The sequence below is a fragment of the Burkholderia sp. IMCC1007 genome, assembly GCF_027257875.1.
Taxonomy (GTDB): Bacteria; Pseudomonadota; Gammaproteobacteria; order Burkholderiales; family Burkholderiaceae; genus Burkholderia.
This window is the reverse complement of sequence record NZ_JAPVQY010000026.1, coordinates 1-46532: the sequence shown is the minus strand read 5'-3', so window position 1 is coordinate 46532 and position 46532 is coordinate 1. Positions and strand designations below refer to the sequence as shown.

General features: G+C 66.2%; 46 protein-coding genes and 1 tRNA gene. 20 read left to right on the top strand and 27 right to left on the bottom strand.

Annotated features, from left to right (window positions below):
* Positions 1-88 precede the first annotated feature (88 nt).
* The 5 genes from O1Q03_RS21770 to O1Q03_RS21750 form a co-directional block, all read right to left on the bottom strand.
* On the bottom strand, positions 89-1405 hold the full coding sequence (locus O1Q03_RS21770) for a sulfate adenylyltransferase subunit 1 (protein WP_269506034.1): 1317 nt from the start codon (positions 1403-1405) through the stop codon (positions 89-91).
* A gap of 22 nt (positions 1406-1427) precedes the next feature.
* Entirely contained in the window at positions 1428-2390 is a 963-nt protein-coding gene (gene cysD / locus O1Q03_RS21765; RefSeq protein ID WP_059952667.1) for a sulfate adenylyltransferase subunit CysD, read from the bottom strand.
* Between the two features lie 75 nt (positions 2391-2465).
* Positions 2466-3218, bottom strand: a complete 753-nt coding sequence (locus O1Q03_RS21760) for a phosphoadenylyl-sulfate reductase (RefSeq protein WP_269506033.1) — start codon at positions 3216-3218, stop codon at positions 2466-2468.
* The gene (locus tag O1Q03_RS21755) at positions 3215-3772 is read right to left on the bottom strand and encodes a DUF934 domain-containing protein (protein WP_269506032.1); all 558 of its coding nucleotides are present in this window, start codon (positions 3770-3772) and stop codon (positions 3215-3217) included. The genes O1Q03_RS21760 and O1Q03_RS21755 overlap by 4 nt, the downstream gene beginning before the upstream one ends.
* A gap of 25 nt (positions 3773-3797) precedes the next feature.
* Entirely contained in the window at positions 3798-5477 is a 1680-nt protein-coding gene (locus O1Q03_RS21750) for a nitrite/sulfite reductase (RefSeq protein ID WP_269506031.1), read from the bottom strand.
* A 216-nt stretch (positions 5478-5693) separates the two neighbouring features.
* Between O1Q03_RS21750 and O1Q03_RS21745 the strand changes: the two genes are divergently transcribed.
* From O1Q03_RS21745 to O1Q03_RS21730, 4 genes are all read left to right on the top strand, one after another.
* A complete protein-coding gene (locus O1Q03_RS21745; protein WP_014896306.1) occupies positions 5694-6635 on the top strand; it encodes a CysB family HTH-type transcriptional regulator in 942 nt (313 codons plus the stop codon).
* A 175-nt stretch (positions 6636-6810) separates the two neighbouring features.
* Positions 6811-7968 carry an ABC transporter substrate-binding protein gene (locus tag O1Q03_RS21740; protein ID WP_269506030.1) on the top strand — a complete coding sequence of 386 codons (1158 nt, stop codon included), beginning with the start codon at positions 6811-6813 and terminating at the stop codon, positions 7966-7968.
* A gap of 106 nt (positions 7969-8074) precedes the next feature.
* Positions 8075-8159 (top strand) — tRNA-Leu (locus tag O1Q03_RS21735).
* A 153-nt stretch (positions 8160-8312) separates the two neighbouring features.
* Positions 8313-8489 (top strand): hypothetical protein, encoded by a 177-nt coding sequence (locus tag O1Q03_RS21730; protein ID WP_269506029.1) that lies wholly within the window; start codon positions 8313-8315, stop codon positions 8487-8489.
* Between the two features lie 206 nt (positions 8490-8695).
* Here the strand turns inward: O1Q03_RS21730 and O1Q03_RS21725 are convergent, their stop codons facing one another.
* Positions 8696-9196, bottom strand: coding sequence for a DinB family protein (locus O1Q03_RS21725; protein WP_269506028.1), 501 nt, complete (start codon positions 9194-9196; stop codon positions 8696-8698).
* Positions 9197-9261: 65 nt separating this feature from the next.
* Positions 9262-9636, bottom strand: a complete 375-nt coding sequence (gene copC, locus O1Q03_RS21720) for a copper homeostasis periplasmic binding protein CopC (RefSeq protein WP_269506027.1) — start codon at positions 9634-9636, stop codon at positions 9262-9264.
* Between the two features lie 107 nt (positions 9637-9743).
* Between copC and O1Q03_RS21715 the strand changes: the two genes are divergently transcribed.
* Both O1Q03_RS21715 and O1Q03_RS21710 read left to right on the top strand, forming a co-directional pair.
* On the top strand, positions 9744-10460 hold the full coding sequence (locus O1Q03_RS21715; RefSeq protein ID WP_269506026.1) for a pseudouridine synthase: 717 nt from the start codon (positions 9744-9746) through the stop codon (positions 10458-10460).
* A gap of 104 nt (positions 10461-10564) precedes the next feature.
* Positions 10565-10753, top strand: a complete 189-nt coding sequence (locus O1Q03_RS21710) for a hypothetical protein (RefSeq protein WP_269506025.1) — start codon at positions 10565-10567, stop codon at positions 10751-10753.
* Here O1Q03_RS21710 and O1Q03_RS21705 read toward each other — a convergent pair.
* Positions 10736-11773 (bottom strand): NAD-dependent epimerase/dehydratase family protein, encoded by a 1038-nt coding sequence (locus O1Q03_RS21705; RefSeq protein WP_269506092.1) that lies wholly within the window; start codon positions 11771-11773, stop codon positions 10736-10738. The genes O1Q03_RS21710 and O1Q03_RS21705 overlap by 18 nt on opposite strands.
* Positions 11774-11879: 106 nt before the next feature.
* Here O1Q03_RS21705 and O1Q03_RS21700 point away from each other — a divergent pair, with 106 nt between their 5' ends.
* From O1Q03_RS21700 to O1Q03_RS21690, 3 genes are all read left to right on the top strand, one after another.
* Entirely contained in the window at positions 11880-12911 is a 1032-nt protein-coding gene (locus O1Q03_RS21700) for a CDP-6-deoxy-delta-3,4-glucoseen reductase (protein ID WP_269506024.1), read from the top strand.
* A 296-nt stretch (positions 12912-13207) separates the two neighbouring features.
* Positions 13208-14392 carry an acetylornithine transaminase gene (locus O1Q03_RS21695; RefSeq protein ID WP_269506022.1) on the top strand — a complete coding sequence of 395 codons (1185 nt, stop codon included), beginning with the start codon at positions 13208-13210 and terminating at the stop codon, positions 14390-14392.
* 13 nt (positions 14393-14405) lie between these two features.
* Complete coding sequence (locus O1Q03_RS21690) at positions 14406-14861, top strand: GNAT family acetyltransferase (RefSeq protein WP_269506020.1); 456 nt, start codon at positions 14406-14408, stop codon at positions 14859-14861.
* 24 nt (positions 14862-14885) lie between these two features.
* Here the strand turns inward: O1Q03_RS21690 and O1Q03_RS21685 are convergent, their stop codons facing one another.
* The 8 genes from O1Q03_RS21685 to O1Q03_RS21650 form a co-directional block, all read right to left on the bottom strand.
* A complete protein-coding gene (locus O1Q03_RS21685; RefSeq protein ID WP_269506018.1) occupies positions 14886-15557 on the bottom strand; it encodes a DUF2278 family protein in 672 nt (223 codons plus the stop codon).
* 322 nt (positions 15558-15879) lie between these two features.
* Positions 15880-16596 carry an ABC transporter ATP-binding protein gene (locus tag O1Q03_RS21680; protein ID WP_269506017.1) on the bottom strand — a complete coding sequence of 239 codons (717 nt, stop codon included), beginning with the start codon at positions 16594-16596 and terminating at the stop codon, positions 15880-15882.
* Complete coding sequence (locus tag O1Q03_RS21675) at positions 16596-17372, bottom strand: ABC transporter ATP-binding protein (RefSeq protein WP_044845603.1); 777 nt, start codon at positions 17370-17372, stop codon at positions 16596-16598. The genes O1Q03_RS21680 and O1Q03_RS21675 overlap by 1 nt, the downstream gene beginning before the upstream one ends.
* Positions 17373-17395: 23 nt before the next feature.
* A complete protein-coding gene (locus O1Q03_RS21670) occupies positions 17396-18565 on the bottom strand; it encodes an ABC transporter permease subunit (protein ID WP_269506011.1) in 1170 nt (389 codons plus the stop codon).
* Between the two features lie 18 nt (positions 18566-18583).
* Complete coding sequence (locus O1Q03_RS21665) at positions 18584-19534, bottom strand: branched-chain amino acid ABC transporter permease (RefSeq protein WP_269506010.1); 951 nt, start codon at positions 19532-19534, stop codon at positions 18584-18586.
* Positions 19535-19745: 211 nt separating this feature from the next.
* Positions 19746-20582, bottom strand: coding sequence for a branched-chain amino acid ABC transporter (locus O1Q03_RS21660; RefSeq protein WP_269506089.1), 837 nt, complete (start codon positions 20580-20582; stop codon positions 19746-19748).
* Between the two features lie 272 nt (positions 20583-20854).
* A complete protein-coding gene (ispH, locus tag O1Q03_RS21655) occupies positions 20855-21835 on the bottom strand; it encodes a 4-hydroxy-3-methylbut-2-enyl diphosphate reductase (protein WP_175775720.1) in 981 nt (326 codons plus the stop codon).
* A 2-nt stretch (positions 21836-21837) separates the two neighbouring features.
* Positions 21838-22293 carry an FKBP-type peptidyl-prolyl cis-trans isomerase gene (locus tag O1Q03_RS21650; RefSeq protein WP_006757321.1) on the bottom strand — a complete coding sequence of 152 codons (456 nt, stop codon included), beginning with the start codon at positions 22291-22293 and terminating at the stop codon, positions 21838-21840.
* Between the two features lie 135 nt (positions 22294-22428).
* Here O1Q03_RS21650 and radC point away from each other — a divergent pair, with 135 nt between their 5' ends.
* From radC to nadB, 4 genes are all read left to right on the top strand, one after another.
* Positions 22429-23205, top strand: a complete 777-nt coding sequence (gene radC, locus O1Q03_RS21645; RefSeq protein WP_269506005.1) for a RadC family protein — start codon at positions 22429-22431, stop codon at positions 23203-23205.
* Positions 23206-23445: 240 nt separating this feature from the next.
* A complete protein-coding gene (rpmB, locus tag O1Q03_RS21640) occupies positions 23446-23679 on the top strand; it encodes a 50S ribosomal protein L28 (RefSeq protein WP_004186391.1) in 234 nt (77 codons plus the stop codon).
* A gap of 17 nt (positions 23680-23696) precedes the next feature.
* Positions 23697-23864 carry a 50S ribosomal protein L33 gene (rpmG, locus tag O1Q03_RS21635; RefSeq protein ID WP_006478046.1) on the top strand — a complete coding sequence of 56 codons (168 nt, stop codon included), beginning with the start codon at positions 23697-23699 and terminating at the stop codon, positions 23862-23864.
* 171 nt (positions 23865-24035) lie between these two features.
* Positions 24036-25622, top strand: a complete 1587-nt coding sequence (nadB, locus tag O1Q03_RS21630) for an L-aspartate oxidase (RefSeq protein WP_269506002.1) — start codon at positions 24036-24038, stop codon at positions 25620-25622.
* Between the two features lie 99 nt (positions 25623-25721).
* On the opposite strand, the gene nadC is transcribed toward nadB, so the two are convergent.
* From nadC to purN, 6 genes are all read right to left on the bottom strand, one after another.
* Positions 25722-26684, bottom strand: coding sequence for a carboxylating nicotinate-nucleotide diphosphorylase (gene nadC, locus O1Q03_RS21625; protein WP_269506001.1), 963 nt, complete (start codon positions 26682-26684; stop codon positions 25722-25724).
* Positions 26684-27820: a quinolinate synthase NadA gene (gene nadA / locus O1Q03_RS21620; protein ID WP_269505999.1), complete on the bottom strand. Its 1137-nt coding sequence runs from the start codon at positions 27818-27820 to the stop codon at positions 26684-26686. The genes nadC and nadA overlap by 1 nt, the downstream gene beginning before the upstream one ends.
* 257 nt (positions 27821-28077) lie before the next feature.
* Positions 28078-29274: a DesA family fatty acid desaturase gene (locus O1Q03_RS21615; protein WP_269505997.1), complete on the bottom strand. Its 1197-nt coding sequence runs from the start codon at positions 29272-29274 to the stop codon at positions 28078-28080.
* A 236-nt stretch (positions 29275-29510) separates the two neighbouring features.
* Positions 29511-30884 (bottom strand): mechanosensitive ion channel family protein, encoded by a 1374-nt coding sequence (locus O1Q03_RS21610; RefSeq protein WP_269506088.1) that lies wholly within the window; start codon positions 30882-30884, stop codon positions 29511-29513.
* A gap of 18 nt (positions 30885-30902) precedes the next feature.
* On the bottom strand, positions 30903-32165 hold the full coding sequence (locus tag O1Q03_RS21605; protein WP_269505996.1) for an RsmB/NOP family class I SAM-dependent RNA methyltransferase: 1263 nt from the start codon (positions 32163-32165) through the stop codon (positions 30903-30905).
* Positions 32162-32824 carry a phosphoribosylglycinamide formyltransferase gene (purN, locus tag O1Q03_RS21600; protein WP_269505995.1) on the bottom strand — a complete coding sequence of 221 codons (663 nt, stop codon included), beginning with the start codon at positions 32822-32824 and terminating at the stop codon, positions 32162-32164. The genes O1Q03_RS21605 and purN overlap by 4 nt, the downstream gene beginning before the upstream one ends.
* A 122-nt stretch (positions 32825-32946) precedes the next feature.
* On the opposite strand from purN, the gene O1Q03_RS21595 reads away from it, so the two are divergent.
* The 5 genes from O1Q03_RS21595 (at position 32947) to dut (ending at position 39162) form a co-directional block, all read left to right on the top strand.
* Positions 32947-33939 (top strand): bifunctional riboflavin kinase/FAD synthetase, encoded by a 993-nt coding sequence (locus O1Q03_RS21595; RefSeq protein WP_269505993.1) that lies wholly within the window; start codon positions 32947-32949, stop codon positions 33937-33939.
* Positions 33940-34040: 101 nt separating this feature from the next.
* Entirely contained in the window at positions 34041-36878 is a 2838-nt protein-coding gene (gene ileS, locus O1Q03_RS21590) for an isoleucine--tRNA ligase (RefSeq protein WP_269505992.1), read from the top strand.
* 2 nt (positions 36879-36880) lie between these two features.
* The gene (gene lspA / locus O1Q03_RS21585; RefSeq protein ID WP_269505990.1) at positions 36881-37381 is read left to right on the top strand and encodes a signal peptidase II; all 501 of its coding nucleotides are present in this window, start codon (positions 36881-36883) and stop codon (positions 37379-37381) included.
* A 67-nt stretch (positions 37382-37448) separates the two neighbouring features.
* The gene (gene coaBC, locus O1Q03_RS21580; RefSeq protein WP_269505989.1) at positions 37449-38660 is read left to right on the top strand and encodes a bifunctional phosphopantothenoylcysteine decarboxylase/phosphopantothenate--cysteine ligase CoaBC; all 1212 of its coding nucleotides are present in this window, start codon (positions 37449-37451) and stop codon (positions 38658-38660) included.
* A 55-nt stretch (positions 38661-38715) separates the two neighbouring features.
* Positions 38716-39162 (top strand): dUTP diphosphatase, encoded by a 447-nt coding sequence (gene dut / locus O1Q03_RS21575; RefSeq protein ID WP_175719333.1) that lies wholly within the window; start codon positions 38716-38718, stop codon positions 39160-39162.
* Between the two features lie 67 nt (positions 39163-39229).
* Here dut and O1Q03_RS21570 read toward each other — a convergent pair whose 3' ends face one another.
* The 4 genes from O1Q03_RS21570 to clpS all read right to left on the bottom strand — a co-directional run bounded on the left by O1Q03_RS21570 (position 39230) and on the right by clpS (position 44230).
* On the bottom strand, positions 39230-40000 hold the full coding sequence (locus O1Q03_RS21570; RefSeq protein WP_269505985.1) for a COG4705 family protein: 771 nt from the start codon (positions 39998-40000) through the stop codon (positions 39230-39232).
* Between the two features lie 135 nt (positions 40001-40135).
* Positions 40136-41515: an amino acid permease gene (locus O1Q03_RS21565; protein WP_269505982.1), complete on the bottom strand. Its 1380-nt coding sequence runs from the start codon at positions 41513-41515 to the stop codon at positions 40136-40138.
* Positions 41516-41618: 103 nt separating this feature from the next.
* Positions 41619-43919, bottom strand: a complete 2301-nt coding sequence (clpA, locus tag O1Q03_RS21560; RefSeq protein ID WP_269505981.1) for an ATP-dependent Clp protease ATP-binding subunit ClpA — start codon at positions 43917-43919, stop codon at positions 41619-41621.
* Positions 43916-44230: an ATP-dependent Clp protease adapter ClpS gene (gene clpS, locus O1Q03_RS21555; protein ID WP_006398529.1), complete on the bottom strand. Its 315-nt coding sequence runs from the start codon at positions 44228-44230 to the stop codon at positions 43916-43918. The genes clpA and clpS overlap by 4 nt, the downstream gene beginning before the upstream one ends.
* A 290-nt stretch (positions 44231-44520) precedes the next feature.
* On the opposite strand from clpS, the gene O1Q03_RS21550 reads away from it, so the two are divergent.
* The gene (locus O1Q03_RS21550) at positions 44521-44721 is read left to right on the top strand and encodes a hypothetical protein (RefSeq protein ID WP_269505980.1); all 201 of its coding nucleotides are present in this window, start codon (positions 44521-44523) and stop codon (positions 44719-44721) included.
* 56 nt (positions 44722-44777) lie between these two features.
* Positions 44778-44981 carry a cold-shock protein gene (locus O1Q03_RS21545; RefSeq protein ID WP_004196460.1) on the top strand — a complete coding sequence of 68 codons (204 nt, stop codon included), beginning with the start codon at positions 44778-44780 and terminating at the stop codon, positions 44979-44981.
* 181 nt (positions 44982-45162) lie between these two features.
* On the opposite strand, the gene O1Q03_RS21540 is transcribed toward O1Q03_RS21545, so the two are convergent.
* On the bottom strand, positions 45163-46532 hold a 1370-nt coding region (locus O1Q03_RS21540; RefSeq protein WP_269505979.1), incomplete at its 5' end, for a multicopper oxidase family protein.

The following is a 46532-nucleotide window of genomic DNA, read 5'->3' as shown; positions in this document are numbered from 1 at the left end:
ACCGTGCCCCTGGTTGGGCGGTTGGTTTGTGGCCCCGGGGGGGCGGGCGCCGGGCGCGCGCCGCGGCGGGGGGGGCGCCCAACGCCGGTTATGCCGAGAACGCCCGGATCATGCCCGCGGCGACCGTGTGGTGCGTCGCCTCGTCGATCAGCACGAATGCGCCCGTGCCCGGATGCGCGTCGTACGTGTCGCAGACGATCGGCTTCTGCAGCGTCAGCGCCACGCGGCCGATGTCGTTCATCTTCAGTTCCTGACGGTCGGTGGCCTGCGACAGCGTATGCACGTCGAGCACTTCCTTGACTGCACCGATCTTCGCGAACACCGTGCTCGTGGTCTGCTTCAGCAGATACTTGCGCTGCGGCGACAGCGGCGTCTCGTCGAACCAGCACAGGTCGGCCTCGAGCTTCTTCGCCGGCGCGACCGGCTCGGCGGTCGTGACGAACATGTCGCCGCGCGACACGTCGACGTCTTCCTCGAGACGAATCGTCACCGTCTGGCCCGCGAATGCGTGCGCAACCGATGCGGTGCCGCCCGGCACCGGCGCGACGATCTCGGCGATCGTGGCGGTGCGGTTCGACGGCAGCACGACGATCTCATCGCCGACCTTCACCTCGCCCGACTCGATCCGGCCCATGTAGCCGCGGAAGTCGTCGGCCGAGCTGCCGTCCTGGCGCGCGACCCACTGCACCGGGAAGCGCAGCGCGTCATGCGCCTGCGTCTCGACGGGCAGCGATTCGAGCACGTCCAGCAGCGGCTCGCCCGCATACCACGGCATGCGCTCGCTCGCGCCGACGATGTTGTCGCCCTTGAGTGCCGACACCGGCACGAAGCGCACGTCGGTCAGGCCGAGCTGCTTCGCGAGCGCGACGTACGCGTCGCGAATTTCGTTGAAGCGCGCTTCGCTGTAGTCGACGAGGTCCATCTTGTTGATCGCGACGATCACGTGCTGCAGCCCGAGCAGCTTGACGATCGCGCTGTGGCGCTTGGTCTGCGGCAGCAGTTGCACGACGCCGTTCTCGACCGTGATGCGCGTTGCGTCGACCAGGATGATCGCCGCATGCGCGGTCGATGCGCCCGTCACCATGTTGCGCGTGTACTGCTCGTGGCCAGGCGTGTCGGCGATGATGAACTTGCGCTTCGCGGTCGCGAAATAGCGGTATGCGACGTCGATCGTGATGCCCTGCTCGCGCTCGGCTTCGAGGCCGTCCGTCAGCAGCGCGAGGTCGAGCTCGTCGCCGACCGTGCGCTTGTTCTTCGCGCGCGACAGCGCGGACAGCTGGTCGGACAGCACGGCCTTGCTGTCGTACAGCAGGCGGCCGATCAGCGTGCTCTTGCCGTCGTCGACGCTGCCTGCGGTGATGAAGCGCAACACGCCGAGGTCTTCGGTGTTCTCGATGATGCTCATGATGTGAATGTCCTCGTGTGCTTCAGAAATAACCTTGCTTCTTGCGCTGTTCCATCGCGGCTTCGGATGCCTGATCGTCCATCCGGGTCGCGCCGCGTTCGGTGATCTCGGTCACCGCCGTCTCGGCGATGATCTTCTCGACGTCGTCCGCGTCGCTCTCGACCGGGCACGTGCAGCTGATGTCGCCGACCGTGCGGAAGCGCACCTGCGCAAGCTCGCTCGTCTCGCCGTCACGCATCGGCGTGAGCGGCGTGACCGGCACGAGCAGCCCGTTGCGGCGCACGATCTCGCGCTGGTGCGCGTAGTAGATCGACGGCAGTTCGAGGTTCTCGCGCGCGATGTACTGCCACACGTCGAGCTCGGTCCAGTTCGAGATCGGGAACACGCGCAGATGCTCGCCGTTGTGCAGGCGCGCGTTGTACAGGCTCCACAGTTCCGGGCGCTGCGCCTTCGGATCCCACTGGCCGAATTCGTCGCGGAACGAGAAGATCCGCTCCTTCGCACGCGCCTTCTCTTCGTCGCGGCGCGCGCCGCCGATCAGCGCCGTGTAGCCGTGCTGTTCGATCGTCTCGAGCAGCGTGACGGCCTGCGCGGCGTTGCGCGAATCGGTTTCGCGGCGCAGCACGACCGTGCCGCGCTTGATCGAATCCTCGACGTGGCCGACCACCAGCTCGGCGCCGAGCTCTTGCGCGCGGCGATCGCGGAAGTCGATCACTTCCTCGTAGTTGTGGCCCGTGTCGATATGCACGAGCGGGAACGGCAGCGTCGTCTTGCGGTTCGCGCCGAGGCCGAACGCCTTCAGCGCCAGATGCAGCACGACGACCGAATCCTTGCCGCCCGAGAACAACAGCGCCGGCTTGCTGCACTCGGCGACGAGCTCGCGCAGGATGTGGATCGACTCGGCTTCGAGCCAGTCGAGGTGGCCCATGCGGTTGTCGGCACCGGTGGGCGGGGCAAAGGCGGATTGCTCGAGCGTCGTGCTCATGATTTCAGTCCTTCTCTTCTGGGTTCGTGCCGCCCGCTGTCGCAGGCGGCGCAATATTCAGTTTCTTGTCGGCTTTCAGTGCGCGGCGCCGGCTTCGGCATTCGCGGGAATCGGCGTGATCGTCGTGATGTGCAGCCCGCATTCCTTCGTATCGCGCGACTCCCACCACCAGCGGCCCGCCCGGCTGTCCTCGCCGGGGCGGATCGCACGCGTGCAGGGCTCGCAGCCGATGCTCGGATAGCCGCGCGCGTGCAGCGGATTCACCGGGACGTCAAATGCTTTCAGGTACGCCCACACGTCGGCTTCCGTCCAGTCGGCGAGCGGGTTGTACTTCGCGATCCCGCGCGCTTCGTCCTGTTCTTCCTCGTGCAGCTCCGCACGCGTGACCGACTGCTCGCGGCGCTGGCCCGTGACCCACGCGCCGACGTCGGCCAGCGCGCGGTTCAGCGGCTCGACCTTGCGGATGTGGCAGCACGACTTGCGCAGCTCGACGCTTTCGTAGAACGCGTTCAGGCCGTGCTCGGCGACGTACTGGTCGACCGCGTCCTGCTGCGGGTGGAACTGCTCGATCTCGTAGCCGTAGCGCTCGCGCACGCGGTCGATCATGCCGAGCGTTTCCGCATGCAGGCGGCCCGTGTTCAGCGAGAAGATGCCGATCGACACGCCCTTCGACAGGATCGCGTGCGTGAGCAGCATGTCTTCCGCGGCGAGGCTGCTCGCGAACTTCACCTTGTCGTGACGCTCGCCGATCTGCGCGAGCAGCGCGTCGAGGCGTTCGACCTTCGCGGCGAGTTCCGGCGTCAGCGCGGTGGCGGTCGCGGTGCTCATGCGCTCACCTTGGTGTCGGGCGTCGCCACGTCGGGCGCAGCCGCACGGCGGCGGAACAGCGGCGCCGGCTCGTCGAACGCGCCCTGGTAACGCTGCGTGAATTCCGTGAACGCATTCAGCGCGTCGTGGATGTCCTTGTCGGCACGCACCGCGAACGCGTCGAAGCCGCAACGCGACATGTACAGCAGCTGGTCGCGCAGCACGTCGCCGATCGCGCGCAGCTCGCCCGTCCAGCCGTGGCGCTCGCGCAGCAGGCGCGCGATGCTGTAGCCGCGACCGTCCGCGAAGCGCGGGAAGTCGACCGCGATCAGCGAGATCGCGCCGAAGTCGGCCACGAGATCGGCCGGCTCGCTGTCCGGCGCGAGCCACACGCCGAGTTCATCTTTCGTCTTCGCGGCGACGAGCGCGGCGCGCTCGGCCTGCCACAGTGCGAACGGCACCAGCACCTTGCCGGCCGGCAATGCGTCGACCGCGGGCAGCGCACCGTCTTCCGCCGCGCGCACGACCTGCCATGCGTCGTCGATCACTGCGCGGTTCTTGATAATCGAAGCCATCTGCAAATTCCCTCTACCCGGTTGGTTACGCGTTCACTGCCTGGCGCGCCGCATACACGCGCTCCTTGAACGGCGCGATGCCGATGCGATCGTACGTGTCGACGAAGCGCTCGCCGTCCACGCGCGTCTCGACGTACGTGTCGATCAGCTTCGCGATCACGTCCGGCACTTCTTCCGCGGAGAACGACGGCCCGATCACGCGGCCGAGGCGCGCGCCGTTGCGGCCCGTGCCCTGCTCGCCGCCGAGCGACACCTGGTACCACTCGGCACCGTCCTTGTCGACGCCGAGGATGCCGATGTTGCCCACGTGGTGGTGACCGCACGAGTTCATGCAACCGGAAATGTTCAGCGACAGGTCGCCGAGGTCGTACACGTAGTCCAGATCGTCGAAACGCTGCTGGATCGCCAGCGCGATCGGGATCGACTTCGCGTTCGCCAGCGAGCAGAAGTCGCCGCCCGGGCACGCGATGATGTCGGTCAAGAGGCCGATGTTCGGCGTCGCGAAACCGGCCGCCTTCGCCTTTTCCCACACCGCGAACAGGTCGCGCTTCTTCACGTTCGCGAGAATCAGGTTCTGCTCGTGCGACACGCGCAGCTCCCCGAACGAGTATGCGTCGGCCCAGTCGGCCACCAGATCCATCTGCGCGTCGGTCGCGTCGCCCGGCGCCGCGCGGTGGTCCTTCAGCGACAGCGTGACGGCCGCATAGCCCGGCACCTTGTGCGGCGCGACGTTACGCTCGACCCAGCGCGCGAACGCCTTGTTCTCGAGCAGGTGCTGTTCGAACGATGCGTCGGTATCGGGCAGCTTCTCGTACGCAGGCGGCTGGAAGTACTGCGACACGCGGTCGAGCTCGGCCTGCGTGAGCGTCGACGGGCCGTCCTTCAGGTGCTGCCACTCTTCCTCGACCTGCTGCGCGAACTTCGCCGGCGACAGCGCCTTCACGAGGATCTTGATCCGCGCCTTGTACAGGTTGTCGCGGCGGCCGTAGCGGTTGTATACGCGCAGCACGGCTTCGCAGTACGTGAGCAGGTGCTGCCACGGCAGGTCTTCCTTGATCACCGCGCCGACGATCGGCGTACGGCCGAGGCCGCCGCCCGCGAGGATGCTCGCGACCACTTCGCCCTGCGCGTTCTTCTTCAGGTACACGCCGAGGTCGTGGATCTGCACGGCCGCGCGGTCGTGCTTCGAGCCCGACACCGCGATCTTGAACTTGCGCGGCAGCCACGCGAATTCGGGATGGAACGTCGACCACTGGCGCAGGATCTCGGACCACGGGCGCGGATCGATCTCTTCGTCCTGCGCGACGCCGGCGAACTGGTCGGCCGTGATGTTGCGGATGCAGTTGCCCGACGTCTGGATCCCGTGCATCTGCACCGACGCGAGCTTCGCGAGGATCTCCGGCGTGTCTTCCAGCTCGATCCAGTTGAACTGGATGTTCGAACGGGTCGAGAAGTGGCCATAGCCGCGGTCGTGTTCGCGGGCGATGCGCGCCAGCATCCGCAGCTGGTCGCTGCGCAGGTTGCCGTACGGAATCGCGATGCGGTGCATGTACGCGTGGCGCTGCATGTACAGGCCGTTCTGCAGGCGCAGCGGACGGAACTCCTCTTCGCTCAACTCGCCCGACAGCCGGCGGCGCACCTGATCGCGGTACTGCGCGACTCGCTCGTCGACGATCGTCTGGTCGTATTGGTCGTACTGATACATTCGGGGACCCCAGGGTTTTCGTGGTGACCGCGCGACGTCCTAGCCACGTCGCGCCCGAATCTCCGTTCCGCCGCCACCGCCGGCCTTCCGCTGCCTGGCTGGATTGCTAATGACGAAAACAGATATCCATATTTGAAAAACTCCGGTGAATCGTAATAAACTCGCCTTATATTTCAAACGACTAAAAAATTCTGTTGATATGCGGAAGGGTTATAAATGAACCTGCACCAATTTCGCTTCGTGCGCGAGGCCGTCCGGCAGAATTTCAACCTCACCGAGGCCGCCAAGGCGCTGTATACGTCGCAGCCGGGCGTATCGAAGGCGATCATCGAGCTCGAGGACGAGCTCGGCGTCGAGATCTTCACGCGGCACGGCAAGCGCGTGCGCTCGCTCACCGAACCGGGCCGGATCATCCTCGCGTCGGTCGAGCGGATTCTTCAGGAGGTTGAAAGCCTGAAAAGGGTCGGAAAAGATTACGCGGCGCAGGACCAGGGCAACCTGACCATCGCGGCAACCCACACGCAGGCGCGCTATTCGTTGCCGGCCGCGATCGCCGAATTCAAGAAGCGCTTCCCGAAGGTGCACCTGTCGATCCTGCAGGGCAGCCCGACACAGGTGGCCGAGATGGTGATCCACGACCAGGCCGATCTCGCGATCGCGACCGAGGCGATCTCCGACTACAAGGAGCTGGTGTCGCTGCCCTGCTTCCAGTGGCATCACGCGGCCGTCGTGCCGGCCGACCATCCGCTGCTCGAACGCAAGCCGGTCACGCTCGACGATCTCGCCCAATACCCGCTGATCACGTACGACGACGCGTTTGCGGGCCGCAAGAAGATCAACCATGCGTTCGCGCTGCGCGGGCTGTCGCCGGACATCGTGCTCGAGGCGATCGACGCCGACGTGATCAAGACCTATGTCGAGTTGGGCCTCGGCGTCGGGATCATGGCCGACATCGCGTTCAACCCCGAGCGCGACCGCAACCTGCGGCTGATTCCGGTCGGCCACCTGTTCGGCAGCAACGTGACGCGCGTCGCGCTCAAGCAGGGCGCTTACCTGCGCAGCTATGTGTATACGCTCGTCGAGCTGCTGTCGCCGACGCTGAACCGCAAGCTGATCGAGCAGGCGCTCAAGGGCGAATCCGAATCGTACGAGCTTTGAGCCGCGCCGCGGACCAGTCGTCGCTCGCCGCCTTTCCGGGACGCGAAGCGTCGCCCGCGGGAAGCATCCACGCCGTGGAAAACCCGTCGCGGTCTGGCGTTTTGCCGGGGCCCGCGTGTATAAATACGGGGGCACATATCGCGCCCCTTTTTCGTTGCCCGACGGAGATTCCCACATGACGCTTCCCGCCCTGTTGCGCCGAGCCGCCGGCGCCGCCCTCGTGCTCGCGTGTGCGGCCGCGCATGCCGATCTGAAGGTCGGCGTCGACCTGTCGTCGACCGGCCCGGCCGCCGTGATCGGCATCACCAGCAAGAACGCGATCCTGATGTGGCCGAAGACGATCGCCGGGCAGCCGCTGCAGGTGACGGTGCTCGACGACGCGTCCGACCCGGGCGCCGCCGTGCGCAACATCCGCAAGCTGGTGGACGAGGATCACGTCGACGTCGTGGTGGGTCCGAACATCACGCCCGCCGCGCTCGCGGCACTCGACGCGGTGGCGGCCGCGCAGACGCCGATGATCACGCTGGTCGGCTCCGGCGCGATCGTCGAGCCGCAGGAAGGCCCGCGGACCTGGGCGTTCAAGATGGCGCAGAGCGACAGCGCGATGGCCGATGTGATGACGCGCTACATGGCCAACCACGGCGTGAAGACGGTCGGCTTCATCGGCTTCGCGGACAGCTACGGCGACAGCTGGCTGAACGAGTTCACGCGCTTCGCCGAAGTGCGCAAGATCCGCGTGATCGCGACCGAACGCTTCAACCGCACCGACGCGAGCGTCACCGGCCAGGCGCTGAAGCTGATCGCGGCGAAACCCGATGCGATCCTGATCGCGGGCTCGGGCACGCCGGCCGTGCTGCCGCAACGCACGCTGATCGAGCGCGGCTACAAGGGCGCGATCTACCAGACGCACGGGATCGCGACGCCGGAATTCATCAAGCTCGGCGGCAAGGATGTCGACGGGACGCTGTTCCCGACCCAGCCGGTGGTCGTCGCGCGCACGCTGCCCGCCGACCATCCGGCCCGCAAGGCCGCGCTGGCGTTCGTCGACGCGTATGAAGCGAAATACGGCGCCGGCACGGTCACGCAGTTCGCGGGCGACGCGGCAGGCGTGTACCCGCGCCTCGCGGACGCGGTCGGCCGCGCGCTGAAGACCGCGCAGCCCGGCACGCCGGCGTTTCGCACGGCGCTGCGGCGCGAGCTGGAACGCGCGCACGAGCTCGTCGTGCCGAACGGCGTGGTCAATACGAGCGACAAGGATCACGTCGGGCTCGATCAACGCGCGAGCGTGATGGGGATCGTCAAGCAGGGCCGCTTCGTCTACCTGAGCCAGTGAGTTGCCCGCCGGATGCCGGATAGCTTGCCCGGCATCCGGATTTCCGCCATAATCCGCCTTTCGCCGCGCATGATTCTGCACAATCGCATACGCGGCCAGTATCACAGCCCAGGTGGTGAAATTGGTAGACGCAGGGGACTCAAAATCCCCCGCCGCAAGGCGTGCCGGTTCGATTCCGGCCCTGGGCACCAGTCTTTCGCAGCGTCATGCGCTGCACCGTCGAAACCCGCGCAAGCTCGCCGCTTCGCGGGTTTTTTGTTTTTCGGCGGCGCGCCGGATGCACCGCAACGCGCGCGCCCATCCGGCGGTCCAAGCATCAGGAAACACAAGCACGGAGGCGGCCCATGTCGACGCGCGCCATTTCGAGCCCGATTTGCCGCGGCGTGCTGGCCACGCTGCTGTCGATCTTGCTGGGCGGAGTGGGCGGATGCGACCTGCTGCGCGAGCCGCCGGTGCCCGACTGGCCGGGGCCGCATGCGCCCTATCCGTTCCCGGACAACATCCCGCACCGCACCGAATGAGCGATTCGACCGGCCTCGCGCCGCGGCGCAAGCCGTGCGTTCAGTCGCGCTCGCAGAACCGGAGAATCGCGTCCGCGATGGGCGCCGCGTCGAAATCGCCGTCGCGATACCAGCCGGCGGCCGATCCAGTCGAAGCGTGCCAAGGTGGCCTGCCGCACCGACGGCGGCACAGGACTCCGCCGTCGATCGTGCGAACGGGAACCGGCTCAGCGCGCGTACATCGCCGCGTCGATCTTGCCGAGCAGCCACTGCATGCCGGCCAGATGCTGCTGGTCGTGGCTGCACAGGTAATGGACGAGCCCGCGCACGGTCAGCGAACCGTAGCCGTCGAACTCGCCGGTACGCTCGAACTGTTCGGGCGTGAGGCGCGACAGCCGCGCCAGCGTCTCGCGCCGCGCATCGCGAATCGCCGCGAGCACGTCCGACGCAGACGCGTCGTCGTAGCGCCGCTCGATCGCGAGCGCGTCGCCGTCGATCGATACGAGCAGCGGGTGGCCTTCGTCGAGCATTCGCCGCAGCCGCACGTGATAGCCGTCGATCTCGATGTCGCGCACATGGCAGAGCTGCCCGAGCGGCGAGAACTGCTCGCTCGGGATCCCGCTCCAGTCGTCGGGCGTCCAGCGCGCATAGCCGTCCGGTACGGCCGCGAAATGCGCTTCGAGCTGACGGGGGAAATCGGCGAGTGCGTCGAGCGTCGTCGGATTCATGCAGGAGACTCCCTGTCGGATAAGGGCGGCGGCAACGCTGGCGCGGGCCTGCCGCCGCCGTTGCGTCACTTCACGCTGAAGCCGTACGCGCCGTGCGTGCGATGCCCGTCGGTCGCGACGGCCACCCACTTCACCGTATAGGCGCCGGTGCCGAGCGCCGCGAGCGGCACCGTCATCCGCTTGCGGTCCGACGCATCGATACGCGCGTGGCCGTTCGACACCGTCTTGCCGGCGCCGTCGACGACGACGATCGAACTGAATGCCGGCTCCAGCGGCTCGGTGAAGTTGATCGTGACGGCGGCCGGTGCGGTGGCCACCGCCGCGCCCGCAGCCGGGTCGCTCTTCGCGAGATGCGCATGCGCGAACGCCGCCGACGAAACCGTCGAGGCGACAATGACGGCGGCAGCGTGGCGGCCGAACGGGAATGAATCGAAAGGCATGGACTGTCCGTGAAGAATGAACGGGCGCCGCGCGGCGTTCCGGCAGCTTACCAGCGCATGCACGTTCATGCCGGCCATGCACCGCCGCTTGATAGAATGCGCGCGCTATGGATCTCGAAAGCATTCTCTACACCCAGGGCTTCGGCTCGCGCCGCCAGTGCCGCGGCCTGATCGAATCGGGCCGCGTCACCGTCGCGGGCGCGAGCGCGACCGACCCCGACGCATCGTTCGACACCGACGGCCTCGTGTTCACGGTCGACGACACCGCGTGGCCGTTCCACGCGCACGCATATCTCGCGCTCAACAAGCCGGCCGGCTACGAGTGTTCGCGCGACCCGCAACACCACGCGAGCGTGTTCAGCCTGCTGCCCGCGCCGCTCGTCGCGCGCGGCGTGCAGTGCGTCGGCCGTCTCGACCAGGACACGACCGGCCTGCTGCTACTGTCCGACGACGGCCAGTTCGTGCACGCGTACACGTCGCCGAAGCGCAAGGTGCCGAAGACCTACGTCGCGACCGTGCGCCACCCGCTCGACGACGCCCAGTTGCACGCACTGCGCACCGGCGTCCGGCTGCATGGCGAGCCGAAGCCGATTGCGGCGGTCGCCGCCGCCGCGCGCGACACGCACGCGCTCGCGCTGACCGTGCTCGAAGGCAAATATCATCAGGTGAAACGGATGGTCGCCGCGGTCAGCAATCGCGTCGAGGCGCTGCACCGCGAAAGTATCGGCGGCTTCGCGCTGCCGGACGACCTCGCGCCGGGCGCATGGCGGTGGCTCGGCGAAGCCGACCTTTCAATGCTGCGCAATCCGGTCAAAACCCTGTAAGGGAAAATCCGCACGACCGTTCGATGCCGCCCCCGTCCCGGCCGCAGGTTCCCCCGCTATACTCGAATCACAAGCTGCACGAGCAGCGATGCAGGGGAGACGTCATGAATATCAACCATTCTTTCGAACTGTCGTCGGCGATGATTGCGTTCGCAATCATCAGTGTCATCGTGATCGGTGGCCTGTTGGGCACGATGCATCTGAAGCACAAATATCAGCCGAACCTGATCGGCGCGGTGATCGGTGCGCTGCTGTGCTTCCTGCTGATCGAGGCGTTACCCGCGCTGACCTGATGCGCGGCGCGGCGCGACCGTTTGAAGGAATTCGTCTACGGTCGGATAGCGCAACGTCACGCACAATTCGGCCTTGAGCCGGGCGTTGGACAAGCGCCGCGATTCACGCATGAACGACAGGAGCGTCGGCTCGAGCTGACGCTCGGCATCCGTGCGGCTGATGCGTGGCGGCGGCGGCAGGCCGAACGCCTGCGCGACCCGGTCGAAATACTCCCCCATCCGCAGTTCGCTGTCGTCCGACGCATGTACCGCGCGCGCCGGCCTGCCGCGCACGGCCGCCCGGCGCAGGATCGTCGCGAGATCGTCGGCATGGATATGGTTCGTGTACACGTCGTCGGCCGCGTCGAGCGCCGGCGTGCCGCGCTCGAGTCGCGCGAGCGGCAGCCGGTTCGCCGCATAGATGCCGGGAATGCGCACGATCCGCGCGGACAGCACGCCGCGCACCGTCGCGGCGCGCAGTTGACGCTCGGCCGACACGCGCCGGAACGCACGCGGATTGGCCGGGCGCAGCGGCTGGGTTTCGTCGATTCGCGCGCCGCCGCAGTCGCCGTATACGCCCGTCGTGCTGGCGTAGACGAGCGTCGGCGCACGAAGGGCGTCGGGTACAATACGCGCTTCCCGACGCGGCGCGCCAGCCTGTCGGGCAGCGGCGCGCAGCGTGCGAAGCCGGCCGGCCGCCGATACCGCCGGCACGGACGGCCGCCGCGCGGGCACGGACAATGCGGCGATCAGCGCACGCGTGCGCAGGTCGTCGCGACCGTCGGATTGCGGCGGCGCAAGATGCAGGATCGTACGGGCGAGCCCGGCGAGGCGACCCAGCGTCGCCCGGCGGTCGAGGTTGCCGACGATCGGCGTCGCGCCCGCCGCGCGCAATGTGTCGCAGCGGCCCGGATGGCTCGTCAGCGCGACGATGCGCGGGTTGCGGCGAGCGTCGCGCCATTGGGCGACGCAGCGCAGCCCGACGTCGCCGCAGCCGACGATCAGCACGCGCGGCCGGCGCAGGATTCGAGTCGCGATCATGTTGGTTGCGAAATCAGTAGCCACCGTTGCGCGGCGCGCAACGGGTTTGCATTGTAGCTGCCGTGCGCGAGATGCACGGTCCCCACATTTTGTTCTATTTGGTTCTATGGCATTCAACGTTACTCTCAAGCAAAGCGGCCGGCAGTTCCAGGTCGAGTCGGACGAAACCGTGCTGGCAGCCGCGCTGCGCCAGAATGTCCATCTGCCGTACGGGTGCAAGAACGGCGCGTGCGGCTCCTGCAAGGGCCAGATCGTGTCGGGCCAGATCGAACAGGGCCCGCACGCCGCGTCGGCACTGTCCAACGACGAACGCACGCGCGGCCTCGCGCTGCTGTGCTGCTCGAAGGCGCAGTGCGACCTCGAAATCGACGTGCGTGAAATCGCCGGCGTCGACGGCGTGCAGGTGAAGAAGCTGCCGTGCCGGATCGCCGCGCTCGAGCGCCGCGCCGACGACGTGATGGTCGTGAAACTGCAGCTGCCCGCCAACGAACGCCTGCAATACCTCGCGGGCCAGTACGTCGAATTCATCCTGAAGGACGGTTCGCGCCGCAGCTACTCGATGGCGAACGCGCCGCACGAGGAAGGCCCGATCGAGCTGCACATCCGCCACATGCCGGGCGGCAAGTTCACCGATCACGTGTTCGGCGCGATGAAGGAGCGCGACATCCTGCGCTTCGAAGGCCCGCTCGGCACGTTCTTCCTGCGCGAGGATTCCGACAAGCCGATCGTGCTGCTCGCATCGGGCACGGGCTTCGCGCCGATCAAGGCGATCGTCGAGCACGTGAAGCACTCGGGCATCACGCGCCCGATGACGCTCTACTGGGGCGCACGCCGCAAGAAGGACATCTACCTCGGCGAGCTCGCCGAGCAGTGGGCGCGCGAAATTCCGAACTTCAAGTACGTGCCCGTGCTGTCCGAGCCGGACGACGCCGACCAGTGGACCGGCCGCACCGGCTTCGTCCACCGCGCGGTGATCGAGGACCTGCCCGATCTGTCGGGCCACCAGGTGTACGCGTGCGGCGCACCGGTGATGGTCGAGTCCGCGCAGCGCGACTTCACGCAGCACCACGCGCTGCCGGCCGACGAGTTCTACGCGGACTCGTTCACGAGCGCCGCCGATCTCGCGCATCCGGTCTGAGCACCGGGCGCGCCCGCGTCCCACGCTGCGCGCCGCCCATGTCACATCCGTGGCATCGCGGCGGTTTACAGTGGGGCGCGGGATGCCTTATGCTTGCGCACATGAACCGCTTCCTGTCCGCTCTCCGACGTCGCCGCTCGCCGCTCCGCCCGGATGCCGCCGGCTCGTCACGGACTCGCGCGTAACCCTGCTCCCGCTTCACCGGTTACGCACAAGCTGTTCGATCCACCAGCCACGGCATTCCGTGGCTTTTTTATTGCCCGTTTCCTTTTCAACGCCCGCTGGAGTCTGCTGCCATGCCCCTGAACGATTACCCGATCGACTCGCTGATGTACATCACGAACCGCCCCGACATCGTGTTTACGCACGGCAAGGGTTCGTGGCTCTACGATCACACGGGCAAGCGCTATCTCGACTTCATCCAGGGCTGGGCCGTCAACAGCCTCGGCCACTGCAACGACGGCATCGTCGAAGCGCTGAAGACGCAGGCCGAAAAGCTGCTGAACCCGTCGCCGGCGTTCTACAACGAGCCGATGGCGAAGCTCGCGGGCCTGCTCACGCAGCACAGCGTGTTCGACAAGGTGTTCTTCACGAACAGCGGCGCCGAGGCGAACGAAGGCGCGATCAAGCTCGCGCGCAAGTGGGGCCGCAAGTTCAAGAACGGTGCATACGAGATCATCACGTTCGACCACAGCTTCCACGGCCGCACGCTCGCGACGATGTCGGCCAGCGGCAAGCCGGGCTGGGACACGATCTACGCGCCGCAAGTGCCGGGCTTCCCGAAGGCCGAGCTGAACGACATCGAGTCGGTCGAGAAGCTGATCACCGACAAGACCGTCGCCGTGATGCTCGAACCGATCCAGGGTGAAGGCGGCGTGATCCCGGCGACGCGTGAATTCATGCAGGCGCTGCGCGCGCTGACGAAGCAGCACAACCTGCTGCTGATCGTCGACGAAGTGCAGAGCGGCTGCGGCCGCGCGGGCACGCTGTTCGCGTACGAGCTGTCCGGCATCGAGCCGGACATCATGACGCTCGCGAAGGGCATCGGCGGCGGCGCACCGCTCGGCGCGCTGCTGTCGAAGGCCGATGTCGCGGTGTTCGAGGCCGGCGACCAGGGCGGCACGTACAACGGCAACCCGCTGATGACGGCGGTCGGCTATTCGGTGATCTCGCAGCTCGTCGCGCCCGGCTTCCTCGAAGGCGTGCGTGCGCGCAGCGAGTATCTGAAGCGCAAGCTGCTCGAGCTGTCGGAGGAGCGCGGCTTCGAAGGCGAACGCGGCGAAGGCCTGCTGCGCGCGCTGCTGCTCGGCAAGGACATCGGCCCGCAGATCGTCGAGAAGGCGCGCGACATGCAGCCGGACGGCCTGCTGCTGAACGCCGCACGGCCGAACCTGCTGCGCTTCATGCCCGCGCTGAACGTGACGACCGAAGAGATCGACCAGATGATGGCGATGCTGCGGTCGATCCTCGACACGCTGTAAGGAGATCGCCGCGATGGATGCCGCCGCCGATGCTGTCGCGATCCGCCCGTTCGAACGCGCCGACACCGATGCCGTGCTCGCGGTATGGCGCGACGCGTTCCCGCAGTACGACGAAGCCGGCGCGCCGCCGCACCGCGATCCGCTGCGATCGATCGAGCTGAAGCGCGCGACGCAGCCGGAGCTGTTCTTCGTCGCGACCTGCGGCGCGCGGGTGGTCGGCACGCTGATGGCGGGTTTCGACGGACATCGCGGCTGGCTCTACTCGTTCGGCGTGTCGAACGATGCACGTCGGCTCGGCATCGGCCGCGCACTGATCGCGCATGCGGAAACTGCACTCGCCGCGCGCGGCTGCCTGAAGGTCAATCTGCAGGTACTGCCCGGCAACGACGATGCGTGCCGCTTCTATGCGGCGCTCGGCTATCGCGTCGAGGAACGCATCTCGTTCGGCAAGACGCTGCCGGCCGCGTAAAACCGCCGCCGGCAGCCACGCGGCTCAGCGCGTGATCGGCCCCGCGCCCGGCAACGGATTGCCGAGCGCGTCGGTCGGCACGGCCTGCTGCTCGAACGCCGCGAAATACGCGGCCCACTGCGTATCGCTCACGCGCACGATCAGTGCGCCGTCCTGCCACACGTCGTTGTGATCGTTGTGGTCGTCGCCCGCGCGATGCAGGTAGTTCGGGCCTGTCGAGCCTTGGTTCATGTGCGTGTCGTGGATGCCGTTGCCTTCCGAATACGTGCGGCCGAACACGACGACGTCGAGCCCCTGCGATTGCGCCGCATTGACGAGCCGCAGCAGCGACGGGATCGGCTCCGGATTCTGGGTGCCGTCCATCACCGCGCTGGCGCGCCATGCGCCCGTCTCGTTCAGGATGTCGCTACGCAGATAGTCGAGCGCGGGCAGCGCGGCGTGCCCGGCGAGATCCGTATAGCCTTCGGCCGCGGCCGCGAGCGTCGCGGTGACCGGATGATGGAAATCGTAGACGAGCTTGTAGTTCAGCAGGTCGTCCGCGTCGCTGGTGCCGACGTTGATCGCGACGTCCCAGTCGCCCGTCGGCAACGCGAGCGTCAGGTGGATGTGATACTGGATCTCGCTGCCGTGCGGCGAACCCTTCAGCTGCGCCACCGACGTCACCTTCGCCTTCACGAAACCGTAGTCCAGACTCATGCGTGCTCTCCGTGTTCCGATGAATCGACCATGCTACGCAGCGCGCGTGTCGGTTTGCGGACGGCCGGTTGCGGACGGCCGGTTGCGGACGGCCGGTTGCGGACGGCCGGTTTGCGGACGGCCGGTTGCGGAAGCCTTCACGTGCCCGCCTTGCGCACCGCATGGTCGGCGTCACAACCGAATGAATGGAGTCGCGTCCGCGCGCACAGTTCGCCGCCGGGCGCGCCGGACGAAAAAAAAGCTGTCGCGGTTTCCCGTGACAGCCTTTCGAAAGCCCTCGCGCGGCGCGCCGGCATCTGCCGCTGCGCCGCACCGGGCCCGCTCATTCACCCAGATACGCGGCCCGCACCTTCGGATCGTCGAGCATCTGCTTCGCGTCGCCTTCCATCGTGACCGTGCCCGAGTCCATCACGTAGCCGCGGTCGGCAGCCTGCAGCGCGAGGCGTGCGTTCTGCTCGACCAGCAGCACCGTGATGCCCTCCTTCGAGATCTCGCGCACCACTTCGAAGATCTTCTCGACCATGATCGGTGACAGGCCCATCGACGGCTCGTCGAGCAGCAGCAGCTTAGGCTTGCTCAGGATCGCGCGCGACATCGCGAGCATCTGCTGCTCGCCGCCCGACAGCGTGCCCGCGAGCTGCGTCGCGCGTTCCTTCAGACGCGGGAAGAAGCCGAACATCCGGTCGACGTCCTTCTTGATCTGGTCGTTGTCGTTGCGCAGGTACGCGCCCATCTGCATGTTCTCGACGATCGACATCCGCGCGAAGATCCCGCGGCCTTCCGGCACCATCGCGAGGCCGCGCTTGAGCAGCTCGTGCGACGGCACGCCCTTGATCGACTTGCCTTCGTACTCGATGTCGCCCGCCGAGTACGCCTTCAAGCCCGTGATCGCCTTCATCGTCGTGGTCTTGCCCGCGCCGTTCGCGCCGATCAGCGTCACGAGCTCGCCCTGACGGACTTCCATGTCAACGCCCTTGACGGCCTGGATGCCGCCGTAGTTGACCTGCAAGCCCTTGATTTTCAACATTGCCGCTGCCATCAGTGCACCCCTGCGCCGAGATATGCCTCAATCACCTTCGGATTCTTCTGCACGTCCTGCGGCAGACCCTCGGCGATCACCTTGCCGTAATCGAGCACCGTCATCCGGTTGCACAATCCCATCACGAGCTTCACGTCGTGCTCGATCAGCAGAATCGTGCGGCCGTCCGAGCGGATCTTGTCGAGCAGGCGCGTGAGTTCGACCTTCTCGGTCGCGTTCATCCCGGCCGCCGGCTCGTCGAGCGCGAGCAGCTTCGGGTCGGTGGCCAGCGCGCGCGCGATCTCGAGACGGCGCTGGTGGCCGTACGACAGGTTGCGCGACGTGTAGTCCGCGTACTGCAGCACGCCGACGTACTCGAGCAACTCGATCGCGCGTTCCTTGATCTCGCGCTCTTCCTGGCGTTCGGCCGGCGTCTGGAACACCGCGCCGAGCAACCCGTGCTTGGTGCGCACGTGACGGCCCACCATCACGTTCTCGAGTGCGGTCATCCCGCCGAACAGGCGGATGTTCTGGAACGTGCGCGCGATGCCCGTCTTCGCGACCTGGTGCACGGCGGTCGGCTTGTATTCCGTGCCGTCCAGCTTGAACTCGCCGGAGTCCGGCGTGTAGAGGCCCGTGATCACGTTGAAGAACGTGGTCTTGCCCGCGCCGTTCGGGCCGATCAGGCCGTAGATCTCGCCTTCCTTGATCTGCAGCCCGACGTCGGACAGCGCCTGCAGCCCGCCGAAGCGCTTGTTCACGCCCGAGACGGACAGTCGGATTTGCTTGTCGCTCATGTGTTTATCCCCTTGTCCGTAGGTTAAGCGCGCACCGGCTTCTTGCTGTTGCGCTTCGCCAGTTTCGCGATCTTGTCCTCATGCTTCGGCGCGGGCCACAGGCCTTCCGAGCGGTACAGCATGATGATGACCATCGCGAGGCCGTACAGCGCCTGACGGATCACTTCCGTATCGACGATGTCATGACCGAACAGCGCATGCTGCAGCGGGCTCATCGTCGAGCGCAGGAATTCCGGGAAGATCGCGAGCAGCACCGCACCGAGGATCACGCCGGGGATGTGGCCCATGCCGCCGAGCACCACGCAGGCCAGCACGACGATCGATTCCCAGAACGTGAACGACTCGGGCGACACGAAGCCCTGGAACGCGCCGAACATCGAGCCCGACAGGCCGCCGAACGACGCGCCCATCGCGAACGCGAGCAGCTTCACGTTACGGGTGTTGATGCCCATCGCCTTCGCCGCGATTTCGTCTTCGCGGATCGCTGCCCACGCGCGGCCGATACGCGAATGCTGCAGACGCGTACACACCCAGATCACCAGCAGCGAGCAGAGCACGAACAGGTAGTAGTACATGTACACCGACGGCAGCTGGAAGCCGAACAGCGAGTGCGTCTGCGACAGGTTGAAGCCGCCGACGTGCACCGGATCGATGCCCGTGATCCCCTTCGGGCCGTTGGTGATGTTCACCGGACGGTCGAGGTTGTTCATGAAGATCCGGACGATTTCACCGAAGCCGAGCGTGACGATCGCCAGGTAGTCGCCGCGCAGGCGCAGCGTCGGCGCGCCGAGCAGGATCCCGAAGGTCGCCGCCAGCGCCATCGCGATCGGCACGATGATCAGGAACGGGACGTGCAGCCCGTTCGGCGCGAGCGCCGCGATCCACTCGAACTGCGAGGTCAGGTGCGGCGAACTCAGGAGCGCCGCCGTGTAGGCGCCCACTGCGTAGAACGCGATGTAGCCGAGGTCGAGCAGGCCGGCGAAGCCGACCACCACGTTCAGGCCCAGCGCGAGCATCACGTACAGCATCGCGAAGTCGAGCACGCGGACCCAGTAGTTGCCGCCGGCCGAGCCGATGATGATCGGCGCCGCGATCACGAGGGCCGCGGTCAGGATGCCGATGGTGACGGTCTTGGCGGTGTTGCGCTCTTCGACGAGCGACGTCGACGATTCGATCGGTTGAATGGATGTCATGTTGTTTGCTCCCTTCCGTTACGCGCGGTCCGCGACACGTTCGCCGAGCAGGCCCGACGGACGGAACACCAGCACGATGATCAGCACGATGAATGCGAACACGTCCTGGTAGTTACTGCCGAATACGCCGCCCGTGAGGTTGCCGATGTAACCCGCGCCGAGCTGCTCGATCAGGCCGAGCAGCACGCCGCCGACCATTGCGCCGCCAAGGTTGCCGATCCCGCCGAGCACGGCTGCCGTGAACGCCTTCATGCCGGGGATGAAGCCCATGTAGAAGTGCACGTTGCCGTATTCGGACGCGATCATCACGCCGGCCAGCGCGGCGAGCGCGGAGCCGATCATGAACGTCGCGGAGATCACGAAGTTCGGGTTCACGCCCATCAGGCTCGCGGTGTTCGGGCTTTCCGCGATCGCGCGCATCGCACGGCCGAGCTTGGTCTTGTGCACGAGCAGCAGCAGGCCGCCCATCACGATGAACGCGACCGCGATGATCACGATTTCAGTCACCGAGATCACGGCGCCGGGCGTCGTGTCGGTGGCCTTGATCACGTTGATCGGATCGGTCGGCAGCAATTGCGGGAACGGCAGCGGGTTGCGCGACCAGATGATCATCGCAGCCGTCTGCAGCAGGATCGACACGCCGATCGCGGTGATCAGCGGCGCGAGACGCGGCGCGCGGCGCAGCGGCCGGTACGCGACGCGCTCGATCGTGAAACCGACGAACGCACAGACGACTGCAGCGATGCCAAGGCCGATCGTCAGCGTCGCGACGCCGCCCAATCCGGGGAAATGGTTCTGCAATACGGTGATCGCAGACAGCGCGACCATCGCGCCGATCATCAGCACGTCGCCGTGCGCGAAGTTGATGATGCCGAGAATGCCGTACACCATCGTGTATCCCAACGCGATGATGGCGTACACACTGCCGAGCACCAGCCCGTTGAGGATCTGCTGGACGAAGATATCCATTTAAAGCTCCTTGGCCCGTGCTGCCGGAGGACGTTGCGCCCCGCGGGTAAGCGAGGAATCGCGCCTTCTCGGCGACACTGCGGGTACTAGTCGATACCGGTAAGGGTGGATCGTCCCGGCGCGCGCCGCCCGGCCTGTACGGCCGGACCTGCCGCCGGAGCGGATACAAAAACGGCACCGCACTGTTCCGGTGCCATCATGAGTCCCGTCGCTAAATCGTCACGACATCGAGGACGGTGGTGTTGGCCTCCTTGAAGTCGTAGGGCTGCGTGCCAAAACGGCCGTCGTCCGGTTTCCCGAAGTCCATGCCTTTTTCCGTCCGGGCCGCGATGAAATCCGCAACCGGGCAGATCAGGTTCGGCGCCGCGTCGTCCGCGGGCTCGACCACCTTTGCGGCGCACATGCCGTTGCCGCCAAGGGTTTGCGCTCCGATGCCGGACGCCGCCGCCTGCTTCGCAAGCGCGCCGTCCGCCGCCCGCACGACGCCGTGACCGGCATCGTGAAGACGGCACCCGACTTTCGTCAGGAGTCCGTCGGAATCCGTCGAATGAAGCAGCGCGCCTGCCGCAATGCGACGGGTCGCGGCGACATGCTGTTTCGTCGAATCTAAATGGTCGGGGATCAGCGACATCTGCACGTTGCCTGCGTTGCCCCGAAACCCGGGCGTCCGTCGATCGGCGCGCCCCGCTGCGGCCGCATCGCGGCCGGCAGCGCGTTGTCGGGTCACTCGCGTGCCCGTTGCCCGGGTGGCCGCGGCGGCGGCGGCGAGTACTGCGTGCCGTGCTGCCTGCAAGCCGACCTTCGGGTCCTGCGCGTTGAATTCCTCGATCGCCAAACGTGCCCCGTTATCCTTGTCTGTGTCCGATTGCGCAATGCGGCATGCCGACGGCACCGCACCACCGGTCGTGGCAGCACGCACGTCGCTGGCCGCCGGTTCTGCGGGTACCGCAGCCTCCCTGCCCGCCCCGTCGTCGCTCTTTTTGCTGCATCGGCCAAGCATTGCAACCGGTGCGGCGACAGACATGGCGTCAGCCAACTTCACATGCATCGAGTAGGTCTCCCGCGCCTTGCCAAAACCCGATTTCAAAGCCATTCCGGCTTGAAAACGGGCGCATTGTAACTCCATTTATAGGCCGCCAATAATCCTGATTCGATGGGGTTTTCCTGCATTGCAACCAATTTTGAGAGACGCTTGGGCCGCAGCATAGCAACCGGGTTGCACCATTAATGTGAATAATGGTTGCGATGTGAATCATGCGGTGCAAAAAAAAGCGCGCCGGGGAGGCGCGCTTCGGGTGTATCGCAGGTGCGATGCGGCAATCAGGCGGCAGGCGGCAGGTTCAACCCGCGCGGCAGCGGAAACGACACGTTTTCCTCGATGCCGTCGAGTGCACGTACATTGCGCACACCGAGCTCGCGCAACCGCGCGATCACGGCCTGGGCCAGCACCTCGGGCGCCGATGCGCCGGCCGTCACGCCGATGCGGCGCTTGCCGGCAACCCATGCGGGATCGATCTGGTCGGGCGCGTCGACCATGTACGCGGCCACGCCGCGCTTTTCGGCCACTTCGCGCAGGCGGCTCGAATTCGAGCTGTTCGGACTGCCGACGACGATCACGACGTCGCACTGCGGCGCCATGAACTTCACCGCATCCTGACGGTTCTGCGTTGCGTAGCAGATGTCCTGCTTCTTCGGCTCGCGAATCTTCGGATACTTTGCCTTCAGCGCGCCGATGATCTCGGCCGCATCGTCGACGGACAGCGTGGTCTGCGTGACGAGTGCGATGCGCTCCGGATCCGCGAGCTGCAGCTTCTGCACGTCCTCGACGCTCTCGACAAGATGCATGCCGCGCTCGACCTGCCCCATCGTGCCTTCGACTTCCGGATGGCCCTTGTGACCGATCATCACGATGTCGACGCCGTCCTGGCGCATCTTCGCCACTTCGACGTGCACCTTCGTGACGAGCGGGCAGGTTGCGTCGTAAATGCGCAGCCCGCGCACGTCGGCTTCGTCGCGCACGGCCTTCGACACGCCGTGCGCACTGAAGATCACGGTGTTGCCGGCCGGCACTTCCTCGAGCTCCTCGACGAAGATCGCGCCCTTCTTCTTCAGATCCTCGACCACGTACTTGTTGTGGACGATCTCGTGACGGACGTAGATCGGCGCACCGTGCATCGCGATCGCGCGCTCGACGATCTCGATCGCGCGGTCGACCCCCGCGCAGAAACCGCGCGGCTGGGCGAGCAGGATTTCGGCGTCGGCGGCGACGGTCTGTCCGGACAGTGTATCGGTGGTGCTCATGATTACAGGATTCCGATGATTTTCACTTCGAACGTGAGCGCTTGGCCCGCGAGCGGATGATTGAAATCGAACAGCGCCGAGGTTTCGCTGACTTCCTTCAGCACACCTGCATAGCGACCGCCGTCCGGCGCGTTGAACTCGATCAGCTCGCCCGGCGTGAAATCGTCGCCGACCATCCCGTTCTCGCGCAGCGTCGACAGCGTCACGCGCTGGAGCATGTCGGGATTGCGGGGACCGAACCCTTGTTCGGGCGTTAGCTGAAAAGTCGAGTGGTCGCCGACCCGCAGCCCGAGCAGAATCTGTTCCAGCGACGGCGCGAGCTGCCCCGCGCCGAGCAGCAGCGTGGCGGGCTTGTCGGAGAACGTATTGACGATATCGGCGCCGTCGGCCAGTGCAAGCCGGTAATGCAGCGTGACATGGGAACCGGGCTTCACTTCGGATAGATCGATGAGGCTCATGAATTACTCGTGTTCGTCGGCGCCCGAAATGGGCCGCAAGGCCCGGCGCAAAGCCAATATTGTAAGTCACCTGAGCGCGCAAGGCTGAAAGTGCGACGAGGTCGCGCGCACGCCCTGCCGCCAATGGAGTTCAGCATGCCGTCATCCTGCCTCGCCGTCGTGGCGACCGAATGTCGCGATACCGCCGATGTCCCGGCCGCCGCGGCCCGCCGCGCGGCCGCTGTCCGGCCGCGCAAGCGCCGCCCGCGCAACTGGAAGCCGAACCTGCCGCGCGAGCGGCTGCTGGAACGCGGGCCGGCCGCGCTGACCGATGCGGAACTGGTCGCGCTGCTGCTCGGCACCGGTGGCGGCGGCCTCGACGTATTCGCCAGCGCGAGCGCACTGCTCGCGCGGTTCGGCAACTCGCTGCGCGACATGCTCGACGCGGAGCCCGACGTGTTCGCCACGCACCCCGGCATCGGCGCCGCACGGTCGGCGCTGCTGATTGCCGTGACCGAAATCGTGCGGCGCGCGCTGGCCGAAAAGGCGCGCGTACGGGTGCAGATCGATTCGCCGGGCGCGGTCGAAGACTATCTGCGGCTGAAGATCGGCACGCGCCCGTATGAAGTGTTCGTCACGCTGTACCTGGATGCCCGTCACGGCCTCATCGACGTGGAAGAAAGCGCGCGCGGCTCGCTGACACGGATGGCCGTCTATCCGCGCGAAATCGTGCGGCGCGCGCTGACGCTGAATGCCGCGGCGCTCATCATCGCGCACAACCACCCGTCCGGCGCGGTGCAGCCGAGCGCGGAGGATCGCCGGCTCACGCGCGCGCTGCACGAAGCGCTCCAGCTCGTCGACGCGAAGCTGCTCGATCACGTCGTGGTCGGCACGGCCGATACATTTTCGTTCGCACGCGCCGGTTGGCTGTAGACTGTGGCCCGGCGACCCGCCCCGGGGCCGCCGCAACGACGATGCGAAATTGGGTTTGATTTTTCTGAACTTTTTCTGCTAGAATCGTCGTCTGTCTTTTTTCCAACCAGTTCTAGCCATCGAAGGGCCTTGTCTGTAAAAAGGCTTCGGCGTTCTGAGTGCAGCCATGGATCACGTGGCCGTACGATGGAACCTTCATCGGCGATCGAACCCCGAATTTAGCGTATTAGGAGTGCTCTCATGGCACGCGTATGCCAAGTAACTGGGAAAGCGCCGATGAGCGGCAACAACGTTTCCCACGCAAACAACAAGACGAAGCGCCGCTTCCTCCCGAACCTGCAAAACCGCCGGTTCTGGGTTGAGAGCGAAAACCGCTGGGTGCGCCTGCGCGTTTCCAACGCGGGCCTGCGCCTGATCGACAAGAACGGCATCGATTCCGTGCTCGCTGACCTGCGCGCACGCGGCGAAGCCTAAGCCCAAGGAGCACTATCATGGCAAAAGGCGCACGCGACAAGATCAAGCTCGAGTCGACCGCTGGTACGGGTCACTTCTACACGACCACGAAGAACAAGCGCAACATGCCGGAAAAGATGGCGATCAAGAAGTTCGATCCCGTCGTCCGCAAGCATGTGGAATACAAAGAAACCAAGATCAAGTAATCTCCGGTTTCTGCGAGCCTGACGGCGACCAAAAAGCCCCGCACATGCGGGGCTTTTTGTTTTGCGCGGGTTTTGCGCGCACGTATGAGCCCGACGCGGTATGCTCTCCCCTTTCCGCGGCCACGGCCGACGGAACGCACAAGATCTAAAGCGTAACGATGGAGATGCAGCATGAAATTCGACGTGGCGATCGTCGGCAGCGGCCTGGCAGGGCTGTCGGTCGCACTCAACCTGGCCAGCACGCGACGTGTCGCGCTGATCGCGAAACGCTCGATGATGGAGGGCGCGAGCGATAACGCGCAGGGCGGCATCGCGGCCGTCCTCGACTCCGCGGACAGCATCGAGAACCACGTCGACGACACGCTGGTCGCCGGTGGCGGACTCTGCGACGAAGGCGCGACGCGCTACATCGTCGAACATGGCCGCGAAGCGATCGAATGGCTGATCTCGCAGGGCGTGCCGTTCACGAAGGACGACGCGGCCGAGCTCGGCTTCCATCTGACGCGCGAAGGCGGCCACAGTCACCGCCGGATCATCCATGCGGCCGACGCAACCGGCCATGCGGTGCTCGCGACGCTGTCCGAGTGTGCGCGCCAGCATCCGAACATCACCTTCTTCGAGAACCACCACGCGATCGACCTGATCACGTCGGACCGGCTCGGCCTGCCCGGCCGCCGCTGTCACGGCCTGTATGCGCTCGACGTCGACAACGACCGCACGATCACGATCGAGGCACCGCACACGGTGCTCGCGACCGGCGGCGCAGGCAAGGTTTACCTGTACACGACCAACCCCGACACCGCGACCGGCGACGGCATCGCGATGGCGTGGCGTGCGGGTTGCCGCGTGTCGAACATGGAGTTCATCCAGTTCCACCCGACCTGCCTGTTCCACCCGTACGCGAAGTCGTTCCTGATTTCGGAGGCCGTGCGCGGCGAAGGCGGCCTGCTGAAGCTGCCCGACGGCACGCGCTTCATGCCCGCGCACGATCCGCGCGCCGAACTCGCGCCGCGTGACATCGTCGCGCGCGCGATCGACTTCGAGATCAAGAAGCGCGGGATCGACTGCGTGTATCTCGACATCAGCCACCAGCCGGAAGCGTTCCTGCGCGAACACTTCCCGACGATCCACGCGCGCTGCCTCGAATTCGGCATCGACATCGCGAAACAGCCGATCCCCGTGGTGCCGGCCGCGCACTACACGTGCGGCGGCGTCGTCACCGATCTCGCGGGGCGCACCGATCTCGCGGGCCTGTATGCGGTGGGCGAAACGTCGTACACGGGGCTGCACGGCGCGAACCGGCTCGCGAGCAACTCGCTGCTCGAGTGCCTGGTGATCGGCCGCGCGGCCGCCGAGGCGATCGAGGCGGCCGGCTACGATGCCGCCACGCCGGCCACGCTGCCGGCCTGGGACGAAAGCCGCGTGTCGGATGCGGACGAGGAAGTCGTCGTCGCCCACAACTGGGACGAGCTGCGCCGCCTGATGTGGAACTACGTCGGCATCGTGCGCACCGACAAGCGCCTCGAACGTGCGAAGCACCGGCTGTCGCTATTGCGCGACGAAATCCACGAGTACTACGCGAACTTCCGCGTGACGCGCGACCTGCTCGAGCTGCGCAATCTCGTCGACGTCGCGACGCTGATCGTGAAGAGCGCGTATTCGCGGCGCGAAAGCCGCGGGCTGCACTACAGCCGCGACTGGCCGCATACGCTGCCGAAGGCGCTGCCGAGCGTGCTCACGCCGCGCGCGCGACGCTGAGCAGCGCGCCGCCCTTTCGCAGCTGCGGCCGCAGCGCAAGAAAAAAGCCGTTGGCGTTTGCGCGCCAACGGCTTTTTCATCTGACCAGACGACGTTCGATCAGTCGACGATCCGCATCGAATAGTCGGTCGCGCGCACGTCCTTCGTCAGCGCGCCGATCGAGATGCGATCGACACCCGTCTCCGCGAACGCGCGCACCGTATCGAAATTGACGCCGCCCGATACTTCGAGCACTGCCTTGCCGTTCGCCACGCGCACCGCTTCGCGCATCATGTCGAGCGTGAAGTTGTCGAGCAGCACCGAATGCGCGCCGTGTGCGAGCGCCGTGTCGAGTTGCGCGAGCGTCTCGACTTCGATCTGCACGGGCACGCCCGCATCGAGCGCGAACGCCGCGTCGAGCACCTCGCCGACGCCGCCGGCGGCCGCGATGTGGTTCTCCTTGATCAGAATCCCGTCGTACAGCGCGAGGCGCTGGTTTTCGCCGCCGCCGACCCGCACCGCGTACTTCTGCGCGAGCCGCAGGCCCGGCAGCGTCTTGCGCGTATCGAGAATCTTCGCGCGCGTCCCGTCGACACGGTCGACGTAACGGCGCGTCGCGCTCGCGACGCCCGACAGCAGTTGCAGGAAGTTCAGCCCGTTGCGCTCGGCCGTCAGCAGTGCGCGCGCCGGCCCTTCGAGTTCGCACACGGTCGAGTCCGCCAGCATCCGGTCGCCTTCGCGATAGCGCCATTGCACGACGATCGACGGGTCGATCCGTGCGATGACGGCCTCGAACCACGGCACGCCGCACAACACCGCTTCTTCGCGCACGATGATGCGCGCGTGGCGACGCTCGTCGGCCGGCACGAGCCGCCCGGTCTGGTCGCCGGTGCCGACGTCTTCGGCGATCGCATCGGCGACGTTGCGCGCGATCGCTTCGTCGAATGCCGCGCCGTACTGCGCACGCACGCTGTCGAACAGCGGGGAGACTGCTGTCGCGGCGGCTCCCGCCGGGCCGCCCCCAACGAAGGAGGCCGCCCCCTCGAGGGGCAGTGCACGAATGTGAGCGTGGGGGACGTTCATTACGCCGCTCCCACGTTCGCGAACAGTTGCTGGTCGCGCTGCAGATCGCCGCTCGCCTGCACGCGTTTCTTGTGTGCGGCTGCGAAATCGAGCATCCGGTCGATCGGCAGGCGCGCGCGTTCGCCGATCGCGGGATCGACGAAGATCTCGTTGTGGCCGCGCTCGAGCACGTCGGCGAGATTCGCGAGGCCGTTCATCGCCATCCACGGGCAGTGCGCGCAGCTCTTGCAGGTCGCGCTGTTGCCGGCCGTCGGCGCGGCGATGAAGGTCTTGCCGGGTGCCGCGAGCCGCATCTTGTGCAGGATGCCGAGATCGGTCGCGACGATGAAGTGCTTCGCGTCGAACTTCACGGCTGCGTCGATCAGTTGCGTGGTCGAGCCGACGACGTCCGCCTGCGCGACGACGTTTTCCGGCGACTCGGGGTGCACCAGCACCTTCGCATCCGGATATTCGGCGCGCAGCAGGTCGAGCTCGATGCCCTTGAATTCGTCGTGCACGAGGCACGAGCCCTGCCACAGCAGCATGTCGGCGCCGGTCTTCTTCTGGATGTAGCTGCCGAGATGGCGATCGGGCGCCCAGATGATCTTCTCGCCGCGCGCATGCAGGTCGGCGACGATCTCGAGGCCGATCGACGACGTGACCATCCAGTCGGCGCGCGCCTTCACCGCGGCGCTGGTGTTCGCGTAGACGACGACGGTGCGGTCGGGATGCGCATCGCAGAACGCGGAGAATTCGTCGACCGGGCAACCGAGGTCGAGCGAACAGGTTGCATCGAGATCGGGCATCAGCACGCGCTTGCCCGGGCTCAGGATCTTCGAGGTTTCGCCCATGAAGCGCACGCCGGCGACGACGAGCGTCTGCGCGTCGTGATCGCGGCCGAAGCGGGCCATTTCGAGCGAATCGGCGACACAGCCGCCGGTTTCGTCGGCCAGTTCCTGCAGTTCGGCATCGACGTAGTAGTGGGCGACCAGCACGGCTTTTTCACGTACGAGCAGCGCCTTGATGCGTGCCTTCAGTGCCGCGCGTTCTTCGGCGGACGGTGCATCGGGCACCTTCGCCCATGCCTGCCCGACGCCACAGACGGTCCCTGCCGAGACCGGCCGGTCGTACTCGACGGATTTGATCGTCGATTGCATCTCCATATCTCCTGTCGACCGGAGTTGCGCTTTGGCGCTTGCCTCCGGTCCCATGCTTCGCGGTCGACCCGAGTCAGTGCTCAGCGCCTGCTTCGGCCCTATCCGCTACGCTCGCCCCCGGGGTGCCACGTCGGTGCAGCCCCAAGCCTCATACCAATTCCGGCACGTCCGGTCGTCTTTTGAAAACCGGCCGCCCAAAAGAAAAAACCCCGCCAACGCGGGGTTTGTGACGTCCTGAGATTCTAATCGATTTCGAATCAGGCGTAGCGACGCAGGCGCGTTGCGAATTCCTGCAGCGACTTGATCCCGCTTTGTTCCGCGCGATGACACCAATCCTGCAATTGCGCGAGCAGTTGTTCGCGCGAGGCGGTCGAGCGATCCCAGATTGCGGCCAGATCCTGGCGCAGCTGGAAGTACGTATGCAGCTTCTGGCTGTTGGCGAAGATCTCCGGCAGCAGCTTCTTCTGCGGCTCGTCGAGGCCGTCGGCATCCTTGTGGAACCACTTGCGCGCGCCGCGCATCAGCTGGTACTTCTCGCTCGAACCGAGTTCCTTCAGATGCGCGAGCTCCTGACGGTACGCACGCTTCACGGCCTTGCCGTAGCGCGCCATCACTTCGTAGCGGTTCGACAACACGGCCTGCAGCGTTTCCTGGTCGAGCACCGTCTTCGGCTTGTTCAGGCGCGGCGTCGGCGCGACCTTCTTCACCTTCGCGAGACCGAACGCCGACATGATGCGGATGTACATCCAGCCGATGTCGAACTCGTACCACTTGTTCGACAGCTTCGCCGACGTCGCGAACGTGTGGTGGTTATTGTGCAGTTCTTCACCGCCGATCACGATGCCCCACGGGAACAGGTTCGTGCTCGCATCGGCCGAATTGAAGTTGCGGTAGCCCCAGAAGTGGCCGAAACCGTTGACGACGCCAGCCGCCCAGAACGGAATCCACACCATCTGCACGGCCCACACGGTCAGGCCAAGCACGCCGAACAGCGCGACGTCGATCACCATCATCATGCTGATGCCGAGAATCGGGTACTTCGAGTACACGTTGCGCTCGACCCAGTCGTTCGGCGTGCCGTGGCTGAACTTGCGCATCGTCTCTTCGTTCTTCGCTTCCGCGCGATACAGCTCCGCGCCCTCGAGGAACACCTTCCAGATGCCGCGCGTCTGCGGGCTGTGCGGATCTTCCTCGGTCTCGCACTTCGCGTGGTGCTTGCGGTGAATCGCCGCCCACTGGCCGGTCAGCATGCCGGTGGTCATCCACAGCCAGAAACGGAAGAAGTGGCTCGCGATCGGATGCAGCTCCAGCGCGCGGTGCGCCTGGCAGCGGTGCAGGTAGACGGTCACGCCGATGATCGTGACGTGCGTGACGGCGAGCGCGAACAACGCGACCTGCCACCACGAAAAATGCAGGAGCCCGTGGGAAAGAAAATCGAGCACAGAATTCAACAAGGCAGTTACCCGTGATGAGAGCGACGCCACGCTGGCGTCATAAAAATGAAAGCATACCGCGTGTAGACCGGAATTTTACTTCAACCGTTCCAAGTCTTTGTAAAAAATGAATATTTTCTTGTCATGAAGCAAGACTGATAGTCCATCGACGGACCAGGAAGGCGCCGCGATCCGCTTCTGGCCGCCCGACGGCCCGAATCGGCCGGATTCACGCCGCTCCCGCCGGCAACGCGTGCCTAAGCGGCCGACACCTGCCCGTCGGCGGTGCCGCTGCCGGCCACCGGCACGCCCTCGGCCACCACGCCGGTCGCGGCAAACCCGTCCGGCAGGCCGACCACGCGCACCTCGCGCTGCGGGAACGGAATCGAGATCCCGTGTTCGCCGAAGAGCCGCCAGATGTTGCGATTCACCGCCGAGCGCACGCCCGACGTGCCCTTCGCCGCATCCTCGATCCAGAAGCCGAGCTCCAGGTCGATCCCGTCCGCGCCGAAGCTGACGAGGTACGGCGCCGGCGCCGGCTCGGCGAGCACGCGCGGCACGCCCTTCGCGGCTTGCGCGAGCACCGACAGCGCCTGCTCCACGTCGTTCGTATAGGCGACCTGCACGGCGACCTTCGCGTAACCGCGCGTCAGGTACGACGACTGGTTCTGCACGACGTCGGTGATCAGCTTCTCGTTCGGGATCAGCGTCTCGTTGCCGTCGAGGCCGCGCACGACCGTGTAGCGCGTGCGGATCTGCGTGACGATGCCCTGCAGCCCGCCGACGCTGATCGCGTCGCCGAGCCGCAGCGAGCGGTCGAGCAGGATGATGAAGCCCGATACGTAGTTGCTCGCGATCTTCTGCAGCCCGAAGCCGAGGCCGACCCCGAGCGCACCGCCGAACACGCCGAGCACCGTCACGTCGATGCCGACCAGCGACAGCCCGATCAGGATCGCCGCGAACACCAGCAGCGCGCGGCCGACGCGCGACAGCACGACCTTCAGGTTCGCATCCAGCGTGCTCGAGCGCGCGAGGCGTTCCTCGAGCACCGAGCCGAGCCACATCGCGACCATCAGCGTCACGCAGACCCACAGTGCGCCGGAAATCACCGACAGCAGCGTGAGGTGCGCATTCGCGACGCGAAACTGCACGCTGTCGAGCCATGCGATCACGTCGGACTGGATCCCGAGCACGGTGAACACCATCGCCGCCCACACGATCACCGACACGATCTTCTCGACGACCGACAACCACGCATGCGTGTGGCCGTCGCGCGCGAACACGCGCCGCGCGAAGAAGAACAGCACGTAGATGAACCCGATGCCGAACAGCGGCACGAGCGCGAGCGACAGCAGCGACGTCGACATGAACGGGTCGAACGCAAGCTGGGCCGCCAGCACGAACAGCCCGCCGAACAGCGGGAACAGCGCGCGCTTCAGGCTCTGCGCGCCGGCGCCGGGCACGCGGCCGGCAGCCCGCCGGCGCGCGTCGATGCGGCCGTGCACGAAGCGCGCGGCCACCCACGCGAAACACAGCGCGCCGACCAGGATCGCCGCCTGCCAGATCATCACCGGCTGGTTGAAGTCGCGGATGACCGACGCGAGCCGATGCGACAGCAGACGATTCTGCATCATCCGTGCATGCGTCCGTTACTGCGGGCGGCGTTCCAGCACCGCGGCGAAGAAGCCGTCGGTGGCGTGGCGGTGCGGCCACAGCGACAGGTAGTCGCCAGTCTCGAGTTCGATGCGCTGGTCGGCCAGCACCTTCTGCGCGGGCACCAGCGCGAACTCCGGATGGTCGGCCAGGAACTGCTCGACGATCGCTTCGTTCTCCGCGTCGAGCACGCTGCAGGTCGCGTAGACGAGGCGGCCGCCCTTCTTCACGAGACGCGCCGCGCTCGCGAGAATCGACGCCTGCTTCGGCGCGAGCTCGTCGATCGACGTGCGCGTCTGGCGCCACTTCAGGTCGGGATTGCGGCGCAGCGTGCCGAGGCCGCTGCACGGCGCGTCGACCAGCACGCGGTCGATCTTGCCGGCAAGCCGCTTGATCTTCGCATCGTGCTCGCTGTCGATCAGCACCGGATTCACGTTCGACAGACCGCTGCGCGCAAGGCGCGGCTTCAGCTTCGTGAGACGCTTCTCCGACACGTCGAACGCATACAGGCGCCCGGTCGAACGCATCATCGCGCCGAGCGCGAGCGTCTTGCCGCCGGCGCCCGCGCAGAAATCGACGACCATCTCGCCGCGACGCGGCGCGACGAGCGAGCACAGCAGCTGGCTGCCTTCGTCCTGCACCTCGATCTGGCCTTCTTCGAACAGCTTCAGGCGCGTGAGCGCCGGCTTGCCGACGACCCGCACGCCGTACGGCGCGAACGGCGTCGCGCCCGCGTCGATGCCGTTCGCGCGCAGCGCGTCGATCACCTGGTCGCGCGTCGCTTTCTGCGCATTGGCGCGCAGGTCGAGCGGCGCCGGGTAGTTCAGCGCGGCGGCGAGCTGCCCGAGCTCCTCGGCGTCGAAGCGGGCCGACAGCGCCTGGTAGATCCAGTCCGGCAGGTTCGTGCGCACGCGCACCGGCAGGCTCGCCGGATCGATCTTCGATACGTGCTCGAGCCATGCGGCCTCGGTATCGGACAGGAACGGCTTCAGCGCATTGCGACCGACCGTCTGCATCAGGCCGAGCAGCGTGAGGCGCCGCGCGGGCGTGCCCGTGCCGCTTTCGGCGAGATGCGAAAACTCCATCTTCCGGCGCAGCACCGCGAATACGGCCTCGGCGATCACGCCGCGCTCGGCGTGGCCGAGCTTCGGGTGCGCGCGGAAGAACCGGCTCGTCGTCGCGTCGGCCGGGCCGGCGAATTTCAGCACCTCGGCCAGCAAGGTCTCGGTCTGGCCAATCAGGAATCCGTGCAGCTTCATACGCCCTCGCTCGTTTTGGTATGCGGTTGATCCGCGAAAATCCAGCGCGCCTCTTCCGGCGCCACCACCGCCCGCCCGTTGTCGAGGCGCAGGCGCCCCTCGACGAACCAGCGCACCGCACGCGGATACAGCACGTGCTCGACCGTCAGCACGCGCTGCGCGAGCGCGGCCGCGTCGTCGCCCGCGCGCACGGGCACCGCGCCCTGCGCGACGATCGCGCCGCTGTCGAGTTCGGGAATGACGAAATGCACGCTCGCGCCGTGCAGCGCGACGCCGGCATCCAGCGCCTGCTGGTGCGTGTGGATGCCCTTGAAGCTCGGCAGCAGCGACGGATGGATGTTCAGCAGCCGGCCCTCATATCGTCTGACGAAATCGGGCGTGAGGATGCGCATGAAGCCGGCAAGCACGACGAGATCGGGTGCGAAACGGTCGATTTCGGCGGCGAGCGCCGCATCGAAGCTGTCGCGGCCGTCGAACGAGCGATGGTCGACCACCGCGGTCGCCACCCCGTGCGACGCGGCAAAAGCCAGGCCGGCCGCATCGGGCCGGTTGGCGATCACGGCGGCAATCTCGGCTGGCCAGCGTTCCTGCGCGCATGCGCGGACGATGGCCTCCATGTTGCTGCCGCGACCGGAAATCAGGATCACGAGTTTTTTCATCCGCGAATTTTACCATTCGCCCTCGCGTTTCCCCCCTTCTCGGCCGCCGGGCCGCCCGAACGTTTATAATCTTCTGCTTTGCGGCATCCCACCGCCCATCCCCCGACGCTGCATCCGCTATCGTGAAAGTCTTCCGCGGCCTGCCCAACGCCGAAAGCCGCGCGCCTTGCGCGCTGACGATCGGCAACTTCGACGGTGTCCATCGCGGCCACCAGGCCCTGCTCGCGCGCGTGCGCGCCGCAGCGGACGCGCGCGGCCTGCCCGTGTGCGTGATGACGTTCGAGCCGCACCCGCGCGAATTCTTCAATCCGGCCGGCGCGCCGCCGCGTATCGCGATGCTGCGCGACAAGCTGGAAGCGCTGCGCGATCACGGCGTCGACCGCGTCGTCGTCGAGCACTTCAACCACACGTTCGCGAGCCAGTCGCCGCAGGCGTTCGTCGAACGCACGCTGGTGAACGGGCTGCACACGCGCTGGATGATGGTCGGCGACGACTTCTGCTACGGCGCGAAGCGCGCGGGCACTTTCGACACGCTGAAGGCAGCCGGCGAGCAGTACGGCTTCGAGGTCGAGCAGATGGGCACGGTCGCCGGCAGCGACGGCACGCGCATCTCGAGCTCCGGCGTGCGTGCGGCGCTCGCGGCGGGCGATCTTCACGCGGCCGCGCAGGCGCTCGGCCACGGCTACCTGATCAGCGGCCACGTCGCGCACGGGCTCAAGCTCGGCCGCGACCTCGGCTTCCCGACGCTGAACCTGCCGATCGCACACAAGCGGCCGGCGCTGGCGGGCATCTTCGTCGTGCAGGTGCACGGCCTCGGCCCCACGCCGCTGCCGGGCGTCGCGAGCCTCGGGCTGCGCCCGACCGTCGACGATTCGGGCCGCGTGCTGCTCGAGGTCCACCTGCTCGACTGGCACGGCGATGCGTACGGCAAGCTGATCCGCGTCGAATTCCTGAAGAAGCTGCGCGACGAGGCGAAGTTCGACGATCTCGAGGCGCTGTCGCGCGCGATCGCGCTGGACGTCGCGAATGCGCGTGCGTACTTCATCGAGCGCGACCGCGCGCCGGGCAGCAGTGCAACCGGCTTCTCGACGTCGGCGACCGACCGAATTAGCTGATCCGGCCGGCGGCACCCCGCACCGCCTTCCTCGCGCCGCCGACGCGCGCGCACCCCGATTCACGACGCACGAGCGTCCCCCGATTTGATAGCGATCCCATCATGAGCAACAAGAAAGCCGATTCGAAACCGCAGGCCAAGTATCCGGTCAACCTGCTCGACACGCCGTTCCCGATGCGCGGCGACCTGCCCAAGCGCGAGCCGCAGTGGGTCAAGGAGTGGGAAGAGCGCGGCATCTACGAGAAGATCCGCGCGGCCAGCAAGGGCCGGCCGAAGTTCATCCTGCACGACGGCCCGCCGTATGCGAACGGCGACATCCACCTCGGCCACGCGGTCAACAAGATCCTGAAGGACATCGTCGTCAAGTCGCGCAACATGGCCGGCTTCGACGCGCCGTACGTGCCGGGCTGGGATTGCCACGGGATGCCGATCGAGATCCAGATCGAGAAGCAGTTCGGCAAGTCGCTGCCGGCGGCCGAAGTGATGAGCAAGGCGCGCGCTTACGCGACCGAGCAGATCGAAAAGCAGAAGGTCGGCTTCAAGCGCCTGGGCGTGCTCGGCGACTGGGCGAATCCGTACAAGACGATGAATTTCGTGAACGAGGCGGAAGAAATCCGCGCGCTCGGCAAGATCATCGAAAAGGGCTACGTGTACCGTGGGCTGAAGCCGGTCAACTGGTGCTTCGACTGCGGCTCGGCGCTCGCGGAAGCGGAAGTCGAGTACAAGGACCGCACCGACCCGACGATCGACGTGATGTTCGCGTTCGCTGAACCGGAAAAGACCGCGCACGCGTTCGGCCTGCCGGCGCTGCCGCGCGCCGAAGGCGGCATCGTGATCTGGACCACCACGCCGTGGACGATCCCCGCCAACCAGGCGCTGAACCTTCATCCGGAAATCGTCTACGCGCTGGTCGACACCGAGCGCGGGCTGCTGATCATCGCGGAAGAGCGCGTCGAAGCGTGCATGGCCGACTTCAAGCTGACCGGCCGCGTCGTCGCGACCGCGCCCGGCGTGAAGCTCGCGAACCTGCGCTTCCACCACCCGCTCGCGGCGGCCCACCCCGGCTACCAGCGCACCGCGCCCGTCTACCTCGGCGACTACGTGACGACCGACACCGGTACCGGCGTCGTGCACTCGTCGCCGGCGTACGGTATCGAGGACTTCCAGTCGTGCAAGGCGCACGGGATGACCGACTCGGACATCATCAACCCGGTGATGGGCGACGGCCGCTACATCGAATCCCTGCCGCTGTTCGGCGGCCTGTCGATCTGGGACGCAAACCCGAAGGTCGTCGACGCGCTGAACGCAGCCGGCTCGCTGCTGCGCAGCGAGCACTACAAGCACAGCTACATGCACTGCTGGCGCCACAAGACGCCGATCATCTACCGCGCGACGTCGCAGTGGTTCGCCGGCATGGACGTGACGCCGCGCGAAGGCGGCAAGACGCTGCGCGAAACCGCGCTGGAAGGCATCGACGCGACCGCGTTCTACCCGTCGTGGGGCAAGCAGCGCCTGTTCAGCATGATCGCGAACCGCCCCGACTGGACGCTGTCGCGCCAGCGCCAGTGGGGCGTGCCGATGGCGTTCTTCGTGCACAAGGAAACCGGCGAGCTGCACCCGCGCACGCTCGAGCTGCTCGAGGAAGTCGCGAAGCGCGTCGAGCAGGCGGGCATCGAGGCGTGGCAGTCGCTCGACCCGCGCGAGCTGATCGGCGACGACGCGAACCTGTACGAGAAGAACCGCGACACGCTCGACGTGTGGTTCGACTCGGGCACGACGCACTGGCACGTGCTGCGCGGCTCGCACAAGGATCAGCTGCAGTTCCCGGCCGACCTGTACCTCGAAGGCTCGGACCAGCATCGCGGCTGGTTCCACTCGTCACTGCTGACCGCATCGATGATCGACGGCCGCGCGCCGTACAAGGGTCTGCTCACGCACGGCTTCACGGTCGACGGCGAAGGCCGCAAGATGAGCAAGTCGCTCGGCAACGGCATCGACCCGCATGAAGTCGCGAACCGCCTCGGCGCGGAAATCATCCGCCTGTGGATCGCGTCGACCGACTATTCGGGCGAGCTCGCGATCTCCGAGGAAATCCTGAAGCGCGTGACCGAAGGCTATCGCCGGATCCGCAACACGCTGCGCTTCCTGCTCGCGAACCTGTCGGACTTCGACTTCGCGCAGCATGCGGTGCCGGCGGAAGAATGGCTCGAGATCGACCGTTACGCGGTCGCGTTCTCCGCCCAATTGCAGACGGAACTGCTCGGCCACTACGAGAAGTACGAATTCCACCCGGTCGTCGCGAAGCTGCAGACGTACTGCTCGGAAGATCTCGGCGGCTTCTACCTCGACGTGCTGAAGGACCGCCTGTACACGAGCGCGCCCGATTCACACGCGCGCCGCTCCGCGCAGACCGCGCTGTACCACCTGACGCACGGCCTGCTGCGCGTGCTCGCGCCGTTCCTGTCGTTCACCGCGGAAGAAGCGTGGAAGGTGTTCCAGCCGGCGAGCGACACCGTGTTCACGGAAACGTACTACGCGTATCCGAAAGTCGCCGGCTCGGCCGCGCTGATCGAGAAGTGGGCGCTGCTGCGCGAAGTACGCGGCAACGTGACGAAGGCGCTCGAGGAAGCACGCACCGCGAACCGCATCGGTTCGTCGCTGCAGGCCGAAGTGGCCGTGCATGCGAGCGGCGCGCGCTACGACGCGCTCACGAGCCTCGGCGACGACCTGAAGTTCGTGCTGATCACGTCGGCGGCAACCGTCGTGAAGGTCGACGACGAAGCGCAGGAAAGCGTCGACGTGGCCGCGTCGAAGTACCAGAAGTGCGAGCGCTGCTGGCACTACCGCGAGGACGTCGGCGCGCACGCCGATCATCCGACGCTGTGCGGCCGCTGCTTCTCGAACCTGTTTGAAAACGGCGAAATCCGGAGCGCTGCTTAAATATGGCGAAGACCTTGTCGAAACCGGCCAGCGGCGCGCTCGCGCCCTGGCTCGGCATTTCGCTGATCGTGATCCTGTTCGATCAGCTGTCGAAGATCGCGATCCTCAAGACGTTCGCGTACGGCGCGCAGCACGCGCTGACGTCGTTCTTCAATCTCGTGCTGGTGTACAACCGCGGCGCCGCGTTCGGCTTCCTGTCGACGGCGAGCGGCTGGCAGCGCTGGGCGTTCACCGCGCTCGGCGTCGGCGCGACGCTCGTGATCTGCTTCCTGCTGAAACGCCACGGCCATCAGCGGCTGTTCAGCGTGTCGCTCGCGCTGATCCTCGGCGGCGCGCTCGGCAACGTGATCGACCGGCTCGTCTACGGCCACGTGATCGACTTTCTCGATTTCCACCTCGGTGGGTGGCACTTCCCGGCGTTCAACCTCGCGGACTCCGCGATCACGGTCGGCGCAGTGCTGCTGATCTACGACGAGTTGCGCCGCGTGCGCGGCACGCGCTGAGCGCGCATACTCCGTGTCGACGGCCGGCTTCTCGCCGGCCGTTCCGTTTGATCCTTGGAGGCCTGAGTTGGCACACGCAGAACTCGCAGGAAAACACCTCGTCCTCGGCCTGACGGGCGGCATCGCCTGCTACAAGATCGCCGAACTCACGCGGCTGCTCGTGAAGGCCGGCGCGACCGTGCAAGTCGCGATGACGGAAGCCGCGGCGCAGTTCATCACGCCCGTCACGATGCAGGCGCTGTCCGGCCGGCCCGTGTACACGAGCCAGTGGGACGCGCGCATCGGCAACAACATGGCGCACATCGACCTGTCGCGCGAAGCCGACGCGATCGTGATCGCGCCCGCGTCGACCGACTTCCTCGCGAAGCTCGCGCACGGGTTCGCCGACGATCTGCTGTCGACGCTGTGCGTCGCGCGCGACTGTCCGTTGCTCGTCGTGCCCGCGATGAACCGTCAGATGTGGCAGAACCCGGCCACGCAACGCAATGCCGCGCAGCTGCGCGCCGACGGCGTGTCGGTGCTCGGCCCCGATTCCGGCGCGCAGGCGTGCGGTGAAGTCGGCGACGGCCGCATGCTCGAGCCCGAAGCGATCTATGAAGCGATCGTCGCGCACTTCGCGCCGAAGGTGCTCGCGCACCGGCGCGTGCTGATCACGGCCGGCCCGACGTTCGAGCCGCTCGATCCGGTGCGCGGCCTCACCAACCGCTCGAGCGGCAAGATGGGCTTCGCACTCGCGCGTGCCGCGCAGCAGGCCGGCGCCGACGTACACCTCGTCGCCGGGCCGGTCGCGCTCGACACGCCGTGGGGCGTTTACCGCCAGGACGTGCAGACCGCACAGCAGATGTACGACGCGGTCATGCATGCCGTCAACGATGCCGACATCTTCATCGCGGTGGCCGCGGTCGCCGACTGGCGCGTCGCTCAGCCCGCCGAGCACAAGATGAAGAAGACGGCCGACCGCAAGATGCCGGCGCTCGCGTTCGTCGAGAACCCCGACATCCTCGCGTCGGTCGCGGCGCTGCCCGATCCGCCGTTCTGCGTCGGTTTCGCGGCCGAAAGCGGCGACCTCGACGTGCACGGCGACGAGAAGCGCAAGCGCAAGAACGTGCCGCTGCTGGTCGGCAACCTCGGCCCGCTGACGTTCGGCCGCGACGACAACGAGGTCGTGCTGTTCGAAGCGGGCGGCCTCACGCGCGTGCCGCGTGCACCGAAGGACGAACTCGCGCACACGCTCGTGGCCGAAATCGCGAAGCGGCTGCCCGACAACCGCCTGATCTGATCCCTTGCGCGGCGGCACGCACCGCCGCGCCCTTCCCGACCGATTCGACGAACGCATGAAACTCGACCTGAAGATTCTCGACGCGCGCATGCGCGACTACCTGCCCGCGTACGCCACCACCGGCAGCGCAGGGCTCGACCTGCGTGCATGCCTCGACGCACCCGTCACGCTGAAGCCGGGCGAGACGACGCTGGTGCCGACCGGCCTCGCGATTCATCTCGCCGACCCCGGCTACGCGGCGCTGATCCTGCCGCGCTCGGGCCTCGGCCACAAGCACGGGATCGTGCTCGGCAACCTCGTCGGCCTGATCGATTCCGACTACCAGGGCCAGTTGATGGTCTCGACGTGGAACCGTGGCCAGACCGAGTTCGTGCTGAACCCGTTCGAACGGCTCGCGCAACTCGTGATCGTGCCGGTCGTGCAGGCGCAGTTCAACATCGTCGACGACTTCGACCAAAGCGATCGCGGCGAAGGCGGCTTCGGCAGCACCGGCCGTCACTGAACGGCACAATGCAGAAAGGGGCCTCGCGGCCCCTTTTTCGATTACAGCCGATGCGGCCCGCTTCCGCTCACCGGTCCGCCGTCTGCGCAATCCGTGCAGGCGCGAGTTCGCGTCGCCGCGCCTGTGCGATGCTCGCGTAGATCACCATCGCAACCAGCACGCCGAGCAGCACCGCCGACGAGCCGACCGTGCCGAGCGCGAGTCCGCCCTTCGCGACCGGTTTCGTCAGCAGATCGCCGACCGTTGCGCCAAACGGACGCGTGAGCACGAACGCGGCCCAGAACAGCAGCACGCCGGAGATCCGCGTGTAGTAGTGCGCGAGCACGATCGCCGCGAGCAGTCCGCCGATCAGCAGCGCGCCGCCGCCGAAGCCGAGGCCCGAGCTGTCCGCGAGGAAATCGCCGAGCGCGGTGCCGAGCGTGTTCGAGAACAGGATCGCGATCCAGTACAGCAGCTCGACCTTGCGCGTGCGGATCAGGTCGACCGACAGCGATTCGCCGCTCAGGCGCCACACCGCGAAGATCGCCAGCAGGATCGCGACGAGGATCGACGAGCCGGCCGCATAGCCGAGGCCGAGCGTACGGTCCATGAAGTCCGACATCGTCGTGCCGGCCGTGCTCGTCGCGACGATCACGGCCCAGTAGATCGCCGGGCGATAGCGCGTCGTCTTGAGCTGTGCGCCCAGCGTCACGAGGAAGAAACCGAACAGCAGGATCGAGCTCACCGCGTAGCCGACGTTCAGCGTCATCGACAGCAGGTCGCCACCGGTTTCGCCGAGCGTCGTCGCGCAGATCTTCATGATCCAGAACGCGAGCGTGATTTCAGGAAGTTTGTTCATTCGAACCCCTTTTTGCAGAAGCGGCGCGCCGGTACGGACCGGCGCGCATTGCAGACAGGCTCGAATGTACTGGCCGCTCGCTTAACGGAACCTTAGCGACTACGAAAAGCGGCGTGGACGGCCACGCCGGCGCGGTCAGCGCGCGTGTTGGTGTCGATAATGCAGCGCATACGCGAGCGTCAGCAGCACGACGAAGACGACGCCGACCACCATCGTCATCCGGAATTCGCGCGTGAAAGCGGTCGTCAGGAGGATTGCCGCGACGAGCCCGGCGCCGAGCAGGCTGCCGAACGGATGCCCCCACATCCGGAATGCGAGCGCCGGGCCGCGATACTGCGCGCGAAAGCGCAGATGCGTGACGAAGATCATCAGCCACGTGAGCAGCGCGCCGAACATCGCGATCGCCATCATCACGGTAAACGCCGTGTCGGGCGACAGCGCGACGAGCACGGCCGCGACCGCGACGCCGCTCGTCGAGATCCACAGCGCCGCACGCGGCACGCCGTTCGCGCCGAGCCGGCCGAACACCGCGGGCGCGAGCCGCGCGCGCGACAGGCTGAACATCATTCGCGTCGTCACGTAGAGCTGGCTGTTCATTGCCGATAGCGCCGCGATCAGCAGCACGAAGTTGATCACGCCTGCCGCATACGGCACGTGCGTCGCGGCCATCACCTTCACGAACGGGCTTTCGTCGGTGCCGGCCTGCGTCCACGGCACGATCGCGAGCATCAGCGCAAGCGTGAGCAGATAGAACAGCACGAGCCGGAACACCGTCGAGCGGAACGCGCGGGTGACCGCGTGCTGCGGATCGCGCGCCTCGCCGGCCGCGATCGCGACGGCCTCGATGCTCATGTAGCTGAAGATCGCGACGATCACCGCGACCCACGTTCCCCTCGGCCCTTTCGGCATGAAGCCGCCGTGCGCGGTGTAGTTCGCGAAACCGATGCCCGACGCCGCCGGCGCCGACCACACGAGATAGGCGCCGAGCACGATGAATACGATGATCGCCGCGATCTTCAGCAGCGAAAACGCATATTCGACCGAACCGTACAGCGTGACGCTCGCGAGGTTCACCGCGACCAGCAGCGCGGAGAAGCCGATCACCCAGTACCAGCCGGGCACGGCCGGAAACCAGTACTTCATGAACACGGCGATCGCGCTGATTTCGGTGCCGATCGCGAACACCACCGCGAACCAGTACGCATAGCGCACGAGAAAGCCGGCGAGCGGGCCGACGTAGTGCTCGGCATACGCGCCGAACGAGCCGGCCGTCGGATGCGCGACCGTCATTTCCGCAAGCGCGCCCATCAGCAGCAGCGCGATCAGCGCGCCGATCGCGTACGAAACCAGCACGCTCGGGCCAGCGAGCCCGATCGCGAAGCCGCTGCCGAGGAACAGCCCCGTGCCGATCGCGCCGCCGATCGCGATCATCGCCATCTGCCCGGACGTCAGCGCATGGCGCAACCCTTGTTCGCGCGCGACGATGTTGTCGAACGACCGTTGTTGTTGTGTCACTGCGTTACCACTCCCCTGCACCACCACGGCGCCGCCGGCGCCAGATAAAACGAAACGGCGCGGAGAACTTCCCGCGCCGTTCGCATGAACCACGAATTATCGTTTACTCGACTTCGACCGTCTCTTCGTTCGGCTTGTGCGGCGGATTCCCGAGCTTGTCGAACGACAACTGCACCTTGTCGTTTTCGTCGACGTCGACCGTCACATGGCCGCCGTTGAGGAGCTTGCCGAACAGCAGCTCGTCGGCCAGTGCACGACGGATCGTGTCCTGAATCAGCCGCTGCATCGGCCGCGCGCCCATCAGCGGGTCGAAGCCGTGCTTCGCGAGATGCTTGCGCAACGCGTCGGTGAAGAGCGCGTCGACCTTCTTCTCGTGCAGCTGTTCCTCGAGCTGGATCAGGAACTTGTCGACCACGCGCATGATGATTTCCTCATCGAGCGAGCGGAAGCTGATGATCGAATCCAGGCGGTTGCGGAACTCCGGCGTGAACAGGCGCTTGATGTCGGCCATCTCGTCGCCCGTCTCGCGGCGCGTCGTGAAGCCGATCGTCGCCTTCTGCATCGACTCGGCGCCCGCGTTCGTCGTCATGATGATGATGACGTTGCGGAAATCCGCCTTGCGGCCGTTGTTGTCGGTCAGCGTGCCGTGGTCCATCACCTGCAGCAGCACGTTGAAGATGTCCGGATGCGCCTTCTCGATCTCGTCGAGCAGCAGCACGCAATGCGGCTTCTTCGTGACGGCTTCGGTCAGCAACCCACCCTGGTCGAACCCGACATAGCCCGGCGGCGCGCCGATCAGCCGGCTCACCGCGTGACGCTCCATGTATTCCGACATGTCGAAGCGGATCAGCTCGATGCCGAGCGTGAACGCGAGCTGGCGCGCCACTTCGGTCTTGCCGACGCCCGTCGGGCCGGAGAACAGGAACGCGCCGATCGGCTTGTCCATCTTGCCGAGGCCCGCGCGCGCCATCTTGATCGACGCGGCCAGCGCATCGATCGCCGGATCCTGGCCGAACACGACGCTCTTCAGGTCGCGATCGAGCGTCTGCAGCTTGCTGCGATCGTCCTGCGACACGCTCTGCGCCGGCACGCGCGCGATCTTCGAGATGATTTCCTCGATCTCGCTCTTGCCGATCGTCTTCTTCTGCTTCGACTTCGGCAGGATCCGCTGCGCGGCGCCCGCTTCGTCGATCACGTCGATTGCCTTGTCCGGCAGATGACGGTCGGTGATGAAGCGTGCCGACAACTCGGCCGCGGCCGACAGTGCACCCGACGAATACTTGACGCCGTGGTGCTCCTCGAAGCGCGACTTCAGCCCGCGCAGGATCGCAACCGTCTGCTCGACGGTCGGCTCCGTCACGTCGACCTTCTGGAAACGCCGCGACAGCGCCGCGTCCTTCTCGAAGATGCCGCGATATTCGGTGAACGTGGTCGCGCCGATGCACTTGAGCGTGCCCGACGACAGCGCCGGCTTCAGCAGGTTCGATGCGTCGAGCGTGCCGCCCGATGCGGCGCCCGCGCCGATCAGCGTATGGATCTCATCGATGAACAGGATCGCGTGCGGACGCTCCTTCAGCTCCTTCAGCACCGTCTTCAGACGCTGCTCGAAGTCGCCGCGGTACTTGGTGCCCGCCAGCAGCGCGCCCATGTCGAGCGAATAGACCTGCGCGTTCGCGAGGATGTCCGGCACTTCGCCGCGCGTGATGCGATAGGCGAGCCCTTCCGCGATCGCGGTCTTGCCGACGCCGGCTTCGCCCACGAGCAGCGGATTGTTCTTGCGGCGACGGCACAGCACCTGCACCACGCGCTCGACCTCCGGCTCGCGCCCGATCAGCGGATCGATGCGGCCGTCCTTCGCCATCTGGTTCAGGTTCTGCGTGAACTGCGCGAGCGGCGTTTCCTTCTGCGCATTCGCGTCTTCGCTTTCCGCGCTCGCGTCGCTCGACTTCGCGGCTTCGCCGCCGTTCGTCTTCGCGATGCCGTGCGAAATGAAGTTCACCACGTCGAGGCGCGTCACGCCCTGCTGCTGCAGGTAGTAGACGGCATGCGAATCCTTCTCGCCGAAGATCGCCACCAGCACGTTTGCGCCGGTCACTTCCTTCTTGCCGTTCGACGTCGACTGGACGTGCATGATCGCGCGCTGGATCACGCGCTGGAAACCGAGCGTCGGCTGGGTATCGACATCGTCGGTACCCGGAACGGTCGGTGTGTTGTCGTGGATGAAATTGCGCAGGTTCTGACGCAAGTCCTCGATGTTGGCCGCACACGCGCGCAACACCTCGGCTGCCGTCGGATTATCCAGCAGAGCCAGCAGCAGATGCTCGACCGTAATGAACTCATGGCGCGCCTGACGTGCTTCCATGAACGCCATGTGCAGGCTGACTTCCAATTCCTGGGCAATCATGCTTCCTCCATCACGCACTGCAGCGGATGCCCGGCCTGCCGCGCATGGGTAACGACTTGCTCAACCTTGGTCGACGCGATGTCCCGCGTATAGACCCCACATACCCCTCGCCCCTCGCGATGGACCTTCAGCATGATCTGCGTGGCCGTCTCGCGATCCTTCTTGAAATACTCCTGTACGACCATCACGACGAACTCCATCGGCGTGAAGTCGTCGTTCAGCAGCACCACCTTGTACATCGAAGGCGGCTTGAGCTTCTGCTGCTTGCGTTCCAGGACGGTGCTGTCCTGCTTGTCCGGGATAATCGCCATACACCCATTCTAAACAACTCGGACAGGCCCGCAATCCTGCCATTACCCGACCGACCGGTCGGCGCCCTCCCTGGTTCCCGACGACACGCCATCGTCTTCGTGCCATACGAAAGCCGGCTGCGGTGCCGGCTTTCACGCATGGCGCAGAACACGAACCGTCAGGGGGAGACCGCACCGGACCGTCGCATCCGCGTCCAGTATCCCACAAGCCGGGACGACTCGATCGCGTGTCACTCGAGCCTGGTATATGAACCGATTATGCGACTTTTCAAGTCCGCGCGCTTGGCGGCATGCTGCAAAGCAAAGCCGGAAAAACCCTGAAAATGGGTTCTTTACAACGGCCCTCCAACCGTCTAAAAATTCCTCTTGACACCCAAATAAAGAGCGCCAACAATCAAGCTGGCACTTTTTTCAATTCGCCGGTTAGTGAACTGAAAGAGGCCGAAGGTGAGCTTGTGAGGGGGGAACGGCTGCATTTTCCGGTCGTTTAGCTTTTCGAGCGTGCTCGTGGTAAGTAGCAGCGACTGTGTGACAGGGGAAGTAGGAAATGGCAACTGGTATCGTTAAATGGTTCAACGACGCGAAGGGCTTCGGTTTCATCACTCCCGACGAGGGCGGTGAGGATCTGTTTGCGCACTTCTCGGCCATCAACATGCAGGGCTTCAAGACCCTGAAGGAAGGCCAGAAGGTGAGCTTCGAGGTCGTTCAAGGCCCGAAGGGCAAGCAAGCGTCGAACATCCAGGCCGCATAAAGGCACCGGATATCGGACGAAGAAACCCGGCATTGCGCCGGGTTTCTTTTTTTTCAGGCCGGCCATTCGTTAATTCGATTGGCCGGCCTTTTCGTTCAATCCCGATAATTGAACGCATATTGTCTTGTTGCACGCGCAGATCGAATGTTTGCCATTCGCGTGAAACAAATTCGATGTCGCGTTACACGACTTTCAGCGTGCCCATCATGCCGAGATCCTCGTGTTCGAGAATGTGGCAGTGAAACATGCGCTCGCCGGGCATGTCTTGCGACACGAGTATCGTCACGGTTTCGCCGCTGCGCACGTTCACGGTATCGCGCCACGCGCGGAACGGTTCGCGCGTGCGCGCCCCATCCGACGCACGCTCGATCACCTGGAATTGCGTGCCATGCAAATGGAACGGGTGGTCCATGTCGGTCGCGTTGCGGATGTCCCAGCGCTCGATGTCGCCGCGGCGGCTCGTCAGCGTCGCGCGATGCGGCGCGTAGGTCGCGCCGTTGATCATGAAGCGCATGCCCGCCGGACGGCCGTGCGCCGGGCCGCTCATCATCGCGTCCATGTCCATCTCTTCGCCGAACTCGACCGCCTTGCGCGCGACCGGCTCGCCCAGTGCCGGCACCGCCCGCAGCGTCGCGGGCAACGCACGGGCGGGCGCCGGCGCGAACGCGACGTCGGCGAGCGCCAGCGCCGGAGCGGGCGGCAGGCTGCCGTGGCCGTCGTCGTGCGACATCGCCATCTTGCGGCGGTCGTATTCGGCCGCCTGCAACACCGCGCGCGACGCACGATCACCGGCACGCACCAGCAGCTCCGCACGCTCGCCGGGCGCGAGCAGCAGCGACGTGACGTGGCGCGGCGCGTCGAACAGCCCGCCGTCGGTGCCCGCATGCTCGAACGTGCGGCCATCGTCGAATGCGACGCGCAGATAACGCGCGCTGCAGGCGTTCCACACGCGCCAGCGCTCGTCGCCCGCCACGTCGATCCGCGGCCGGCGCGCGCCGTTGAGCAGCACGAACTGGCCTTCGCGGCCGTTCATCCAGTCCATCATGTCGTTCGGCGCAATCGTGCCGTCACGGGCGAGCTTCAGGTCGGACACGAACAGGTTGCGCTCCGGCCAGCCGGCGAGCGGATCGTCGGCGGCGCGCACGACGAACGGGCCGGCCAGCCCGCGGAACACCTGCTCGGCGGTCATCATGTGCGGATGCGGGTGATACCAGTAAGTGCCGGCGCTGCCCTTCGGCAGTGTGAAGCGGTACACGCGCGATGCGCCCGGCGCCACCGGATCGGACGGATTGCCGTCCTGGTCGGGCGGCACGGGCAGCCCGTGCCAGTGGATGGTCGACGGCTGCGGCAGCTTGTTCACGAAACGGATTTCGACGGTGTCGCCCTCGCGCACGTCGATCAGCGGGCCAACGACCGGCCCTTGCGTGCCCGTGCCGAATTGCCAGAACGTCGTGGGCCGCGCGCCGCGCAGCATCGGGCGCGCGACCGGCTGCGCGACCAGCGTCGCGCGGAACGTGCCGGGTTCGCGGCTTTCGTTCGCGAGCGTGCGCA

Excerpts from the sequence above, each read along its gene's own strand:
- O1Q03_RS21675 (WP_044845603.1), bottom strand. The coding sequence starts at position 17,372 with ATGAGCGACAAGCAAATCCGACTGTCCGTCTCGGGCGTGAACAAGCGC.
- nadC (WP_269506001.1), bottom strand. The coding sequence starts at position 26,684 with ATGAACGTCCCCCACGCTCACATTCGTGCACTGCCCCTCGAGGGGGCG.
- O1Q03_RS21700 (WP_269506024.1), top strand. The coding sequence starts at position 11,880 with ATGGCATTCAACGTTACTCTCAAGCAAAGCGGCCGGCAGTTCCAGGTC.
- purN (WP_269505995.1), bottom strand. The coding sequence starts at position 32,824 with ATGAAAAAACTCGTGATCCTGATTTCCGGTCGCGGCAGCAACATGGAG.
- O1Q03_RS21710 (WP_269506025.1), top strand. The coding sequence starts at position 10,565 with ATGAATATCAACCATTCTTTCGAACTGTCGTCGGCGATGATTGCGTTC.
- O1Q03_RS21770 (WP_269506034.1), bottom strand. The coding sequence starts at position 1,405 with ATGAGCATCATCGAGAACACCGAAGACCTCGGCGTGTTGCGCTTCATC.
- O1Q03_RS21740 (WP_269506030.1), top strand. The coding sequence starts at position 6,811 with ATGACGCTTCCCGCCCTGTTGCGCCGAGCCGCCGGCGCCGCCCTCGTG.
- clpA (WP_269505981.1), bottom strand. The coding sequence starts at position 43,919 with ATGATTGCCCAGGAATTGGAAGTCAGCCTGCACATGGCGTTCATGGAA.
- dut (WP_175719333.1), top strand. The coding sequence starts at position 38,716 with ATGAAACTCGACCTGAAGATTCTCGACGCGCGCATGCGCGACTACCTG.
- O1Q03_RS21650 (WP_006757321.1), bottom strand. The coding sequence starts at position 22,293 with ATGAGCCTCATCGATCTATCCGAAGTGAAGCCCGGTTCCCATGTCACG.
- O1Q03_RS21670 (WP_269506011.1), bottom strand. The coding sequence starts at position 18,565 with ATGACATCCATTCAACCGATCGAATCGTCGACGTCGCTCGTCGAAGAG.
- ileS (WP_269505992.1), top strand. The coding sequence starts at position 34,041 with ATGAGCAACAAGAAAGCCGATTCGAAACCGCAGGCCAAGTATCCGGTC.
- O1Q03_RS21760 (WP_269506033.1), bottom strand. The coding sequence starts at position 3,218 with ATGAGCACCGCGACCGCCACCGCGCTGACGCCGGAACTCGCCGCGAAG.
- copC (WP_269506027.1), bottom strand. The coding sequence starts at position 9,636 with ATGCCTTTCGATTCATTCCCGTTCGGCCGCCACGCTGCCGCCGTCATT.
- O1Q03_RS21685 (WP_269506018.1), bottom strand. The coding sequence starts at position 15,557 with ATGAGTCTGGACTACGGTTTCGTGAAGGCGAAGGTGACGTCGGTGGCG.
- O1Q03_RS21745 (WP_014896306.1), top strand. The coding sequence starts at position 5,694 with ATGAACCTGCACCAATTTCGCTTCGTGCGCGAGGCCGTCCGGCAGAAT.
- O1Q03_RS21695 (WP_269506022.1), top strand. The coding sequence starts at position 13,208 with ATGCCCCTGAACGATTACCCGATCGACTCGCTGATGTACATCACGAAC.
- O1Q03_RS21550 (WP_269505980.1), top strand. The coding sequence starts at position 44,521 with ATGCTGCAAAGCAAAGCCGGAAAAACCCTGAAAATGGGTTCTTTACAA.
- O1Q03_RS21545 (WP_004196460.1), top strand. The coding sequence starts at position 44,778 with ATGGCAACTGGTATCGTTAAATGGTTCAACGACGCGAAGGGCTTCGGT.
- ispH (WP_175775720.1), bottom strand. The coding sequence starts at position 21,835 with ATGAGCACCACCGATACACTGTCCGGACAGACCGTCGCCGCCGACGCC.
- O1Q03_RS21660 (WP_269506089.1), bottom strand. The coding sequence starts at position 20,582 with ATGCATGTGAAGTTGGCTGACGCCATGTCTGTCGCCGCACCGGTTGCA.
- radC (WP_269506005.1), top strand. The coding sequence starts at position 22,429 with ATGCCGTCATCCTGCCTCGCCGTCGTGGCGACCGAATGTCGCGATACC.
- lspA (WP_269505990.1), top strand. The coding sequence starts at position 36,881 with ATGGCGAAGACCTTGTCGAAACCGGCCAGCGGCGCGCTCGCGCCCTGG.
- nadB (WP_269506002.1), top strand. The coding sequence starts at position 24,036 with ATGAAATTCGACGTGGCGATCGTCGGCAGCGGCCTGGCAGGGCTGTCG.
- clpS (WP_006398529.1), bottom strand. The coding sequence starts at position 44,230 with ATGGCGATTATCCCGGACAAGCAGGACAGCACCGTCCTGGAACGCAAG.
- O1Q03_RS21715 (WP_269506026.1), top strand. The coding sequence starts at position 9,744 with ATGGATCTCGAAAGCATTCTCTACACCCAGGGCTTCGGCTCGCGCCGC.
- O1Q03_RS21725 (WP_269506028.1), bottom strand. The coding sequence starts at position 9,196 with ATGAATCCGACGACGCTCGACGCACTCGCCGATTTCCCCCGTCAGCTC.
- O1Q03_RS21680 (WP_269506017.1), bottom strand. The coding sequence starts at position 16,596 with ATGGCAGCGGCAATGTTGAAAATCAAGGGCTTGCAGGTCAACTACGGC.
- O1Q03_RS21705 (WP_269506092.1), bottom strand. The coding sequence starts at position 11,773 with ATGATCGCGACTCGAATCCTGCGCCGGCCGCGCGTGCTGATCGTCGGC.
- O1Q03_RS21610 (WP_269506088.1), bottom strand. The coding sequence starts at position 30,884 with ATGCAGAATCGTCTGCTGTCGCATCGGCTCGCGTCGGTCATCCGCGAC.
- O1Q03_RS21730 (WP_269506029.1), top strand. The coding sequence starts at position 8,313 with ATGTCGACGCGCGCCATTTCGAGCCCGATTTGCCGCGGCGTGCTGGCC.
- rpmG (WP_006478046.1), top strand. The coding sequence starts at position 23,697 with ATGGCAAAAGGCGCACGCGACAAGATCAAGCTCGAGTCGACCGCTGGT.
- O1Q03_RS21750 (WP_269506031.1), bottom strand. The coding sequence starts at position 5,477 with ATGTATCAGTACGACCAATACGACCAGACGATCGTCGACGAGCGAGTC.
- rpmB (WP_004186391.1), top strand. The coding sequence starts at position 23,446 with ATGGCACGCGTATGCCAAGTAACTGGGAAAGCGCCGATGAGCGGCAAC.
- O1Q03_RS21605 (WP_269505996.1), bottom strand. The coding sequence starts at position 32,165 with ATGAAGCTGCACGGATTCCTGATTGGCCAGACCGAGACCTTGCTGGCC.
- nadA (WP_269505999.1), bottom strand. The coding sequence starts at position 27,820 with ATGCAATCGACGATCAAATCCGTCGAGTACGACCGGCCGGTCTCGGCA.
- O1Q03_RS21570 (WP_269505985.1), bottom strand. The coding sequence starts at position 40,000 with ATGAACAAACTTCCTGAAATCACGCTCGCGTTCTGGATCATGAAGATC.
- cysD (WP_059952667.1), bottom strand. The coding sequence starts at position 2,390 with ATGAGCACGACGCTCGAGCAATCCGCCTTTGCCCCGCCCACCGGTGCC.
- O1Q03_RS21690 (WP_269506020.1), top strand. The coding sequence starts at position 14,406 with ATGGATGCCGCCGCCGATGCTGTCGCGATCCGCCCGTTCGAACGCGCC.
- O1Q03_RS21755 (WP_269506032.1), bottom strand. The coding sequence starts at position 3,772 with ATGGCTTCGATTATCAAGAACCGCGCAGTGATCGACGACGCATGGCAG.
- O1Q03_RS21665 (WP_269506010.1), bottom strand. The coding sequence starts at position 19,534 with ATGGATATCTTCGTCCAGCAGATCCTCAACGGGCTGGTGCTCGGCAGT.